We start from the raw sequence: 57,671 nt of genomic DNA, 5'->3' as shown, positions 1-57,671 counted from the left end.
CATCGAGAAAAGAGATGCTAAGCTTGAAAATATGAAATTATATCATCTGCCATACAAAGGATATCCGGCTTTAACCTTCGGTGAAGATACAGTTTATGGGGAAATCATGGTAATTAGTGAAGAGCATTATGAAGAGACAATGAATGCGATGGACAAAATGGAAGGATTCATCAGTGAAAAAAATCCTGAAAATGAATACCATAAAGTCATTCTTGAGGTTGAAAATCTTCATACGAATGAAAAAGAAAAATGCTTTGTCTATTTTTATAACAAAGATAATGACCAGCTTTTTGACAACAGCGCCATTTATATTCCACATGGTAATTGGAAAGAGCATATGCTATGCGGATGTATGTAATTGGTTAGCTAACATTTTGTTCATGCCACTTCATAAAAAACGATAAACTCGAAAAGCAGTTGATATAGAAAAAATCTATACCATCTGCTTTTTTTGTTTATTACAATACTATTTAAGGGTGATTTTCGTTAAAATAAATATTTCCGGTATCGACAAATTATACATGTCAAATGTCCTTGTGTTTGATAATAAGTTATTAGGCATGATATAAGTGTAAAAGAAGTGAAGCATTTGGCATTATATTTTTTGTCCGAGAGGCTGAAATTGTATTCATAATGAGAGGATTTGAGTTTGAAATGATAGAGAATTTTTGGCGTGATTTACCACGACCATTTTTTATACTTGCACCAATGGAAGATGTGACGGATGTTGTTTTTCGTCATGTAGTAAGTCAAGCAGGTAGACCGGATGTATTTTTTACAGAGTTTGCAAACTCGGATAGCTATTGTCATCCAGAAGGCATAAACAGTTTACGTGGCCGTTTGATGTTTACAGAAGATGAACAGCCAATGGTTGCACATATATGGGGAGACAAGCCTGAGTATTTTCGTCAAATGAGTATTGGAATGGCAGAGTTAGGATTTAAAGGCGTAGATATCAATATGGGCTGCCCTGTACCTAATGTGGCGTCAAGAGGGAAAGGTAGTGGCCTAATCTTGCGTCCAGATGTTGCGGCAGAACTTATTCAAGCAGCCAAAGCGGGCGGACTGCCTGTCAGTGTGAAAACACGACTTGGTTATAAGGATATAAATGAATGGGAGGAGTGGCTAACGCATATTTTAAAACAAGATATTGCGAACCTTTCTATACATTTGCGTACAAGAGAAGAAATGAGCCAAGTAGATGCGCATTGGGAGCTAATTCCGGAAATCAAAAAATTACGTGACCGCATTGCACCAAATACGCTACTAACAATCAATGGAGACATTCCTGACCGTCAAACGGGGCTTCAGCTTGCTGAGAAATATGGTATTGATGGCATTATGATTGGGAGAGGTATTTTTAAAAATCCGTTTGCTTTTGAAAAAGAGCCAAAAGAGCATAGCAGTAAAGAGTATCTTGATCTGTTAAGATTACAACTTGATTTACAAGATCAATATGCAGAAGTACTGCCACGTTCAATGACAGGGCTTCATCGCTTTTTCAAAATTTATGTCAAAGGATTCCCTGGAGCCGCTGAATTAAGAAATCAATTAATGAATACGAAATCAACAGATGAAGTACGTCAATTGCTTGATAACTTTGGAAAATAAAGTTGATGGGACGACAGCTGTGAAATGATGTAGTTTCGCAAATTCTGTACTTATCTTATTCAATTTTAATTTCCTTTTAGTGTTCATTGATTTTATTGTCTGTTAGTTCGCGGTATTCGACTAATTCTTCTTTCGAGATAATATCATCTGGACTTAATAATATTTATCACAATAAATTTTATATTGAGAAATATAGATAATTTTGCTAAAATATATTTTGAAATAATTAACCTTTAATATGGTCCAGAGAGGCTGAAAAGGGCTACTTGATATTTTAAGTTATTATGTTATTAATATCTTTGTTTATTCATGCCCTTTTGTCTAATCTGACGAAAGGGCATTTATTTTGCATTTTAGCTGTGATGACACAACTAACGTACCTCTTTTAAAGGAAGTCCAGTGAGACTTAAAAGGAGAATGGAAAAGTTTTATTTATTTAGATACATCCATTCATTCGTAAATAAAAGAGATTAATTTCATCTAGAACATACTGGAGGAGAGTAGAATGGATTATCGTAAAAAAACCGTGGTCGCATCGGTAGCTGGTTTAACATTAGAAGGCATGGACATTATGTTTATCTCATTTGCGATGACAATGATTATTGCAGAATTTAACGTTGATTTAGCAACTGGAGGACTTATTTCTTCTATAACGAATGTAGGGATGCTATTAGGAGGAATTGTTTTCGGAGTTTTAGCGGATAAGTATGGAAGGGTAAAGGTCTTTACATATACTGTCATCGTGTTTGCAATTGGTACAGCTTTAACGGGCCTAGCCACTAGCATTGAACAAGTATATCTATTTAGATTTATCGCAGGAATAGGTGCCGGAGGAGAATATGGTATTGGTATGGCTCTTGTTGCAGAAGCTTGGCCGAAAAATAAACAAGGGCGTGCGTCTTCATATGTCAGTGTAGGTGCTCAATATGGTGTCATTTTAGCAGCATTACTAAGTGCGATCATTCTTCCTACTTTAGGATGGAGAGCATTGTTCTTTGTTGGTGTAGTACCTGTTATTTTTGCCTTTATCGTAAGGAAAAATTTAGATGAATCACCTGAGTGGCTCGCTGCTCAGAAAAATAAAAAGGCTAGTAAGAAAGATGAAAAGGGTAAGTTGGTACAATTGTTTGAAACGCCACGAACAGCGATTACAACAATCTCTTTAATAATAATGGCAACTGTTCAAATTGCCGGTTATAACGGGTTAATGATTTGGCTACCATCGATGTTGCAGCAGTCACAAGGTTTATCTGTTTCAAGCTCTGCTATTTGGACAATTAGTACAGCCGTTGGCATGATTATTGGTATGTTAACCTTTGGGCTATTCTTAGATCGGTTTGGCGCAAAGCGTGCCTTTGGCGTCTTCCTTATTGCTTCAGCATGTGCTGTGTTTTTATACTCTTATGCTACTGGTAGTATGGGTGTACTAATAGGTGGTGCAATTGTCGGATTTTTCTCAAATGGAATGTTCGCCGGATACGGAGCGTTGATTGGTAGTCTATATCCCGTTCAAATTCGAAGTACAGCAACAAACACAATTTTTAACTTTGGCCGAGCTATAGGCGGTTTTTCACCATTTCTTGTCGGCTATATTCTACAAAGTTATGATATGAAAGTTGCGATGCTCTACTTAGCAGGTTTATATTGTATTTCCTTTGCTGTCATGCTAATGCTTAAAAAAGATGATTTAGGGAATGTAAGCGAAACTATATAATAAAGTAAGTTTATTTAACCATCAATTGAAATGCATTTGCGTTTTAATTGATGGTTTTTTTGAAATTATAGATTTTTTAATGAGTAAATATATCAAAGTTGCTACAAATAAAAAACGGTTTGAGTAAAAGGAAAAAATCCTTTTACTTAAACCGTTTTTCTTATTTTTGTTAATGTTAATACGAGAAAATCAGATATCAACAAGTAAAAATCTTTATCTAACTCTCAAATATTGTCGACCTTTACTAGATGTACTATTGTTTTATTTTAAATCTATATAATATAGCCAGCATAATAAACCAAATTGGTGTCAATAACAGTGGGATACGTGTAGCATCCGCAAATAACATAACGATTAGAATAAATACAAACAATGCTAAAATAACATAATTAATAAATGGTGTTAAAGGAGCTTTGAATATTGATTTTGCTCTCAAATCAGGTCGTTTTTTAGAATAGATAATATGAGAGATTAAGATAATGCTCCATACCCAAATGAAACAGATAGCACTAATTGTTGTAACGATTGAAAATGCTTGCTCTGGAACTAGCTTACTTAATAATGCACCAACTGAAACAACAATTGTTGATGTAAATAACGCGTTACTTGGAACCGAGTACTTATTTAATTTAGATAGTTTAGCAGGCGCTTCTTTATGTCTGCTTAATGTATATAGTATACGGCTTGTAGAAAATAAACCGCTATTGCACGCAGAAGCGGCAGATGTTAATACAACGAAATTGATAATTCCAGCAGCAACAGGTATACCGACTAATGCAAATACCTCTACGAAAGGACTGCTAGATGCATCTAATAGATCCCAAGGGTTAATGAAAAGGATAACTAATAATGCACCAACGTAGAAAAGCAATATACGAACCGGAATTTTATTAATCGCAGATGGTATGTTTTTCTTTGGATCTGCTGTTTCAGCTGCTGAAACCCCTACTAATTCAACTCCTACAAATGAAAAGACAACAAGTTGTAGTGAGAATAAGAAGCCGGAAATTCCGTTTGGAAACATGCCTCCGTGACTCCATAAGTTAGAAATTGTAACAGTTCCTGTATCGGTTTTAAAGCCAATGACTAATAAAACGATACCAACAACAATCAGTATAATAATAGTAATTACTTTAATAATAGCGAACCAAAATTCTAATTCCCCAAATAATCTTACAGATAGTAAATTTAATCCTAATAAAATAACTAGACATGCTATAGCTGGCACCCATTGCGGGATATCAAACCAATATTGCATATAGACACCAACAGCGATAATATCGGCCATCGCTGTCATAATCCAACAGAACCAGTATGTCCAACCCGTTATAAATCCAGCCCACGGTCCAATATATTCGGTTGCAAATTCAGTGAAGGATAAGTAACCAGCGTTTGATAAAAGTAGTTCTCCTAAAGCTCTCATAACAAAGAATAACGCTATTCCGATTAAGAGATAGGCGAATATGATAGATGGACCTGCCATCTGAATAGATTTACCAGAGCCTAAAAATAAACCCGTTCCGATTGTACCACCTATCGCAATCAGTTGTACGTGCCGATCTTTTAAGTCTCGTTTTAGTTCTTGCTTAGCCAATTTGTACGCCCCCGTAGTTTAAATTCTTAGTTGCAAATAAACTTTTTAAAAATTCAGAAATAAAATGAATGCAGAGATTCCTTGTGATATACTGAACTTTCCGTTTTTGAAGCTGTTTATATGCAATTAAATGATGTCATTTTATTAAATAAGATGACTCATGAGTTAGTAACCATTCATCAGGTCTAACTGTTCTTTTTCCCTCTTAGTATTAATAGATTGGAAAAAGATGATTTAAAACAATAAAAAAAGAGATTGGACATATCCAATCTCATCAAGGGCGAGAATAACAATTTATAACTCGTTATTCTTCTGTCCTTTTGCCTGAGATTGTGAATCCTTCGGCGCTGTACATTGTACAGTCTCTCCAGAAGCTGCTCCTGCCATAGTTTAATCCACGGCATTCATTGCTTACTAATATATGAAAATATTCGAATGTCTAAGTTGGATAGAAAATTAAAGTAATCTTCGAACTAACATTCATTATATTTATAAAACAATAAAGGAATTCTATCATCTTTATTAGCTTTGGTCAACAAATTAAGATTGATATGTTAAATCATTGTAAAAAAGAGTCATTTATATCTTATAAATAGTAGTGTGAGTGCATTAGACAGAAAATTCTTTTAATGTGTTAAAATTTTTATAAAAGCGAAGAGGGGCTAAGGGATATGACAATAAAAAAAGTATCGATTATTGGTTTAGGAGCATTAGGTGTTTTGTTTGGAAATCATTTATCTAAGAAAATGGGGAAAGAAGATTTAAGAATAATAGCAGATCAGGATCGTATCCAAAGATATGAAAGTAACAAGGTATATTGTAATAATGAAATATGTGAATTTAACTATGTAACACCTGATGAAGCTTGCGGCCCAGCTGACTTGCTTATAATTGCAGTTAAATATAATGGATTGAAAGAAGCTATACAAGCTGTAAAGAATCATATTGGAAAAAATACAATTATTATTTCCTTGTTGAATGGAATTACAAGTGAACAAATTATTGGTGAAATATATGGAATGGATAGGTTATTGTATTGTGTTGCACAAGGAATGGATGCGGTTAAGGTTGGGAATAAATTGACCTACGACCATATGGGCATGCTCTGTTTTGGTGATAAAGATCCTAGTAAAGTCTCACAAAATGCAAAGGACTTGGCAGCTTTTTTTGAAAAGATGGAGCTTCCGTTTGAATTAGATCATGATATGTATAGACGCCAATGGGGAAAATTTATGCTTAATGTAGGTGTAAATCAAACGGTTGCTGTTTATAAAAGCAATTATGGTGAAGTGCAAAGAGAAGGTGAAGCAAGGGATATGATGATTGCAGCTATGCGAGAGGTAATCGCACTATCTGAAAAAGAAGGAGTTCATTTAACGGAAGAAGATTTACAATATTGGCTAAACGTATTAGGTAAGTTAAGTCCAAATGGAAAGCCGTCAATGGCTCAAGATGTGGAAGCAAAGCGATTCAGTGAGGTAGAATTATTCGCAGGTACAGTAGTGGCATTAGGGAAGAAATATGGGGTTGCTACACCTGTTAATGAAGAGTTGTATGAGAAGATTCAAGTGATTGAAAAGCAATATGTTGTTTGCTGATACCTTTTATTTAATAAAGTTAAACAACAAAATAAATACTTTACGATTTGTGTTTTGATGAAGAGTATATTCCTTTTCAGAAGAGTAAAGAAATATAACATCAGATATTGTGATAGCGTGTAACCATTGAAGTTTATAGCAAATACAAAAAGAAGCAGAAACAAAGTAAAATTGTTTCTGCTTTTTTTCATGCTTAGTTATTTAAAATGCTAGTAATCTCATATTCCTCTTTTATACCCCAAATATCCATACTCAAGTCTTTGAATAACATATAAAAAGCACCACGAGGCTATAATAAAGTAATGGAAAAGCAGACTTTTAAAGGATTATGTGATGAAGAATATGAAAAAGAAAGGGGATATCATGACAAATACAGGCTGGAATTTTGATAATAGTTACGCTCGACTACCAAAATTGTTTTATAAAAATATGAATCCAACCCCAGTAAAGTCTCCACAATTAATTATTTTAAATCAATCATTAGCCAAATCATTAGGATTGAATCCAGATAAACTTCAAAGTGAAGATGCTATTGCAGTGTTCGCTGGTAATAAGATTCCTGAAGGTGCAGAACCTTTAGCGCAAGCTTATGCGGGGCATCAGTTTGGACACTTTAATATGTTAGGAGACGGGAGAGCCATTCTACTTGGTGAGCAGATTACACCACAAGGAGAACGGCATGATATTCAGTTGAAAGGTTCAGGACGAACACCTTATTCGCGTGGTGGTGACGGTCGAGCGGCACTTGGTCCGATGTTACGTGAATATATTATTAGTGAAGCGATGCATAGTCTAGGAATTCCCACAACTCGTAGTTTAGCAGTAGTGACAACGGGCGAAGGAGTAGCTCGTGAAACGTACTTGCCTGGTGCTATTTTGACTCGTGTGGCAGGTAGTCATATTCGTGTTGGAACCTTTCAATTCGCTGTGAACTTTGGATCAGCTGATGATGTTCGTACACTGGCTGATTATACGATAAAAAGACATTATCCCGATATTAAAGAGGATGCAAACCGATACTTAGCTCTTCTTGAGGAAGTAATTAAACGTCAAGCTGATTTAATTGCTAAATGGCAGCTTGTTGGTTTTATTCATGGTGTTATGAATACTGATAATATGACGATTAGTGGAGAAACAATTGATTATGGTCCGTGTGCTTTCATGGATACATATGACCCTGCAACTGTATTCAGCTCAATTGATGAACAAGGTCGTTATGCGTTTGGTAATCAGCCATATATAGGTTTATGGAATCTCACTCGATTTGCTGAAACTTTAGTGCCATTACTCCATGAGAAGCAGGAAGAAGCAATCAAAATTGCTGAAAATGCACTTTCTGAGTTTGCAATGCTGTTCCAGAGTAATTGGTATGCTGGCTTAAGAGCAAAACTCGGTATCTTTAATGAAGAGAAAAAAGATGAAGAGCTTATTAAAGTTCTTCTCGATATGATGGAAGAATATCGAGCGGATTATACAAATACATTTCGTGCATTAACTATAGACAAACTAGAAAATACTGTTCTACATGATAAAGAAGAATTTAAGCAATGGTATCAACAGTGGCAAGAGCGACTTAACAGACAAGAGGAATCAAAAGAAGCTTCACTAAACTTGATGAAGAAGAGTAATCCAGCGGTTATTCCACGTAATCATAGAGTAGAGGAAGCACTTAAAGCCGCTGTGAATGGAGACTTCAGCGTGATGGAGAGATTACTTAATATCCTTTCTAATCCATTCGCATACACGCCAGAACAAGAGGAGTATTGTAAGCTTCCAGAGCCATCGAATATACCTTATCGGACATTTTGTGGAACATGATTATGATGTGAAAACCCTGAAATCATTGAATTTTATTTTCATGATTTCAGGGTTTTATTTAATTCTTTTTCTTTAGCTTAAAACTTTATTCAATTTAAAACGTAGTATAAAGAAGAAAGCAAAGGTTATATCGCAGGATTTACATAGGATGTAATGGAATAAATTGATAAGTGGTTAAATAAATATGATTAAGTTAGGCAATAAATGATGTGAGTTAACAGATATACCAATAATCTTCATTTAGCTTTCTAGCAATAAAGATGGTATTTTTAATTATATTAAAATAATATCTATTTTAGAGGAAGTTGTAATAGATTTAAAAGACCATTAAGTCGAGGTAATGTTCCGTATGAATAAGGAGTTAATAACAAATGCCGATGAATGCTATCGGATAGCTGAGCAGAGAGCTGCTCATTATTTCAATACACTTAAAGAACAAGTTAAGGAGAAGAACTATGTCTCTAATTTGACGAGAGACATACAATCTTGGAAACCGAACCATATATATCGTCAACCCCTATTTTCTGTTTTTTCTCGTAGAAAGAGAAAGCCAAGTACTAAAGATTATTACAATTATATTCAATGGTTGGATCATACAGGTAAGCTTGATAATTACTTAGATAGAAGTGTCGCTTATATATTTATGAGAGATCTTGGGAAAGCCTTGGATACAGCCGAAACACAAGAGAGAGTTCAGCGTTCTGTTGATAGTCTGAAACGTCAATTAACTACATCTACTCCAAAAGAAGATAATATGACGTTTAGCATGGCTGGGTTGTATAAATGGGCTCAGAAAGAAGGCGTTGAATCAACTGTCATCTGGGTGATAGATAAAATAAGAAGGGTATCTTCTCGTATTCCTGAAGGGATGGATGCTGAACAAGCCCAAAGAAAGCTTATTAAGCTTATAGGTGGGGTAGTAATGCATGTGATGGAGGAGATGGACGAACAAATCTCTTCTGAAGAACGCATCCAAAAGCTTGATGAGGCGATTAGACTGGGATACTCCTATGGCTTAACTTATCCCTTTATTGATGATCTGCTAGATTCTGAAGTTTTATCTGTTAATGAGAAAAAACAATATTCGAATTTAATTCGTACTACACTACTTACAGGGGCGGTACCAAGGATAGACAAATGGTCTTGGAGAAACATGGAGTTAATGAGGTATATACATGCAGAACTTCGAGATGCTTTTGAATATATTAAATCTCAACAACGCCCAGAGACAAGCAAACAGTTTTTCGAGCAATCTTATGTGTTTTTTCAATCTCAGGAAGTGGATCGTAATAAGGATTTAAAGAAGACAGACTATACCAATGGGGAACTGTATATACCAGTTATTTTAAAATCGGCTTCTTCACGTTTAATTGTTCGTTCTGTTATTAGTGCTGAAGAAGATGAGGGGTTTCATAACCGAACGTTTTATTATGGTATTTACAATCAGTTAGCGGATGATTTTGCCGATATGTTTGATGATATGCAGGCTGGCGCAGTAACGCCTTATACGTACTACATGAAATATCATGATAAGCGACCAGATTTAATTAATCCTTATGAATTATATTGGACGGTCATTTCCAACTTAATTCATAATGTGTATCATTCTGATTCAAAGGTATGTGAAGTTATTTTAGATCGTGCGATAAACGGTTTGAAACGATACAAAGAACGGTTGGGTACAGAGAAGTATAATGAAATTATGGATATATTAGCTTCAGGTGACTCAGAATTTAATAGGATTATACAGGAATTAGTACGTAAAGCAGATGATGTAGACTTTTTTGATAAACTACTTCGCGATCATATGCTTTCTATGTTAAGAGAAGAACGGAAAGAACGGGACAATTTTGTCCAAACGATTGAAAGCGTTCGTGAAGAGATTAATAACAGCTTACCGATTACTAAAGACAATCATATACAAGGTATAAAAGAGCCAATTATTGATGCCGCTAATTATAGTTTGGAAGGCGATGGCAAGCGTTTAAGACCAATTATGACTTGGGTTATGGGTGTTGATGGATACGGATTGAAAAAGTCAGCGATTTTACCACTTTTGAAATCATTGGAGTATATGCATACTGCATCACTAATCTTTGATGATTTGCCATCTCAAGACAATGCCTCTACTCGCAGAGGGCGCGCAACACTCCATCAGGAATATAATCCTGCTATTGCAGAAATAACAGGTCTTTTTCTAACTCAGAAGGCTATTGAGGAACAAACATCCCTTGAACAGTTTGATTCAAAGACTGTACTTCACTTAATTCAATATTCATCGCGAATTGCAATGGATATGTGTAGAGGTCAAGCAATGGATTTAGGTTCCAAAGGCAAGCCTTTGACAATCGAACAACTGAACACAATGTGTTTTTATAAAACAGGGATTGCATTTGAAGCATCACTAATCATGCCTGCCATTCTCGCTCATGCTAAGGAATCGGAAATGGAAGCACTGAAAAGATTCGCTCGACATACTGGTATTGCGTTTCAAATCAAGGATGATTTGCTTGATGTGGAAGGGAATCGAACGATTCTTGGAAAACCTATTGGACAAGATGAGGAGAATAACAATTCAACCTTTGTATCGATTTTAGGTCAAGAAGCGGCTAGAAAAGAATTGTGGAATCATTATTGTCTTGCAATAGAATCTCTACAAGAGGTACCTCGCAATACAGCTTTTCTAAAGCATTTATTGAATTATGTTGTGAATAGAAATCATTAAGAGTTTGCTATTTTATTAAGCTAACAATACTAAATTCTTCTTACATTAGTATATTTAAAAAATCATATAAAGGAATGTGCAGCCTTGATAAACTTCGTATTTGATTTAGACGATACCATTTATAATCAATTTTCACCTTTCCAAAAAGCTTATGATTCAATTTTTCATAAGATGGATGCTGTCGATGTATATAAGCTATATATCGATAGTAGGAAATATAGTGACGAGGTATTTCATCTTACAGAAAGCGGAGAATTAGATGTTCATGAAATGCATTGTAATAGAATCCAGCTAGCATTTGAACAACAGGGAATAACGATTGATAAAGAACAAGCAGCTACCTTTCAAGTGGAATATGCGGATCAGCAGTATAAGATTACAATTGTCCCTGAGATACAGCAAGTGTTTAACATGTGTAAGGAGAAGGGAATTGAAATCGGTATTATAACGAATGGACCATCGATGCATCAAAGAATGAAAATGAAAGCATTAGGGTTATCTCATTGGTTTGAAGATGACAAAATTATTATATCCAGTGAAGTGGATGTAGCTAAGCCAAGCAAAGAGATATTTGCCATTGCGGAAAAGCAATTTGGTTTTGCAGCGAGTCATACATACTATGTGGGAGATTCGTTCCAGAACGATGTGATTGGTGCAAAATCAGCTGAGTGGAAAAGTATTTGGGTGAATCATCGCAATCGTACAATTGACAATGATGAGTTTACCCCAGATTATCAAGTGTTTGACAATCAACAGTTACTACAATTAGTTAATAGATTAATAGGTTAGAATCATAGTAGAGAAGCAGCTTTGTTATTAAGACATAGGCTGCTTTTTGCAACGTATAATACGTCACGTTTTTCTCACAAGAAACGTGTCATAATAAACATAATCTTTTTTACAGGAGTGACTAAATGAAGGAAATTGAATACGATCATTTACTCAACATCAAAACAACTGGCGACCAAATGGGCTTTCATAAATCTTTACATTATCATCGCTATGAACCAACACCGTATGCAGGATTGAAGAAATTGTTACAGCATTTGCCTTTAACAGGTAACGATCGTGTTGTGGACTTTGGCTGCGGAAAAGGTAGACTCAATTTTTTTATTCATCATGAGTGTCAGGCATCAGTGGTAGGTATTGAAATGGATGAAGGATTTTATGAAGAAGCACTTGCTAATTTAGCTAGTTATGGAAAGAAAGCATCTACTGATAAGATTCAATTTCTATGTTGCTTTGCGCAAGAGTACGAAGTGAATCGCCGAGATAATGTGTTTTATTTCTTTAATCCATTTTCGGTGCAGATTTTCAGAAATGTCATCAATAATATTCTACTTTCTGTCGAGCGTACGAAGCGTGAAATAACAGTTGTACTTTATTATCCATCAGAGGAATATTTATTCTTCTTGGATGACCATCCTTCCTTTGAACGTAGAGGAGAGGTAGGATTAAATGAGCGTGATGAAAATGAACGATTTGTATTATATAAGTTGGCTTATATTTGAGAAATAAATAATTAGAGTCGTGATATAAGGCACTGTCCCTAGTTAGTCAAGATGACTTGAGGGACAGTGCCTATTGTTAATTCATAAATTGTACACTTTTTTAAAACGTAGCATTCATAAGGAGTTTGGTTGTTTTTTATTCGTGTATATGACAAATGTCATATACACACTATGACACGTATGTCTGCAAAAATTAGTACCTAGTCATTATAATAACTTTAATAAATGATGGGGGAAGGGTTTGGTTGATGATGACAAAACAAACTCAAATGTTAAAGAATTTACGCAAACAAGTAGCTCCTTATGAGAAGTCAGATACATCTAGGAGCATCAAGCAGATGTTGAATACATTTATACCATATGTATTGATATGGTATTTAGCATATGAGAGCTTATCTATTTCATATGCGCTTACTTTAGTACTTTGTGTGATTGGAGCAGGTTTTTTAGTTCGTGTTTTTATTATTTTTCATGATTGCTGTCATGGATCATTCTTTAAAGATAAACGTATTAATCAGACGATTGGTACGATAGCAGGTATTCTTACATTTTTCCCGTTTAAGCAATGGCAACATAGCCATAATGTACATCATGCTTCAAGTGGGAATTTAGATAAACGCGGAATCGGAGATATTTGGTTTTTGACTGTAGATGAGTATTTAGAAGCTTCATTTTGGCAACGAGTAGCGTATCGTTTATACCGTAATCCTATAGTGATGTTTGGTTTAGGTCCTATATATGTGTTTTTAATTACTAATCGTTTTAATCGAAAAGGAGCTAAACGTAAGGAGCGTATGAATACGTATCTGACTAACGTAGGAATCGTGGCTTTGGCTGCGGTTATGTGTTATACGTTTGGTTGGGAAACATATTTGTTAATTCAAGGTCCCATTTTCTATATTTCAGGTATATTAGGAATTTGGTTATTTTATGTACAACATACATTTGAAGACACGTACTTTGTTGATAATAAGGAATGGGAATATGTGAAGGCTGCAGTAGAAGGAAGTTCTTTCTATAAGCTTCCAAAAGTATTGCAATGGTTAACAGGTAATATTGGCTATCACCACGTGCATCATTTAAGCCCACGAGTACCAAACTATAAGCTTGAAACCGTTCATAATGATACAACGCCGTTGCAACATGTACCGACGATAACACTTGCAACAAGCTTAGAATGCTTGAAGTTTAAACTATGGGATGAGAGGCAGGATAAGTTCGTAACCTTTAAAGATATTAAAGTAAGAACAATTGAAGAAAGCAGTTCAATTCAGCCTAAGTATAAAAAGGCATAATCTAGTTTGTCAGTACTTGTAAGTGCTCTGACAAGTCAATATACAAGATGAGATGGTAAGATGTAGAGAAAGAAGGATTTGAGAAAAAATCCTAAGCCAAGAATGGGGTATGAAATATGATCAAAAGACTAATTGCCCTCGTAAGGCAAAAGAACAATGGTATTTCCCCTTATATTTGGACGATTCTTTGCATTTTACCTTTTTATTTTATTCTTCAATCATCATCAACTGTCGCAATTATCATAGGTATATTGCTTACAGTTATTTTCTTTATTTGTTATCGCTTTGCTTTTATTGCGAAAGGTTGGTCTATCTATGTATGGACATTACTTTTAATAGGTATATCAGTTACTGCCACGATTTCTTTTAGTTATGTATATTTTGCTTTTTTTATAGCATATTTTGTAGGTAGAATTCATAAGCTGATTACATTTCGAGTGCTATATTTCATCCAGCTGATTGCAATATCGATCTCCATATATATCGCTTTTATGCAAAAAGATGCTTTATTTGTTCACCAAATACCATTTGTTGTGATTACTTGGTTATGTACTTTACTTCTACCATTTAGCATTCGTAGTAGAAATGAGCGTGGCAGGCTTGAGATGAAACTTGAGGATGCGAATAAGAAAATTGCTGAATTGGTAAAATTAGAAGAACGTGCACGTATCGCTCGTGATCTTCATGACACACTGGGGCAGAAGCTCTCGTTAATAGGTTTAAAAAGTGACCTAGCAAGAAGATTAATATCATCTAATCCAGATCAAGCAAAAGCTGAATTGAAAGATGTACAACAAACTGCACGAACGGCATTAAATGAAGTGCGTACAATGGTTTCCTCCATGCGGGGAATTCGGTTAAAAGATGAAATCATCCGTATTCAGCAAATACTTGATGCTGCACAAATTCATTTGACACGAGAAGGTGAATTTAAGTTATCGAAAGTAACGTTATTAACAGAGAATATTCTTAGCATGTGTTTAAAAGAGGCAGTAACAAATGTCGTGAAACATAGTGGTGCTAGCAATTGTTATATCTCTATTGAACAATCATGGAAAGAAATTGTATTAACGATACGTGATGATGGAGAATTCAAAGATTTATCTGCCTTTTTTGAGAAAGGTCATGGACTAAGAGGAATGAAAGAACGCTTGGAATTTGTGAATGGTAGTTTAGATGTCCATTTGAAAGAGGGAACAGCTATTATCATTAGGGTTCCAAATAACGGAAAGCAGACGGATAAGGAGGATCTTTCATGATTACTATAGTGATTGCTGAGGATCAGAAAATGTTATTGGGAGCCTTTGGATCACTTCTTAGTTTAGAAGAAGATATGCAGGTAGTTGGTAAAGCATCAAATGGAGAGGAAGCAATTGCTCTTGTAAAAGAATTTCAACCTGATGTCTGTATCATGGATATCGAAATGCCAGGTAAGACGGGGCTTGAAGCTGCTGAAGAATTGAAAGGGCAAGGTTGTAAGGTTATTATTTTAACAACTTTTGCACGGACAGGTTATTTCCAAAGAGCAGTAAAAGCGGGAGTCAGTGGGTATTTATTGAAAGATAGTCCGAGTGAAGAGTTGGCTAGTTCAATTAGAAGTGTGATGGCAGGAAAACGAATTTATGCGCCAGAACTGGTTGATGATTTGTACGGCGAGGAAAATCCGCTTACTGATCGAGAGAAAGAAGTATTAGAACTTGTAGCAACCGGAAAAAATACAAAAGAGATTGCTGATGAACTGAGCATTAAAGCTGGTACTGTCCGCAATTATATCTCGGCTATACTTGATAAACTTGAAGTGAAAAACCGAATTGAAGCCATAACGCAATCGAAGGAAAAAGGCTGGTTTAAATAATAACGAGAGGCTGTCCGAAAAGTGATTAAAATTCACTTTTCGGACGCCTTTTTACGCTTTTTGTACGATTCGAATTCGTGTTCATTTTCAATCTTATTTTTGCTAAGTTGACTAAAAAAGCTGATTTTTAGCGCTTTTGGTCAAGATAAAACTCAAATGACTCTATAAAAAATCAACAAATTTCATTGTCATACATACAAATAAATATAGCAAATAGTACTTATTGGTTAGTTCTTTAATATGAGTAATTTAGCTTTACTTGTTTGAAGTCACTTTTTGTTTCAGTTCATTGAATTCATTTTTAAGTTTAGTTTTATATTCAGTAACTTTGGCGTGTCTTTCTTCTGAACGTTTTTCTTTCATTTTCGCAGAAGTTTTTTCTTCTAAATAATTTTCTACTTCACGTGCATGATCTACTTCTTCGTGGATTACAGCCGCATCATAGCGAATAGTCGTTACATCAAATGGCATCATTACATGATCGTAAGAAGCTTCTGTCTCTTCTTGAACGACTGCGACTAGAGCAACATCTCCATCTTGCATTCGTGTTGTTACAGAATAAATGAGGCTGTCCTCGTCTTTGGCATCATCCATATCTATAACTGCTCCTACAAGTGTACCAACACCAAGTCCTAATAGCATCCCAATTGGACCACCTATAATGCCGACAAGCGTGCCAATTAATCCACCTTTCCAAGTATCATTAGCTGTTTTTTTACCAGTATCAAAGCTATCTTTCAAAATAATTTGTCCGTCTATTTTTTTGATTAGAGCCACTTGTGATAAAAGAATTTTGTCATCAAATGTACTTAGTTTTTTAAGTTCTGATAGTGCTTGAAATGCTTCACTTTCTATGTTGAAATAACTTATTACTACATTTTCCATTTTATAGACCTCATTTCTTTAGCATGTTTAATCATGTTTGTAAGTGGTGAACTAAATAACACTTGTATTTAATTATAAGCCTAATTCTAGTAGTTAAGTTTCTTTTAATCTAAATTTTAAAAATTATTTAAATATATTACATAATATAAACAAATTTAAAAAGCTTCGTTATTTATTGACGTTCGTATTTATCATTGTTAAAATGCTTTAAACGGTACAACGAACCAATAAAATAATACTTCAAATGCATATATAAATTACTCGTATAATCTTGGAAATATGGTCCAAAAGTTTCTACAAACTACCGTAAATAGTTCGGCTACGAGAATAGTAGAATATAGCATCGTTTTCTATCATTGGAAGACGATGCTATATATTTATCTTTCAATCTTATCCCCATAAGAAGACTCTACTATTCTTCCTTGCCTGCTTACAAATTAGGAGGAAGAATTCATGATGAACTCAACATTATTACAAACACAAATACAAGCAGCTAGAAGCGTAATACTCCCTGAGCTTGTCATAAAGAACGTGAAGATTGTTAACTTGTTTACAGATGAAATTGAACAAGTTGATGTAGCCATTCATAATGGTAAATTCGTAGGAATCGGTAACTATGATGGTGTGAAAGAAATCGATGGTTCACAATATACAATGGTGCCTGGTTTAATTGACGCTCATGTGCATATTGAATCAAGTATGCTATCACCATCACAGTTCCAGAAAGTCGTTTTACCTAAAGGTATTACTACAATCGTGACTGATCCTCATGAAATTGCGAATGTGACTGGAACAAAAGGCATCGACTGGATGTTAAAGGACAGTGAAGGATGTATGTTAAATTATCATTATCAGTTACCTTCTTGTGTACCAGCTACTTCATTTGAGGATAATGGTGCTACTTTAACTATTGCAGACTTAGTCGCTTATTACGGTAAGAAAAACGTACTTGGGTTAGCCGAAGTAATGGATTTTCCAGCTGTTTTATCAGGGCAACAAGGAATGATGGATAAGCTTACAAGTGCCATTAATCATAATGTACCTATTGATGGGCATGGTGCTGGCTTAAGCGGTAAAGATGTAAATGCCTATTTAACAGCGGGTATTACCACGGACCATGAATGTGTACACCCTGATGAAATGATTGAGCGTGTTCGTCGTGGCATGTATGTTATGCTTCGTGAGGGCTCAGCAGCTCGTAACTTACATGATTTATTAAAAGGCTACCGTAAAGAACTTTCACATCGTTTACTATTTTGTACAGATGATAAGCATATCGATGATTTACTTGAAGAAGGTAGCATAGATTTCCATGTGCGTGAATGCTTAAAAGCTGGCATCGATGTATATTCTGTCTTACGAATGGCGTCTTTAAATACGGCACAATGCTACAATCTGAAAGGAAAAGGTGCCATTGCGCCTGGATATGATGCTGATTTCATTTTATTGAAGGATGTACAAACTTTTGATGTAGAGTCAGTATGGGTGAACGGTGTACAGTATGAAGAAGTAGAAGCAAAGGATCATACTGTAGAATTCGAGAACACAGTCGTTTTAGGTGACTATCATAAAGAGCTGCTTCAGTTACCAATGGCTAGTGAACAAGCAAGGGTTATTGAAATCATTCCAAACTCAATCGTAACAAAGAATGCTGAGTATGCTGTTACTGTGAAAGATGGTTTGTTTGTTTCAGATACAGAAGCAGATTTTGTGAAAATAGCTGTTGTTGAACGCCATAAAGGTTTAGGAAGTGTAGGCGTTGGAATTGTAAAAGGCTTCCGTTTACAAGCAGGTGCTGTAGCTACTACTATTGCACATGATTCTCATAATATTATTTGCATCGGTACGAATGATGAGGATATGGATATCGCTATTCGTGAATTAGAGCGTATTGGTGGAGGTATTACAGTGGTTGGTGAAGGAAAGGTTATGTCTTCTCTATCCTTACCAGTTGGTGGTTTAATGACCACAGTTTCACCATCTCAATTAAATGATGATTATAGTGAATTACTAGAAGCTTTAAATCATCTTGGTATTACAACAGAGTTTTCACCATTACTAACATTATCGTTTTTAGCTCTTCCTGTTATTCCGTCGTTAAAATTAACGAATCAAGGATTGTTTGATGTTACAACATTTAGTTTTGTTGATGTAAGTATTTAAAAATAGATAAAAGCTGCTTTAAAAGTGTGATTTTAATATTTTTAAAGCAGCTTTTTTAGAAGATAAGAATATATACAATAAGGAAATTGGATGGAAGCAGAATATTTGTCCGCTTAAAATAATGAAAAAAGAAATTCATAAAGAAATTAGGTAACCTCAAAACTTTATATTGAGGTTACCTAATTTTTTACCTATTTTTAATATTTGTATTAAAACAGGCTCTTTACATAGTACTTTGTCATCCTATGACACATATAGATACAGTGAATATATGATGGGAGGTTAGAAAGAATGAATAAAGATTTGCTACTTTCTTTAGTCGGGAAAATGGTCAAAGTTGACAGAGGTGGCCCAGAGTCTCGTATAGGAAAGTTATTAGGAGTTGAAAATGATCACTTCGCACTTCTTACAGAACAAGATGGTGTTATTTATTATTTAACTCACCATATAAAAAGTTTAACGGAAAATTCGAGAAAAGGCATTCATTTTAAAGAAGGAGAAATTACAGAAGAAGCTACATGTCTTACAGCTAAAGACTTTGCGACTTTATTAGATGGTTTGAAATATCGCTGGGTAAAAATCAATCGTGGTGGCAAAGAATCGATTGAAGGTGTTTTGGATGATATCAATGAAGATTATGTAACAGTCATTTCTAATGAGGAAGTAATCAGAATTTCAATGTTCCATATTCGTAATATTGGTTATGAGATTAAGAAGAAAAAATCAAATGATGAAGATGAAAACAATAAAGAGGGTGGAAAGAAGGACGAAAAGAGTAAGTGATTAAGTGTGTCGTGAGGAAAGATTTTTCTTGTCGCTTCTATTTAAGTGGAAGCGACAAATCGTGTATAAGGAGGATGAACGTTAGTGAGTGGTCAAAATTTCTCAGAAGCATTAGATCAATATAAGGGTACGAAAATCGGTATGTTTCTAAATGGAGGTCAGTTTGTTGAGGGGACTTTACTTGATATCAAGGAGGACCATGTTGCAATAGAAAATAATTTAAAAGTTGTGTACTACGCTAAGGAGCAAATTCATGCACTTTCAAGAAGTACAAAATACGTGGAACCAACAGTTACTTTTGAAATGCCTACAAGTAATCCAAAACAACTACATGAAGTACTTGCTGAATTAAAATATAAATGGATCACAATAACGAGTATAAGTAGCCAAACATTTACTGGCTTTTTAAGTCGAATTTATGATGATCATATTGTCATAATTAATAAAGAAAATCAGTTTATGATTCCTAAAGCATTTATTTTAAATGTACAACAAGGAGAAATTGAAAAGAAGTCTGAAGAGAAAAGTGAGAATCAATCACAGGATAATAGCAATAAACAAGCGGCAGAAAACAACCAGGCAAAGGAGAATGAATATGATAATGATGAAAAAAAAAATGAAAAAGTAAATGATAATGACCCTTATTTTCCCAGTGAAGTTGGCAATGGGATTAATCGGAAGAATAGAGAAGAATGTTCTTCGAATGAGTGGAGTTGTATGGATGAAATTGCCCAAAGAGCTATGATAGAAGCACAATTCTGTTCTTTGAAGAAGCAAGCAGAAAGAAATAGGGATCGAGTTGCTCATTGTTGTTCCTTATCATGTGTGGAAAGAGCAAGATTAGAAGAACAATATTGTTCTCTAATGAAGCATGCTGATAGGCAATGTCAATGCTTAAGAGATTGTTGTTAAAAAATTTGATTATGAAATAAATAAAGTTAAGTACGTTCGATAGATGATTGTCAGTATGATAACTAAGCTTCAGAATGAAAAGAAGGTGATAACGTGAGTAAAATATTTCATAGCCTAATCGGAGAAACAGTGCAAGTAGAGGTTTCAGGAAAAAAAATCATTAATGGTACTGTCAGAGATATCGGAAGCGATATTATCGTCTTGTTCGATGGAATAGATTATATCTACATGCCAATCGTTCATATGAAAAATGTACAGGTTGGAGATAAGAATGAGAATAATATAAATATGTCAACTGATGAACCAGGGATTAATGTAGATAAGGAGCTATCGTTCCGAAAGGTTTTGACAACAGCGAAAGGGATGTTTGTAGAAATCTATATAGCTAGTAATCAATCGATACATGGCTATGTTACGAGCATAATGAATAATTATTTTGTTTTCTATTCACCGATCTTTAAAACGATGTATGTAACTCTTAACCATGTGAAATGGTTGATTCCATATCCAATTAATCAGCGTCCATATGGGTTGGATAATCAGAATCTTCCTGTTCAGCCAACCAGTCTTTCATTAGCAAGAACGTTTGAGATGCAAGTGGAGCGTTTAACAAATGAAGTTGTTGTTTTCGATATGGGAGAAACCAAAAATATGATTGGGAAGATTAATAAAGTAGCAGATAATATTGTAGAACTACAGATTGCAAGAGATTATCCTGTATATTTAAATCTTCATCACATAAAAAGCGTCCGTAAGGTGTGAAGTGATCATGAAACTTAATAATACTTTCAAATAGCATCCTATAAGGGATGCTTTTCTGTTTTTTAGATGTCCAACCTTACACCTGTTATACTCGGAAATAAGCCAATCTGCTTTGAAAACCAAAAGAAGATTTTCAAGAACAAATCGTCTAATTTCTGCCGCATAGCCCTTTTTTGATTGGAGGTAAATCAAGGAGCATAAATATCAATCAAAAAAGACCGGTGCCGTTTTTTCTTTGTCTAACCTTACACCTGCCATGCTCGGTCGTAAGCCGTTCTGTTTTGAAAACCAACAGCGGGTTTTCAAGAACAGCTCGTCTTACGCCTACCGCATGGCTGCTTTTTGATTAGAAGTAAAAACAAGAAGTGAATTCCAAATCAAAAAGCACCGGTGCCGGTTTTTCTTTAAAGATTAAGAAAGTATATAAATTAGAACCTAAATCGCTGTCTAGCTCCAGTTTATACGTCTTTAAACGGGCGCTTGCGCTTTTCTTATATCATGTAGGGTGATTTTCAATGGAGGGACAATCGTATATTTAGTGGAAAAAGGGGGGACATACAGTCAAGTTTATTAGGGATGAATATTTATATATGGAATAGGACAAGTAAGGAGGATTGTCTTATGAAAAAAATTAAAGAAGGTTGAAAGATATGAGCTTTGAAATAGGGATGTCCATTTTCATTTTTATCATGACAATGGTCGTAATCTTTTGGCGACCAAGGGGGATAAATGAAGCGATCCCAGCTACTGTGGGAGCAGTGATGATTGTATTGCTAGGAATTGTATCATTAGATGATATTCGCGACATAATTAGTAAAATTGGAGGAGCTTCCATAACCATTATGGCGACGGTGGTCATGGCTGTCATATTGGAGAGTTTTGGTTTTTTTCATTGGGCAGCTGCTCGTCTAGCACAACTGGCTAAAGGATCAGGATATCGTTTATATTGGTATATTCAATTGCTATGTTTTCTCATGACATTATTATTTAATAATGATGGTAGCATTTTAATAACAACTCCAATTCTAATATTACTTCTGAAAAACCTTCGACTTAAACCACATGAACAAATTCCTTATCTTTTGAGTGGTGCTTTAATTGCAACAGCTTCAAGTGCTCCGATTGGTGTCAGTAATATTGTGAATTTAATTGCATTGAAAATTGTTCATATGACACTTTATATGCATACTGCGATGATGTTTGTTCCTGCGACGCTTGGATTATTATTTATGTCGTATCTTATGTATTTAGTAGTAAAGCGCAAGTTGCCAAAGCAACTCCCAAGTGGAGTTTTTGATATGGAAGAGATGTTTTTTACTAAGCAATTTCATCCTCTCAAAGGTAATCTTTCTGTGGAAACAAAGAGAAAACGTACAAAATTAATGTTGAAAATATTATTGTTTGTTTTTTCTATTAGGTGCTTACTATTTGTTGCATCATATTTTTCTATACCTATCGAATTGGTAGCGGTACTTGGCTCTATCATATTATTAATATGGAGATGGTATCACCTTGGTACAAATCCTATTGATATATTAAAGAAAACACCTTGGCATATATTAATCTTCGCATTCTCAATGTACGTTATAATATATGGGCTTCACAATGCAGGACTTACGGATGTTATGGTTCGTCTGTTTGAGCCGATTGTTCACCAGGGACTGTTTCAAGCAAGCTTTCTTATGGGGGGATTGGTTTCTTTCCTATCTAACTTGTTTAATAATCACCCTGCATTGATGATAGGTACCATTACGTTAACTGAGATGGGATTAGACCCTATTACCTTAAAGACTATTTATCTAGCGAATATCATAGGAAGCGACATGGGATCGCTATTATTGCCGATAGGAACATTAGCTTCATTAATTTGGATGTATATTTTGCGAGAAAATAAAATTAAAGTAAAATGGAAAGATTATTTAAGTGTAACTATCATTGTCATTCCGATTTCTACATTTGTTACATTATTTTTATTGTATTATTGGGTGAAAGTAATCTTTACTATGTAAAGATTACACAATAATGATGAAACATTATTCTAAATTAACATTATGTATAATTTAAGACAGAAAATAGACTGAACAAACGAGTGTTTTTATTGAGACGTTCGTTTGTTTTTTTAGTTATCCACACGATTTAGTTGTTTGATAAATAAGAATTAACAGACTTATCAACATATCCACAAATTGGAATAAGGTTTTCTTGTTGATAGTTGTCGAAAAAACGAATTGAAAATGGAGTTATCCAGTTATTATTCACACTATTCACAATTTTGTGTATAAGTTATTCACAATCTTATTCGAATAGAGGATAACTTGAATGGAATCAGAAGTGTTCAAATAATAAATTTTTGTGATATATTTTCAATTAATTGTTTAAAGAATGTGAAGTCTATTGTTGTACGTGTCTAATGGATTGGTATTGTTATAATTCCAGCTTTAGTAATTGGTACATATTATTTTGGCGTAGATTGCTTTGCAATTCCTTTAATAAAAGAGAATATGGGAAGAAGCAAACAATCAAAAGGTGATATATCTATTAAATACTAAGTTTAAATATAAAAGAGGTTGACTCAGTTGAGCAACCTCTTATTTTTCTTATAAAAATGTTTTGGTACAACTTCTCTATATTGTTACACTACAGTAAATCTTTGTTAATCAAACTATTATTTTAGCGCTTATGACCAAATCCAGCTGCGCGGTCTGCCATTCTAAACTCGCGTCCATATAAAACCTCTTGCGTAGTGGTTAACTTATTTTTCATTTTTTCTTTTTTCTTTTTGTCCATAATCATCACTCCTTTAGTGGTTTCTACTACCATTTTTTCCTTAAAGATGATGAATCATTCATCATTATGGTAATAAAGTGAAACTTTGCTCGGCGGGATGCATATCCTAACCGAGCATTATTGTATAGCTACATCGGCCAGCCCCTCGAGGTCATAAGCTATCTCTTTTCCGGAAATGAAAACCATATTTCCTACTGAGAGCTATCTTATGCTTGCCTTAGGCTAAACAGGCCGATTCCACATTTCTATGTTGAACCAATCAGTTTCTTACTGGCGCTTATTCTTCCACTTAGTGAGAGTCTTTTAGTGCCAGTTTGAATGGGATAAATCCTGAAGAGCTTCTTGAAGAGTAGGAAAATAAAAATTATAGCCATGTTGTTCTAATATAGTCGGTAATACCTTTTGACCTTTTAAAACGAGTATACTCATTTCACCTAGTGCTAATTGTAATATTGGCGCTGGGGCCGGTACCCAATGAGAACGATGCATTACAAATGCAATGGTTTGTCCAAATGTTTTCATCGTTTCAGGATGGGGAGAAGTGAAATTAACAGCACCATGAATTAAAGTGTTATTTATACAGAAAAGAGCTGCTTTTACCACGTCTTTAATATGAATCCATGATAACCATTGCTTACCGCTTCCGACAGTTCCACCTACAAATAATTTATAAGGTAGCAGCATACGCGGTAGGGCACCATCCTCTTTTCCTAATATGACACCAAAACGCATACAAACAATCCTAACACCATATGTTTCTACTTGCATCGCTTGTTGCTCCCATTGGTGAACTGTATCAGATAAAAAATCAGTAGGTGATATTATATCTTCTTCAGTAAAGACGTTTGTGTCTGAAGTGCCATAGTATCCAATGGCACTTGCATTTAATAAAGTATGTGGTTTAGTGGTCATACTATTAATGATTCGTTTTATTTCAGTGGTCGCTTGTAATCGACTTTCTAGAATGCTTTTTTTCCGTGAAGCTGTCCAGCGCCCGCTATTTAATGATTCGCCTGCAAGATTGATGATGACATCTACACCGTTTAGTTCTGATTCGGGATTATCGCCAGTATTAAGCCATTGAATATAAGTGATTTTCTGATGATGTTTCATACGTGACTTGTCTCGTGTAAGTATGTAAATATCATGATTATTAGCGAGTAGTTCTTTCGTAATTGCTTTCCCTACAAAGCCACTACCACCAGCAATTGCTACTTTCATTTTTATCCCTCCATGTTTTTTCTACTATATCAACAGACGACCAAACAGTTAATATGCTACAGTTAATAGAGAGGTGAGTACTTTGATAACTATCACAAAAATCGCTGTCGGAGTAAAAAATAAAAATCGTTATAATATTTATATAGATCAAGGTAAAGGCGAAGAATACGGATTTAGTGTAAGCGAAGATGTTTTAATCAAAATGGATTTGAAAAAAGGGATGGTCATTGATGACTTAGAGTTAATGGAAATCGCTTATCAAGAAGACATTCAAAAAGGCTTTTCAGATGCGCTACATTATTTAGCACATCGCATGCGCTCAGAAGCTGAAGTCGTTCGTAAGCTAAAAGAAAAAGAATATGAAGAGCATATCATTAAAGAAGTCATTCATAAGCTTTATACACTCAAGTTTTTAAATGATGAAGAATTTGCTATTGCTCTTGTAAACACACGTATGAATGCAGCTGATAAAGGACCTGTTATCATTGCTCAAGAGTTGAAACAGAAAGGAATTAGTGACGTTCATGCTGAAGCTGCATTGCAGTTATATACAAATGAACGACAAATACAACATGCCGAGAAACAAATCCTTAAACTCGTTAAAAATAAATCAAATGCATCAACAATCGAATTAAAAAGAAAAATCGAGCAAACTCTCATTAGAAAAGGTTACTCTTCTTATATAATAGAGGAAGCATTACGTAATATTCAGATTTCTCAAGATGATGAACAAGAATGGAACTCGATTCAGATTCATGGTGATAAAGCTTTAAGACGATATAGTAAGTATACAGGATATGAATTTCAACAAAAAATGAAAAGCGCTCTATATCGTAAAGGTTTTACAATCGAATTGATTGAAAGATATTTAGAAGAAATTCAACAAGAGATAGGGGAATAACAAATGTCAGAAAAACGTTATAGCACGATGTCTACGTATGAATTACAGCAAGAGCTTGGTCATCTTCATGAAAAAGCTCGTAAAGCCGAGCAAATGGGAATGGTCAATGAATTTGCAGTTCTTGAAAGAAAAGCAATCTTGGCTAAGGCTTATATGTTAGATCCGAAAGATTTTATTAAAGGGGAAATTTACGGTATTCAAGGAGATCCAGGTACATATTTCAAAGTGGATTATTTGAATGGTGTATTTGCTTGGGGATACCGACTAGGTGGAAACGGAAAACAAGAAGCAATGCCCATTTCTGTCTTAGAAAAGTTAAAAGAAGCAAAAGTGGAAGAATAAGCCTTGTTACAGGCTTATTCTTCTTGTTTTTTATGAACGCTTTCTTGTTTCACGTTCTAAAATGATATGGGGTTGCGTTTGTTGCGTTTGTCCATTTACTTGAGCTTTTGCATGTTTAGCGCTCGTCCAAGTGCTATTAAATGGACTATTATAGTTGTGATCATGAAGTTGATACCTTTTGTTTACCATGCTTCAACCTCCGAACAAATAATTAATTTGTTTGTTGATCTTCTACTCGCTGCGAAGAAGCTAACATACGCTCTTGTGGATGAGTATTAATGCTACCATCGGCTCTTTTAGAGGCATATTCTGCTTTTGCTCTAGGCTCACCACCAAAGCGGTTAACAGCTGGAAAGTTTCTCGCTTTATTACGCATTAACATGTTCCCCCTTAAGAAGATGTGTGGAGACATCTACTTATTTACGCGAGTTTCTTCGCGTACTACTAGTTTGAGCTAAGGTCATGAAAATATGGTCTGTAAATAATGGGGATTAGCTTTGATAAAGGAAATAGTGTCAGAAAAAGGGTACAAAAGTAAGTGAGGCTTGCTTTTGTACCCTTTTTCTATTTAATGTGGTAAAACCTTTAGTTTTTTCCGTAGTTTTTCTTCACTGAAAACCCAACCAGTATATGAGTTGGTAATATTCAAATCACGATCTAAATGGACAACTGCAACAAATGGGTAATGTCCATTACTTCGATATCTTAAATCAATAAATTTCACTTCATAATGATAATCGCTTTCGTCAATTTCAAATCGGTATATTGGTGAAAAAGACAAAAATGCTGATAAATTTTTGTCATGCTTAGCGATATCAATAGCCGGATGATCCGGTAATGGTACTCGTGTAAATTTATCGAAAATCGTTATTTCCCCGTTTTGGGATAGTGCTACGTAATAATATTGTTCAGTTATTACAGCAACTTTCCATTTATGATAGCGGAGAGTTGGAGAAAGGATGATTTTACGCGCACCTGGTATTTTTAGTTGTACGGCTAGTTTAACACGTCTTTGTTCTCGGAATCGTGCTAAGTAATAGAAGAACATGACGATATAAACAAGTAAAAATGTATAACCAGGGTTGGCTCCAAAAGCCCATAACATTAATCCAGCAACATGAATGCCAAAGATAAATGGATCAAATGTGTTGATTACTCCTAGTGCTATCCATTTAGAAGATAATGGGCGTAAAGCTTGTGTCCCATAAGCATTAAAGATATCAACGAATACATGAATGAACACTGCGGCGAATGTCCATAACCATAAATGTAAAAGATTCGATTCAGGAAATATGGCGTAAAGGACAAAGGTTATAAGTAAGGGCCACAGTAAAACAGCTGGTATTGAATGTGTTCTACCACGATGATTTCGTATATATATGGCATTATTTCGCATTTTTAATACAGTATCAATGTCGGGAGCTTGGGAACCAATAATAGTTCCAAACATTATAGCTTGTGCAGTTAGTGGGCTATTTGCAACAACTGGATCAAGCGTTGCAAGTGCTCCAAGTCCGATTCCCATTACTACATGTGTAGCGGTATCCAATGGTCATAAACCTCCTTACTGATGCTAGCCTTACTTTAATTCAAGGGTAGAACAGTAAATTTCATTATATAGAAATCAGCCAACATATGGTCGGATGATTCCATTAGTATTATGTTAACAATTTTAGTATAGTAAGAATCATAATAAGTGTGAATGTGACGGCTTGTTTATTGTCTAATGAAAGTCCTTTCGCTCCTACTAGTAATATGCCTATTAAGGTCAAAAGGTAAGTCAATTAGAGAAAATTTTTTTTAAAAAACTTCTAGTTAAATTGTAACACTTTTAGCTTCATTAGTAATTCTAATCTCTTATTGTATTCCCTTTTTTAACTAATATGTAACATCACGGAGGAACTATTTTGCACGAGATCGAAGCTTTGGATAAATTTAAGATTGAAGAATTTCAGCAAGATTTAATACAGTGGTTTGAACAAGAACAACGAAGTTTGCCATGGAGAGCGGATCGTGATCCATATAAAGTATGGGTTTCGGAAATCATGTTACAGCAAACACGTGTAGATACAGTAATCCCTTACTTTAACCGCTTTATGGAATGGTTTCCGACACTGCAGGATTTTGCGGATGCAGACGAGGAAAAAATACTAAAAGCATGGGAAGGGCTTGGTTATTATTCTCGCGTGCGTAACTTACAAAGCGCAGTTAGGGAAGTGAAGGAAAATTACGGCGGTGTTGTACCGAAGAATCATAGTGACATTATAAGTTTAAAGGGCGTAGGTCCTTATACAGCAGGTGCTATATTAAGTATTGCCTATGGTATTCCAGAGCCAGCCGTGGATGGAAATGTGATGCGTGTACTCTCACGTATTCTACTTATTAAAGAAGATATTGCAAAACCAAAGACGAGGAAAATCTTTGAAGATGCGGTTCGTGCTCTTATTTCTCATGATAATCCCTCTTACTTTAACCAAGCGCTAATGGAATTAGGAGCTTTAATTTGTACACCGGGGACTCCAGCGTGTATGCTATGTCCTGTTAGAGAACATTGTGTAGCCTTCGCTGAAGGTGTTCAAGCAGAACTTCCTATAAAAACAAAAGTCACGAAAACGAAAAAAGTAAAACTTATATCTGGTTTATTAAAAGATGAGCAAGGAAGAATTCTAGTTCAAAAGCGTCCGGAAAAAGGTTTATTAGCAAATCTATGGGAATTCCCGAGCTTTTCTTTTGATCAGAAGCAAAGCTTAAATAAAAACTTATTTGAGGATGCTTTTGTTATACAGTATAACAGTCGAGTCTTACTCGACATGCCTAAATTAACGGAAATTCAACATGTTTTCTCGCATTTAGTATGGAATTTATCAGCTTATACAGGATTGGTTCAAGAGGAAATTGCACCTGAACTAATGGAAAAGCATCGATTAAGATGGGTGACAGAGCAAGAAATGACAGAGTTAGCTTTCCCTGTACCATATCAAAAGATGTTCAGTGCTTACTTAGAAAGGGATGACATATAAGCCATCCCTTCAATCGCTATGCTAGGATTTGTTTAGTTACGGCTAGTAAATCACTTTACAGTCAGTCAATGGACAGTTCAGTACCGTGGGTATAATCCGCTTCATTGCGGTGGAGCCCGCCTCTACTTTCTATTTCTTTTAGGATTTGTTTAAGAATGGACTGTCCTTGAACATTTAAATAAGGTACCATTTGTTGAAGAGAGTGGTGAAAGTACTGTAATTCACTGTCTTTCCAATCTTTCTTCTGAAGTAATGATAGCTCAGTTAAGTCTCTGCCTACATACATATAATAGACTCCTTCTACGAATAGAATTGAAGAACTTTTCTTTATTATTATGAGCAGGGATTATTTAATTTATCCCGTTTAAACTGGCGCTAAGACTTCCACTTCAAAATGGAAGCAATAGCAGGGGCGTTTAAGTGGAAGATCAAGCGCCAGTAAGAACCCGATTGGTTCAACTAATGCTTGGTGGGGGATTAACAAAAACCCCTACCAAGCAAAGTTTCACTTTATGTCAAAAAGATAGTTGATGATAGAAAGGATGAACGAAATGACAAATAAAGTTGCACTAATAACAGGAAGTAGTAGAGGGATTGGAAAGCAAACAGCCCTCCGTCTTGCAAAAGCAGGCTATGACATTGTAATCAATTATGCTCGCAGTAAATCAGCGGCACTTGAAGTTGTAGAAGAAATTGAAAGTTTAGGCAGAAAAGTTCTTTTAATCAAAGCCAATGTCGGAGATGTGAAAAAAATTAAAGCGATGTTTGAAACGATTGAAGAAACTTTTGGTCGATTGGATGTTTTAGTAAATAATGCGGCTTCAGGTGTACAAAAGCCAATCGATGAATTAGAAGAAAATCATTGGGATTGGACAATGGGAATTAACGGCAAAGGCGCATTGTTTTGTGCGAAAGAAGCGGCTAAGCTAATGGAGAAAACCGGCGGTGGACAAATCGTTAATATTAGTTCTCTTGGTTCGATTCGCTATTTAGAAAACTATACAGCTGTTGGCGTGTCAAAAGCAGCTCTTGAAGCTTTAACTAGATATTTAGCTGTTGAATTTGCACCTAAGAATATTCGTGTTAATGCAGTTTCAGGTGGGGCTGTTGATACAGATGCTTTAAAGCATTTTCCAAATCGTGAAGAGCTGTTAAAAGAAGCAGCAGAAGCGACTCCTGCAGGTCGAATGGTAGAGATTGATGATATGGTTAATACAATTATGTTCCTTATTTCTGAGGATGCAAGTATGATCAGAGGACAAACAATTATTGTTGATGGTGGAATTTCTTTGCTTGTGTAGAAGTTAGTACCAATTTTTGTTTTTAGGATATTCACTTAAGCTCTTGGTTACATTAATGAGCGTGGAGGTGATTATTAATGGCAAACAAAAATCAAACATCATCAGGTACAAGCATTCAACATGTGAAACAACAAAATGCGGGAAGCTCAAGTTCTTCTTATGGAACTGAATTCGCTAGTCAAACAGATGTGGCGAAAGTAAAACAACAAAACCAACATTCTGCTAGTGCTTCTAAAAACTCAAGCTCAAGTTCATACGGAACTGAGTTCGCTAGCCAAACAGACGTAGCGCAAGTAAGACAACAAAACCAACAATCTGAAGCTAAGAAGTCGCAAGCTTCAGGACATGGTCAAAATAGCCAACAATAACAATTAGTTATTGTATTGTGTAAAGGTGTGTGATTTCCTCTTATTTCTAATAGAGATAAGAGGAATATCCACACCTTTTTCTATTAGTTAGCATACCTACTTTTCTTTTTTCATACGCATTGGTTTTAAAATATCTTCTTAATCGCTATAATAATAAGTAAGATACGTGGGAAAATGTATAGTTATTTCGAGGAACTTGTGGTCGATATGTTGATTAGAAAGTAGGGATGATACTATGAAGATCCCCATGGAAGGAGATACTATTCAGATTCACAGTTACAAACATGACGGCCATATCCATCGTATATGGGAAGATACAACCGTGTTGAAAGCAACACAAAATCTAGTAATCGTAGCGAACGACAGAGTGCGAGTAACGGAGTCGGATGGACGTTCATGGATTACACGTGAACCAGCTATTTGTTATTTTCATTCGCAAGTATGGTTCAATGTAATTGGTATGCTTAGAGAAGATGGTGTCTATTATTATTGTAATGTAAGTTCACCATTCGTGTATGACGATGAAGCATTGAAATATATTGATTATGATTTGGATATTAAAGTGTATCCAGATATGACGTTTCAATTGCTAGATGAAGATGAGTATGAGAAGCACAGCAAGGAAATGGGATATCCAAAGGAAATTGATGCAATTCTAAAAAAGAATGTAAATCAACTAATTTTTTGGATTCGCCAACAAAAGGGACCGTTTTCTGCAGATTTTATTGATATGTGGTACGAACGTTACTTAACTTATCGTTAATGTAACAAGACCTGAAGCCTGTTGGAGTGACAACAGGTTTTTTAGTGTTTATGATGAAGGGAATATAATCATAAAAAGGGATGTAATATATGGGAAGTGTACGTCGTTATTTACAATGGGTAAAGCCATATAAATGGCCTATTATCGGTACGATAATAATTGGGGTTATTAAATTTGCGATTCCGCTACTAATACCGTTACTAATAAAATATGTGGTAGATGATATTATTGGCAGTAAAGTATTATCGGCAGCGGCTAAACAAGAGAAATTATTGATTATTATGGGAATTATGCTTGTTGTATTTGTCATTTTGAGACCGCCAATTGAATATTATCGCCAGTATTTTGCACAATGGACTGCCAGCAAAATTCTATTTGATATTCGTAATCAGTTGTTTACTCATATTAATAAGCTCAGCTTCAAGTATTATAGCAATACGAGAACAGGAGAAATTATTTCTAGAGTTATTAATGATGTAGAGCAAACAAAGAATTTCGTCATAACAGGATTAATGAATGTATGGCTTGATGTTGCGACTATTTTCATAGCTGCAATTATCATGTTTACAATGGATGTTAAGCTTACTATTGTATCGCTTTTATTATTTCCACTCTATGCGTTCTCAGTGCGTTATTTCTTCGGAAAATTAAGAGGATTAACAAGAGAACGTTCACAGGCATTAGCTGAGGTACAAAGCTACTTACATGAGCGTGTTCAAGGAATGCCTGTTATAAAAAGCTTTGCCATTGAAGAATATGAACAAGATAATTTTAGTAAGCAAAACAAGCATTTTTTAGATAAGGCGTTAGAGCAAACAAGATGGAATGCCAAATCTTTCGGAATCGTAAACACAATTACAGATATAGCACCTCTTCTTGTAATAGGTTTCTCCGCATATCAAGTGATTCATGGAAGTTTATCGGTCGGAACAATGGTAGCATTTATTGCTTATATTGAAAGATTATATGAACCACTACGCCGACTAGTTAATTCATCGACAACATTAACACAAGCTATTGCATCAATGGATCGAATGTTTGAATTTATTGATGAGAAATATGATATTGAAGACCGTAAAGATGCAATTATGTGTAAAGAAGTAAAAGGAAACATTGTATTTGATAATGTAAGCTTTGCATATGAAGAAGAAAGTGAAGCGGTTTTGAATAATATTCAGCTAAATATTAAACAAGGGGAAACTGTCGCACTGGTGGGGATGAGCGGCGGAGGTAAATCTTCACTAGTAAGCTTAATTCCGAGATTTTATGATGTAACGGAAGGTGCTATTTTATTAGATGGTGAGAACATCCAGAACTATAAAGTGCGCTCATTACGAGATAATATCGGAATGGTACTGCAAGACAATATATTATTTAGTGAATCGGTAGCGGAGAATATTTTATTAGGGAAACCGACAGCAAGCAAGGAAGAAGTAATTGCAGCTGCCAAGGCTGCAAATGCTCATGACTTTATTATGAATTTGCCTGATGGGTACAATACGAAGGTCGGCGAACGAGGAGTGAAACTATCAGGTGGTCAGAAGCAAAGAGTAGCTATTGCTCGTGTTTTCTTAAAGAATCCTCCAATTTTAATTCTTGATGAAGCAACGTCCGCGCTTGATTTAGAAAGTGAGCATTTAATTCAAGAATCTTTGGAAAAACTAGCAAAGAATCGAACTACCTTCATCGTAGCTCATCGCTTAACGACTATTACCCATGCAGATAGAATTATTATGATTGAGCATGGACAAGTGGTAGAAGAAGGGACACATGAAGCTTTAATGAAGAAGCAAAGTAATTATTACAAGCTGTTTCAAGTACAGCAGTTACATTAATACATTTTGAAAACGTGTCAAAAGCGATTTGAATCGTCTTTGATACGTTTTTTTATTTTAAAATAATTTTATTTAGTATAATTTAGCTACTAAGAGAAAAGCGTGAGAATTATAGCGAATTTCAACTAGTAATACTTTAATGCTTTAAAGAAGATATTTGAAAGGTAGTTATGAAAATATGACTACCTTTTTTTATTTATTTTAATAAGAAAATGCGAATGTTTGAATTGTTTTTTAATAGAATGAGAAAAAAGAAAGTTATACTTTTAAAGCTTTTCGAATACTGAATGAAATAGAAAGGGGAGTAAAAGCTTGAGTCAGACCCCAGTGCTAGAAGTAAAAAAATTAAAGACTTCTTTCTTCTCTAGCGATGGTGAAGTGCCAGCAGTAGATGAAATTAGCTTTTCAGTAGGAGAAGGTGAAGTAATTGGTATTGTTGGTGAGTCAGGATGTGGTAAAAGTGTTATGTCACTTTCCATCATGCGACTTATTCCCCAACCTCCTGGCAAAATTGTTAGTGGAGAAATTAGACTCAAGGGTGTAAATCTTGTAGACCTATCAGAGAAAGAAATGCGACAAAAAAGAGGAAATGATGTGGCGATGATTTTCCAAGAGCCAATGACCTCTTTAAATCCCCTTTTTACAATAGGAAATCAATTAACGGAAGCCATCCGATTACATAAGAAATTATCAAAAAAAACAGCCTTTGCTCGTGGTGTTGAAATGTTACAGTTAGTTGGTCTTCCTAGAGCGAAAGAAATGATGAGTGAATATCCGCATCAGCTCTCTGGTGGTATGCGCCAAAGAGTGATGATTGCAATGGCATTATCCTGTGATCCTCAATTATTAATTGCAGATGAACCAACTACTGCATTAGATGTAACCATTCAAGCGCAAATTCTATCCTTAATGAGCGACTTAAATCGTAAGCTCAAAACTTCTATTATTATGATTACACATGATTTAGGTATTGTAGCTGAACTGTGTGAGAGAGTTATTGTCATGTATGCTGGCAAAATCATTGAAGAAGGATCTGTTGAACAGATTTTTCGAAATCCAAGACATCCATATACTGTTGGCTTACTGCAATCTGTTCCTGATATTCAAGAGAAGAAAGAAAGGCTCTACTCCATACCAGGCAATGTTCCAAAGCCAGGTACTATACATCTAGGCTGTCGATTTGCTGCAAGATGTGAGCATGCCCATGAACGGTGTACGCAAGAAAATCCTCCGCTTTATAAAACGGAAGAAGAACGACATTATGTTCGTTGCTTTTTGCATGATAAAGGAGGAAGCAAGAATGACTGATTTATTATTACAGGTAGAGCATTTAAAGAAATACTTTCCGATTAGAAGCGGGTTGTTTGGTGGACAAACCGGAGAAGTAAAGGCGGTAGATGATATTAGTTTTTCCGTACGAAAGGGTGAAACACTAGGAATTGTCGGAGAATCAGGATGTGGTAAATCAACGACAGGTCGTATGCTCATGCGTCTCATTGAACCTACAGATGGTAGAGTCATTTTCGATAATAAAGATGTTACGTTACTTTCCCAAAGTGAAATGCGTCATTTGCGAAGAGATATGCAAATGGTATTTCAAGATCCATATGCTTCATTAAATCCTCGACATACAGTTAAAAAAATCCTCGAAGAACCACTAATTGTTCATGGTATAGGTGATCGTAATGAAAGAAAAAAACTTGTCGCAGAAATGTTAGAGACAGTTGGTCTTAGTAGTTACCATGCCAAGCGTTATCCTCATCAATTCAGCGGTGGACAGAGACAAAGAATAGGTATTGCACGTGCGCTTATGACAAAGCCAAAGCTCATTATTGCTGATGAACCTGTTTCGGCCTTAGATGTATCCATTCAATCGCAAGTATTAAACCTTTTAGAAGATTTACAGAAGGAATTTGGTTTGACATATATATTTATTGCTCATGATTTAGGAGTTGTGAGGCATATAAGTGACAGAGTCGGCGTAATGTATCTTGGTAGGTTAGTAGAATTGGCAGATGGTGATTCTTTATATGATGAACCACTCCATCCATATACTCACGCATTATTGGCAGCTGTCCCAGTACCAGATCCAACAATCAAAAGGGAGAAGAAAGAGCTCTTAGGCGGAGATATCCCTAGCCCTGCTAATCCTCCTTTAGGCTGTGCATTTCATACACGTTGTAAAGAATGTATGAACATCTGTACAACGGTAAAACCACAACTAAAGGAAATGAAGAAAGGTCATTTTGTAGCATGTCATTTATATAACGATTAAAGGTCATGTTGCATGAGTGATAAAGCTTTTTTAGCAATGAGAAAAAAGGGGGAGTTATATGAAGAAACGAAGTGTAATGTTGTTATTTGCTTTAATTATGATAATCTCAACTGCATTAATGGGATGTAATTCAAAGGACGACAAGGATACTGATAAGAAAGAGAAAGAAGGTACAACTGCAAAAGTAGAGAGTGGAGATACACTCGTATTCGCTCGTGGTGGTGATTCAGTAGAACTTGATCCAGCTACTGTTACAGATGGTGAGTCTTTCCGAGTAACGAAGAATATCTTTGAAACACTGATTCAATTTGGCGATAAAGATACTTCTTTACAACCAGGATTAGCAAAAGAATGGAGTGTTTCGGATGATGGCTTAAAATACACGATGAAACTCCAAGAAGGTGTTAAATTCCATGATGGAACAGAATTTAACGCAGATGCAGTAGTATTTAATTTCAAGCGTTGGAGTGGAGGAGATAAAGAAAAGTTCTACTATTATAATTCACAGTTTGGTAATTTAGTGACCGATGTAAAAGCTGTTGATTCAATGACAGTCGAAGTGACCACATCTCGTCCAATAGCCACTTTTTATAAAAACTTAGCGATGAGTCCGTTTGGTATCGCAAGTCCAGCGGCTATTGAAAAGTATGGTAATAAATTCCTTGAAAATCCTGTTGGGACAGGTGCCTTTAAGTTTAAAGAATGGAAACGAACAGAATCCATTACGATTGTGAAAAACGAAAACTACTGGCAAAAAGGTCTTCCAAAATTAGATAAAGTTATTTTCACAGTAATTCCTGAGAATTCTGCTCGTCTTAACGCGTTGAATGCTGGAGAAGCAGATGTTGTAGAAGGAGTTAATTATAGTGATTTACCAGCAATTGAGAAAAACGACAAGCTACAAATTTTCCAACGTCCATCTATGAACGTAGCATACTTAGGATTAACAAGTACTCGTGGACCGATGAAAAACAAATTAGTACGACAAGCGTTGAATTATGCAGTAAATAAGCAAGCGATTATTGATGCTTTCTATTTAGGGTCAGCGGAACCCGCTATTAACCCAATGCCACCTGTGATTTCTGGGTATAATTCAGATGTTAAAGATTACGAGTATAATCCAGAGAAAGCTAAAGAATTGCTTGCAAAAGCAGGCTACAAAGATGGTTTCGAAATTGAATTATGGGCAATGCCAGTAACTAGACCATATATGCCAGATGGTCAAAAAGTAGCAGAAGCAATTCAAGCAGACTTTGAAAAAGTGGGCGTTAAGGCAAAAATTGTATCTTATGAGTGGGCTACTTATTTAGATAAGCTTCGTTTAGGAGAAGCGGATACATTCCTATTAGGTTGGACGGGTGACAATGGGGATGCGGATAATTTCTTATATGTTTTATTAGATCAAGATAGTATTGGAAGTAATAACTATTCATATTATAAGAATCAAAAAGTACACGACATCTTGATTAAAGCGCAATCTACGGTCAATCAAGATGAAAGAGATAAATTGTATAAAGAAGCACAGGTGCTTATTAAAGAAGATGCTCCTTGGATTCCACTTGTTCACTCTAATCCGGTTCTAGCGGGTAGCGTGAAGGTGAAGAACTTTATCGCACATCCAACAGGGTCAGATTTCTTGAAAGAAGTAGAAATGACGAAATAAAAAATAGGAAAAGGAAGTCAATCATCTCTGACTTCCTTTTCCTTATATTCAATGTAGGAGGTGTAATCATGTTAGCGTTTACAGTCCGAAGATTACTTCTGCTCATTCCTGTATTATTTGGGCTTTCATTAGTTGTTTTTTTCATAATTCGTGCTATTCCTGGTGATCCAGCACAAGTGATTTTAGGCCAAGCTGCGTCGAAAGAAGCGATAGCAGAATTATCAAAGTCATTAGGCTTAGATCAGCCTTGGTATATTCAATATTTTAATTATGCTGGGGATTTGCTATCTGGTGATTTAGGTAATTCTATTCGAACAAAGTCAGCAATTAGTGAAGAAATTTGGCCTTATTTAGCTGCTACCATTGAGTTAGCCCTTGCCGCTATGCTTATTGCTGTTTTTGTTGGTGTGAATGCGGGAATCATTAGTGCTTGGTTTCAAAATTCTTGGTTTGATTATATCGCAATGTTACTCGCTTTGATTGGTGTTTCTATGCCAATATTTTGGTTAGGATTGATGGAGCAATGGGCATTTTCCATTAATTTAGAATGGTTACCAACCTCAGGTCGTATGAATGTACGAGATCCAGTCGAACCGATTACACATTTACTCTTACTCGATACCTTAATACAAGGCAGGCTGGATCAGTTTGTAACAGTTATTAAACATTTAATTCTTCCAAGTGTTGCTTTAGCCACCATTCCGACTGCCATTATTGCCCGAATTACGCGGTCAACAATGCTCGAAGTAATGCGTTCAGATTATATTAGAACGGCGCGTGCTAAAGGGGTAAGAATGTTTTGGGTTATTTATAAACATTCTTTTAAAAACGCTGTAATTCCGGTTATAACGATTATAGGTTTACAGACAGGTTTGTTATTAGGAGGAGCTATTCTGACGGAAACGATTTTTAGTTGGCCGGGGATTGGGCGCTATATATACGAAGCAATTGGCTATCGAGATTATCCAGTTATTCAATCAGGAATATTGGTGATTGCGTTATTTTTCGTATTTATAAATTTAATAGTGGATTTATTGTATGCAGCAATTGATCCACGGATTAAATATTAAAAGGAAAGGGGGAAGGTGCGATGGAAATAGCGGATAAGCGTATGGAACCTCCAATACCTGAAGGAACGGACAAAAGTATTTCTCCAGGGCTAGAGGCTTGGAGAAGCTTTAAGAAGAACAAAATTGCTGTAGTTGGAACATGTATTGTACTCGCTTTTATTGTATTGGCACTTTTAGCTCCCATAATCGCTCCATATGGCTTTAAAGAACAAAATATAGCGAATCGATTACAATCACCATCTAGTGATCATTGGTTTGGTACAGATGATTTCGGTAGAGACATTTTTTCTAGAATTATATATGGTGCAAGAATTTCTTTATGGGTTGGCTTCTTCTCCGTTCTTGGATCAGTAGTGGTTGGCACATTGTTAGGAATTATGGCTGGTTATTTTGGTAAATGGATTGATGGAATCATTTCACGAATCTTTGATATTATGCTCGCTTTTCCTAGTATTTTATTAGCGATAGCCATTGTAGCAGCTCTTGGGCCGTCTCTTCAAAACGCACTAATAGCAATAGCTGTTATTAATATTCCTAACTTTGGGAGATTAATACGGTCAAGAGTGCTTAGTGTGAAAGAAGAAGAGTACATCATGGCAGCAAAAGCTATTGGAATGAGCAATACTAGAATATTATTTCATCATGTGTTACCAAATAGTATGGCTCCTATCATTGTGCAAGGAACGTTAGCGATTGCGACAGCAATTATTGAAGCGGCGGCGCTAGGATTTCTCGGGTTGGGAGCGGAAGCACCAAATCCAGAGTGGGGGAAGATGCTAGCTGATTCTCGGGCATTGCTAATGCAAGCCCCATGGACAGTGTTTTTCCCTGGGCTAGCCATCATGTTAACTGTTTTAGGATTTAATTTAATGGGTGACGGCTTACGAGATGCTTTGGATCCTCGAATGAAAAATTAATGGTGTTAACTTTTATTCAATAATGCTTTATTAAATTGAAGAGAGGGTGCCTCAAAGGGTATATTAGTTAGTGTCATTTAGTAGGGATTTCTCTTTGCCATTAGCTGAAATTAAGTGTATTCTCTTCACCAAAAGTGCTATAAATCAACTATTCCAAGTAACCTAATTTAAATGACCGATTAGATGTAAACAAGTATGGAGCATCTTAAAAGCGTAAAAAGGTGTCCCAAAAGTGATTAAAAATCACTTTTGGGACACCTTTTTTAATCTTCATTCTTCGTTTCAATCTTCAATTCATCATCATCCTTATGGAATGATTGAAAGCTGCTAATTAATGTATCGAGATGCTCAATATGTTCTTCGTATTCAATAATCGAGGAGGTAAGAGCCATCATGTGATAAATGTCTTGTTCATTCTCATCATTTACTTGTTTTTGAACGGACAAGAAGAGATTCAATAATTCTTTATGAGTAATGCCTTGTTCTCTTTCAAATTCATAAGAAGTTTTGATTTGTCGAACATACTTTAATTGAATTTGTTGATGTTGCGTAATCAAATATTCTATTTGTTCACGTATCGTATTTTGAAAGTCTTCAGGCATGTGATGAAATTGATTTTCGTATTTATTGAGTTTGATTAATATATTTAAGGCTTTTCTTGTTGTAATCATCATTTGACGATAAACGACGAGCTTTCGTGATTTGGCAAGTGAAGCTTTTTTAAATAATTCACGATCCTCTTTGTACATCAAGTACAACTGCTCAACTTTCATTAGTTGCTCTTTCGTAGCCTGTATTTCACCTTTAATATGAAGCGGTTCAGATACATTACTTGTACTAATTCGAATCCATTTATAAATTTCTTCAGTCACATTCGAAATATGATAATAAAGCTTTGTTTCATATTTAGGAGGTAGAAAAAAGAAATTTACAACAAAGGCTGAAAGAATTCCAAGCATAATAGTAAAAAATCGAACGAATGCAAAGTCGAGAAAGTTACCATTTTGATTTTCCATAATGGCAATAACTGTAACAATCGCTAAGGAAATTGTGTTTTCTGTTTTCATCTTTACATTAATAATGATGATGATAACAGAAGCTAAGCCTACATAAAAGACGTTGTTTCCAAACAAAAGAACGAATCCTATTGCAATTGCCGCACCAATAACATTACCTTGTAGTTGCTCAATTACAGTTCGATAGGATCTGTAAATAGTTGGTTGAATGGCAAAAATCGCAGCAATTCCTGCAAAAGCGGGAGAAGGAAACTTTAAGAGTTGTGCTAAACCAAGTGCTAAAACGATAGCAATTCCGGTTTTCAGTATTCGAGCACCGATTTTCATATAAAATGGGTTCCTTTCTAATTTAAACATTTTACATTAGTGTATTCTTTACTTTTACACAAATTACTGAGTAATAAACAATATTGTAATATACATGAGATTCTTTCATGTAGCAAGAGGTAAATCCATAATGGTGTGAACAAAGTTTGAAGTGGTCGTGATTACTAGGAATATAAAAATACCCTACATTGGCTGCGAAGCCTTTGTAGGGTATAGGTTTCTTACAGAAATATTCAGTAGGTAGCGTAATGTTCAATTTTGCAATTTTTTAGTGGATTAACAAAGAGGAGCACGTAGTATGGTGACGAATCACTCAGTAGAAATGGATGGATCTGCTTGTTCTTTGAACGGTACAATTTGCATGAAATGATTTTCAAGATTTAATAACAACGATTCTAATTGTGCAGCTTCATCCACTTGGCTTTGTTCTTTCAATAAATCAGTATATCGTGATAAAAGCTCCGTTACTTCTTGCTTGCCTTGTTCACATAACGGATCAATCGTTACTTTTGCACCTTTTGCCATACGACGAGCAATGACATCCTTTGTTAAGCCCATTTCTGGTTGAAGTCGTTGGTAGATGACACCACCAGTCATACCTGCGCAAGCCCAAGGTCCAATATCTCCAAGCACAAGCCCACGTCCGTTTGTCATATATTCAAAAGCGAATCCTTTAATATTAGAATGAACACCGATGTTCCCGTACTCTTTCACTGGTATCGGTTGAGTTAATTGACCACCGATAATCATATCCGCTCCAGATAGTCGAATGCCAGCTCTAGCATCTGCGTTACCTTGTGCAATTAATAAGCCTTTTTGAGCCCCGTATCCAAATCCTTTACCAACTGAACCATTATAATAGTTACCATCTTTTCCTTTTGATTTAAAGATGGCAATAGTTCCTCCAAAGGCTGTTTTACCAATACCATCTTGAGCGCCACCATTTACTTTTATATCTATTCCTGTGCTATTGTAAGCACCTAGTCCGTTACCTGGAATAGAACCATCTTTGTAAGATAGGGTCACATTTGGTAGAGCCAGGTAGGAACCATCTAGACGCCCGCGAACTCGGTGACAGGAAACACGACTACCTAGTACACGTTGTTCTGAAGTAATAGCACTAAATTCTCTTGATTCCTGTAGCTTTTCTACGGAGCTGTCTAAATACTCTGCTCCAACAGCCATTTGTATAGTGGCTCTTTCGAGGGTAGCGGCTGCTTCTCTCGTGTTGATTTGACCAATATCTAAAGTTTTCAATAGATAAGTTAAATCTAGTAAATTTGTGCCTTTTACTTGTTCTAGAAGGTTAGAGTGTCCAACTGCATTTTGTAGATTTTTAATACCTAATGCTCCAGCCAAAGCTTGTAGCTCTTCGCCAAAAGCTTTGAACATATTCGCAAGGGAAGCAACGGCTGTATCGAATTTACGTGGTACAAAACGACGTAGACCATGTTCTTTTGCTTGCGCTTCTGATTCAATTTGTGTGGCAATTCCAACGTGGCAAGTATCTAAATGACAGCCATGGCATGAAGTACATCCAACAGCAATCATAGATAATGTACCGAAACCAACACGATTTGCACCAAGTAACATGATTTTTAAGACATCTGCAGCGCTTTTAATGCCACCATCAGCCCATACTTCTATGCTCTCACGTAATCCAGCCTCTAATAATGCATTGTGTGCTGCTTTTACGCCAATTTCAACCGGTAATCCAACGTGTTGAATAGCATGAATTCGAGCAGCACCTGTACCACCATCGAAGCCTGAGATGGTAATAATGTCAGCACCTGCTTTTGCAACACCAACGGCAATCGTTCCGATGTTTGGCACAACAGGTACTTTAACAGCTACCTTAGCTCGATCATTTGCTGTTTTTAACTCATGAATCATTTGTGCTAAATCTTCAATAGAGTAAATATCATGGTTGTTTGAAGGTGAGATTAAGTCTGAACCAATTGTTGCATTACGTGATTCAGCAATTTTAGCTGTTACTTTAGATCCTGGTAAATGTCCGCCTTCTCCAGGTTTAGCTCCTTGACCGATTTTTATTTCTAGTAGATTAGATGAATTTAATAATTCAGCGTTAACACCGAACCGTCCTGATGCTACTTGTTGTCCGCGTGTTTTCGGGTATTTGCCAAGCATATCTTTAATTTCTCCACCTTCACCATTTAAGCTAATCATGTTTAAACGGTCGGCAGCTTCAGCATATGCACGGAAAGCAATTTCGTTTTGTGAGCCAAATGACATAGAGGAAATAATAAAGGGTAAGTCATGTTCTCCTACTTTAATAGATACATCTTGTGCAGCAATGATTCGTTCACTGTTCTTGAAATCTGTTAGGTGACGGATTGTTGTTGGATGTTCCTGCTCAAGTTCTGTAATCTTCTCGCGATACAAATCATACTTACCAGATGCTGCGACTTCAGCAACTGCTTTCCATATTCGGGGTAGAACATGATAAGACCGATTTACTTTTTCACCTTCACCATGGTAATCTTGTGCGCGTTGAATCGCATCTTCTTTTAACGTCTCAAAGTTATAGGCTATCAATTCAGAACCTAGGAAGTTCACAATCTTTAATCTATCAGCGATTTCATTGTGTAAACCAATACTTGAGTATAGACGACCGTATCCTCTAAGCTCATGAATACCAATTGTTGAAATAACTTTTTCTAAGCCTTTTGTTAATGAACTATATAGATTTTTCACTGGTGCTGTATGGTCTTCTGTAACCGTTAAGAACATAAAGTACGGGCTAATTAAGTTAGCGCCTAATCCATACACAGTGATGATGTCGTGCAATGTTCGAATAGCTGCAGATCGGAGAAGAATTGAACAATTACGGCGTTTTCCTGCTGCTACTAATCCTTGATCAACTGCTGATGTTACAATATGTGGATCAAGCCATAAATGGCCTTCATGATGTGCATTTGCATCATCTAAAACGAGCAATGATTTTCCATTTGTAACAGCTGTAATTGCTTCCTCTGTAAGTCTATTTAAAGCTTCAGCAATACTTTCTTCTTTAGTAAAAGTCATTGAAATGACATGTGCTAGCTGATGATCATGGAAATAACCAACTAATGAATCAAAGCTTGGCTGTTGCAATTCTTTTGAACAATCGTAGCCCATTTTTCCTTCTATTAAAATCGGCGTTAATAATTCGATAACATGATTAGCTTTTTCCTTTTGGAATAGGGAAGGCCTTTGACCAATGATAGTGCGTGTAGAAAAATGTTCTGTTTCACGATCACGATCAATCGCTGGATTGGTTACAACTGCTACGCTTTCTTTAATGAAATCAGCTACATTTCTTCTTGATGTATTCAGCGAAGCAAGAGGTGAGTCATGCCCGAGTGAACGAATAGGCTCCACACCTTTTTCAGCCATTTGTTCAACAAATTGAACATGGTCTTTTTCCCAGCCCATTGCTTTATATTGACCGTTCTGAATTTTTGTCGGTAATGTATGAGTAATTTTCTTTTCTAGAATAGGGATTTCTAGCCGTTTACGATCATTGGATAGTTCAATGCGCATAATGAAACGATCGTATACTTCTTGCTGAAAGTCAGCATAGTGATAAATCTGAATATCTTGACCGTTCCATTTCATGCCGATTTTTTCTCCTGGTCCGATTGGCTTAGGTTCACCATAATATTCAGATGAAGGAATAATACCAGGTTCAGAAGAGAACATGTATGAGCTTTCTGTTTCGATTTTCCAAAGAGGACGTAAGCCAAGAGCATCTACAGAAAAGACAGCTTCATCTCCAAAACGAGATATGATACCTGCAGGTCCTTGAGCGAAATGCCCCCATGCTTCACGAATATATGTGTAAAGATTGCTAAGGTCTTTCGAATATGCCTTAATTTCATTGATAATTGGAGGGAAAACAACGTCAATAGCTTCAAAAAGTGAATATTCATGTTCACATATGAAAGTTTCCAATGTGCGACTTAAATCTTGAGAATCACTGCCATCTTTTACAAGAGGTACGCCAATCATTTTTGCTTCATCTCGGAGTTTGGCAATTGTATTGATTTCACCATTATGACCAAGCACACTAAATGGTTGTACACGGAAAAAACTTGAAAGGGTATTCGTAGAATAGCGGTTATGTCCTAATGTCATCGTAGAAGCTACAAGTGGGTTTGCTAAATCATGATAATATTTAGGTAAAATATCACCTGCACCCATTACTTTATAAATAGCATGATATTGACTTAAAGAGGCAACGTGGATGTGATGGTTTTGTTCGATTGTGTGAGTTAATTTAAAGAGTAGTTTAGATAGCTCTTGTTGGGATGTTTGATTACTTATAAGTGCGATTTGCCAGAAGACAGGGTTTTCTTGAATAGCGATAGGGCCTAAAGCGTTGGGAGTATGAACTGAATCACTTTCGAATAATATGGAAAGGCCTTCTTGTAAGAAAGCTTCTTTAATTTCTGATTGAAGTTTGTGGTGTTCTTCTTTTTGACTGAGGAAGAAGTGACCTACGACGAAGCCGTCGGAATCAGCTAGTTCAGGCTGAAGACCTTGCTCTTGTAATTTGTTTTTCCAAAGTGCTCTTGGAATATCGATATGAATACCGACTCCATCACCTTCACCATTAATAAATCCAGCACGGTGATTCATTTTTACTAAAGCATCTATACAAGCAAATATATTTTCACGAGTAGGGATTCTTTTTTTTTCAATACATGACACAATTCCGCATGCATCATGCTCTTGGTTTCGGAAATCACTAAATAAACTCGGGCTCCATTGTTGAGTCATAATGTTTTGGCACTTATAAGATTACACTTATAGCTGCCATTCACCTCCTATAGTTAGTAGTACATATATATTTTGAAATAATTTAAAACAAGAAATGAAAAAAATGTGTGTAATGTAAAAAAATAGAAGTTGTCAGTGGTGATACTAATAATATCATCTAAAATTTCAGAAATCAATTATTTATGCAAAGGTATGGATAAGCGAAATAGGTGTATTTTGTGGAAAATAAGAGGTAAATCCAACGTGTAAACGTTTCCAAATGATGTAAAAAAATCCTCAAAGCAATAGAAGCTTTGAGGATGCATAAAAAATGAATATTTTTCTAGTGTTAGTTCATTTTTAAAGCTTTAAATGCATTTTCAACCGCAATAATTGTATCTTTGATGTCTTGTTCTGTATGTTGGATTGTTAAGAACCAAGCTTCGTATTTCGAAGGAGCAAGATTGATTCCTTGTTCAAGCATTAGCTTAAAGAACTTACCGAACATTTCACCATCTGTGTTTTCTGCTTGTTCATAGTTATAAACTTTTTCAGTTGTAAAGTATAAAGTGAATGCACCTTTTAGACGATTTGTTGAAATTGGCATATCGTATTTCTTAGCAGCAGCTAAAACGCCTTCTTCTAACATTTGTCCTAAACGATCAAGCTCTTCATAAACACCTTCTTGCTTTAGAACTTCAAGACAAGCAATACCTGTAAGCATAGAAGCCGGATTTCCAGCATGTGTTCCTGCTTGATATGCTGGTCCAAGTGGAGCTACTGTTTCCATGATTTCTTTCTTACCACCGTAAGCACCGATTGGAAGACCACCGCCGATGATTTTACCAAGTGCTGTTAAGTCAGGTGTTACACCTAATAGGTTTTGAGCTCCACCATAAGTAAAGCGGAATGCTGTAATGACTTCATCATAAATAACTAATGCACCAGCAGCATGTGTTAATTCATTAACAGCTTCGAGGAAGCCAGGCTTTGGTTCAACGATACCGAAGTTCCCTACAATTGGTTCTACTAATACTGCAGCAACTTGGTCGCCCCATTTATCAAGAGCTTCTTTATATGCGTCAATATCGTTAAAAGGAACCGTGATTACTTCTTGTGCAATACTTTTTGGTACACCAGCAGAGTCTGGAGTTCCTAATGTAGAAGGACCAGAGCCAGCCGCTACTAGTACTAAGTCTGAATGACCGTGGTAGCATCCAGCGAATTTCATGATTTTATCACGACCTGTGTAAGCGCGAGCAACACGGATTGTAGACATAACAGCTTCTGTACCTGAATTATTGAAGCGGACTTTATCCATTGAAGGAATTGCTTCCTTTAACATTTTCGCAAAAGTAATTTCATGGCGTGTTGGAGTCCCGAATAATACGCCTGTTTCTGCTGCTGTTTGAAGTGCTTTTGAAATATGTGGATGAGTAAGACCAGTAATAATTGGACCATACGCTGCTAAGTAATCGATATATTTATTTCCGTCAACATCCCAGAAGTAAGCACCTTCGCCTCTTTCCATTACTACTGGAGCGCCGCCTCCTACAGCCTTGTATGAACGAGATGGGCTGTTTACACCGCCTACGATATGCTCAAGAGCTTCTTGGTATAATGCTTCTGAATTTGTATGCTTCATTTTATTTTCCCCTAACCTTTCTGTATGTAGTTCTATGAATTAATTAAACTAGTTTATAAAAAAACTAGCATCGACTTCTATTATTGTACCAAAAACAAGCTTAAATTATGCTATAACATTTTAATCAATTACTAGGAATGAAAGTAAAAAAAGTCTGCCACCGAGTATTGGTGACAGACGATTTACATGACTTGTTTTAATTTTTTGAAATAGATTGCTCTTACAGCAAAGAAATAAACTAATTGAAGTGAAAAGAATATACCGAAAATGGTTAGACTTGGACCGAGTACGGAACCGTTAATCATATTGTGTAAGGCTTTGACAGCAAAGCTAGCATGAGTGACGGCTACTATAAATGGTACAAAGAATAATAGAAATATTTGTTTTGATATAATCGATTTCATTTCTTCAGGTGTTAACCCCATTCTGAATAATGAACGATAATGAAGCAATTCATTGTCGATATCGTTATACAATCGGAAATACAATATACTAGCAGCTGCTAGGAAGAATAGGCAACTTATAAATAATCCGATGAAGAAAGGGAGATAGAACATGCTTTTATATTCATTGATCATATTTGCTCTAGAATCGAAATAGAGGCCTTTATCTAGTTTTAAATTTTTTGATATGTTAACGACTGCATCATGATCTTTTTCCCAGTTTGGTAAATGGATTCCGTAGATTGTAATAATATTTTTTATTTCGTATTTAGTAGCTATTTGCTCATATATGGAATCGTGAATAACCAAAAGTTCGCCCGTTAATGCGCTAGGAGATAAAATTGGCTGTTGCATATAGCGTATAGAAAAAGTATAAGAATGTTGGTTTGCTTCAATTTTTATATAGTCTTTGTTATACCAAATGATGCCTGGGTCTGGTGTTGACGCTACAAAGATGGCTTGCTTATTATCTAGGCTAAGTGGTTCTTTACTTGTAAGTTTTGCCCAAATGTTATAGTCACTTTGGGATAGTAGTAGAATATTTGTTTTTTCCTTTTCGGGACTAGTGTTAATCCCAAAAGGTGTGTTTATATTGTTCTTATCTAACAGATACCAAGCTTTTAATAGCTTCATTTCATGAGCTTCATAGGATAAATGTGTATCTTGTAAAGCATTTGTCAGTTGCTTCTTTGTGATGTTATAACCTTCAATATTATAAGAAGTAGCCAAAGCAATGCTTTGAGGATATCTCATTACAGTTTCGTCTTTCATATTGCTAACAAGTGAGAATAACACGCCGCTTGAAGTAAAGGAGACCGCGCTTATTATGCTTACGATAAATAAGACACGTGCGTTATCCTTCAGTTTAAAAGCTAAATCTGAAAAGGTTAGCAAATTCGTAGAACGTAAATAGTAAGCACGATTTTTCTTTAGTAATCGGATAAATAAAATACTGCATTGTGTAAATAAAAAATACGTTCCGAAAGTGACTAATAGAGTAATGGGAACCATGAATATGATCATTTTAAAGAGATTAGCTGTATAGGCTAAATAGTAACCAGTACCTATAGTGGTAAGAGCAACCAATGATAACCAAACGGAGTATGTCGGGGATTTCTTTGGTTTTTTGATACTATAAAGTAATTCTGTTACATTATTAAATCGAACCGTAAACAAAGTAAGAAAGCAAATTACTTCAAATAAAATGAGAAATGCTCCGATTGTCACATACAATGCCTTCGGCGCAATGATGAAAGGCAAAGTGACTGGGAGTGATAGAACGGCTGAGACACCCATCAGAAACAACTTAAAAAATAACATTCCAAAGCCGATGCCCGTAACAATGGCGGTTATACCAATTACATTATTTTCAATAAAGATTAATTTATTTAACTGTCCATTTGTGATACCAAGTAAATTCAAGATCCCAAATTCTTTTTTACGAGATTGTAAAAATGCATTCATAGAATACAAAACAAATAAGAACGAAAATGAAAAAATAATGGATTCTGCTAATATAATACTACTTCGTAAAGCTTCTTTACTTAGGCTAGTTGTTACGGACTTCTCGCTTAAACTTCCTGTAAGTACATCTGGGTGAAAAATAAAAGCCGCATAAATAAAGAAAATCGTAATGGAGAATACACTGCTTAAGAAATAGGCAGCATAACTCCTTGTGTTACGCTTCACATTAGTAAGAGCGAATTGGCGAAAATTCATTAGCATTTCCTCCTAATAATGACAGCACATCTAGGATATCTTGGAAGAAAGCATGACGATTATTACCGCGATGGATTTCATTAAATAATTGTCCGTCTTTTATGAAGAGAATACGTTGGCAATAGCTAGCGGCTATTGGGTCGTGTGTCACCATTAATATGGATACTTGCTGTTCTTCATTCATCGTTTGTAAAGCTTCCATTACATCTTTTGAAGATTTAGAATCTAAATTACCTGTTGGTTCATCTGCAAATACTAGCGATGGATTATGAATAATCGCTCGCGCAATAGCTGTCCGCTGTTGCTGACCACCTGATACTTCATGTACTCTTTTTTGTAAAATATCATCAATGTTTAATTGTTTAGATACTCTGATTAGATTTTCATCCATTTCTTTTAAAGGTCGGTTATCGAGAGTTAGAGGTAAGATGATATTTTCTTCAATGGTTAATGTGTTCAGTAAATTAAAATCTTGAAAGATGAAACCAAGCTGTTTGCGTCGAAATAGAGCAAGCTCTTTTTTAGAAAGAGAAGAGACATTGAAATTATTAATCTTTACTATTCCACTTGTCGGTTTATCGATGCTGGATAATAAATTTAATAATGTCGTTTTTCCACTACCAGAAGGTCCCATAATACCAATAAATTCACCTTTGTTCATTTCAATGTGTAAACTGTCTAGCGCTCGATATTGAAGGTTTTTATTTCCATATATTTTAGTTAAGTTAATAGCTTCTAATAATGTCATCATCAGTTCCTCCTTTCGTTGTAATAATAGTATAAAGAGGAAATGGTTTGATACCTATGGCTTTTCCTTTCAATGTTCAAGAATATTCTTACAAACTTGTCACATTATAAAAAGTAATTGTAATTGTAGTTCCCTTGTTTTCCTCGGATTCTATACCAATAGTATGTCCGATTTCATCGCATGTTCTTTTTGCTAAATATAAACCCATACCGGTTGATTCAGCGTATTTTCTTCCATTATGTCCTGTAAAGAAAGGTTGGAAAACCCTTTTAATATCTTGTGATGGTATGCCAATTCCATCATCTTGTATGCACAATATTAATTGATTCTCGTGTTTCTCTGTATAAAACTTTATTTGTTTTCCAATACCAGCAGTATATTTAATAGCATTAGCGATAATTTGATTGATAATGAACGCTAACCATTTTCGGTCACTTTCGATGATATGTTCTTCACATATATCCATCACAGGATATACTTTATTTCTGATAAAAGCTGTTTTATGGTCCTTAATACAGTCTCTTACAATAGTAGAAAGGGAAATTCTTTCTACCTTGAAATCTTCATGAAATAAATCAAGTCTAGAAGAGTGAAGAACTAGCTCTAATCCTTTAGTTAGCTTTTCTGTTTCTTCTTCGATATTTTGAATAAGTGTTGCATCTTGAGTATTGCTTTGTTTAGCGTTTTGCAATAATAAACTAATAACAGAAAGTGGCGTTTTCATTTGATGTACCCATTGATTAATAAAGGTATAGTATCGTTGTTTTTCTTCATTCGTTATTGATAAATCTTCAATATAGTAGCCGTATTGCTGGTTTAAAATTCGATTAAATTCCTCAAAGTGATAGGAACTATCTTGAAATAAATGAATTGGTTGATTAATATCATTTATTTCCTCACGTAATGCTTTATAGTTTTGTCGATCTTTGAAATAGGTAAAGCAAAGAAACAATGTGAATAATACGAGCGAAAGAATGATAATGTATAGAATACTTCCATTTGAAACAGTTCTTGTCTGATTGAATAAATCCAACATGATAATACCGATTATTAAAGCAATGTTAAATAAATAAAAGACTATAAAGCTTCGATATTGTTTAAGAAATCCTCTCAAGTTAGTCCCTCCATGTAACGTTTAGTTTGTAACCTAGGCCACGAACAGTTTCAATCGCATCTGAAATTCCAAGATCGGCTAGTTTTTTTCTTACTCTTGTGATGTTTACGGAGAGGGTATTATCATCGACAAATTGAATATCATCCCAGAGATTTTCCAATAAAGTTTCACGACTAATTATTTTACCAGGCTGTAAAAACAGTGTTTCTAACAATGTAAATTCCCGTTTACTTAAGTCTGTTTGTTGCTGTTTATATGAAAGAATATGTTGATCAACAGATAATGATAAGCCATCAATATCAATTATTTTTGAATTTTGATTAGTGGCATACTCTCCGTATGTACGACGAATGAGTCCTTTAATTTTGGCGATGACTATGTCAAAGTGGAAAGGTTTTGTAATATAATCATCCCCGCCATTTTCAATGGCCATAACTTGATCCATTTCACCTGCTCGAGCTGAAATAAAAATAATAGGACAGTTGGATACAGTGCGGAATTGTCTACACCAATAATAGCCATCGTATTTAGGTAAATTGATATCTAACAATATTAATGAAGGTTCTATTTCTATAAGTTGTTGCTTTAAGTGATCAAATGCTGTTGCAATATGTACAGTGTAATCATAACGTTCTAGATGTTCTTTCAAGAGCTGTGCTATTTTTGGATCGTCCTCAACAATAAATATGGAATGCATTTTTTCTTCCTCCTTCTATAATAAAACGATACGAAACTAGATGAGAAAAGTCTACCTCATTAGATGATAATAACTGCACATAAAGTGGGACAAACGGGAGTAAATTGAAGTATAGGTTTGAAGTGAGGGATGAGCATGGATTTTTATATTTTGGTTGGCGCGGTTATCTTTTGCATGGTAATGAGCGTGCGGGCTATATTTACACCTATTGAATCAGGAATTCACAAAATATCAATTAGTCATTTTTTATGGCTCGTCTATTTGTACGGAACGATTTGTATCGGCTTTGCTATGCTTTATTTATTATTTGAATTAAAAGATATGAGTGTTATTCTCGATCATGGTATACAAATGAGTGGTAATTTCTTTTTGAAATTAGAAACCTCTTTTTATTTTAGTGCAATGACGATGTTTTCTGTAGGTTATGGTGAATTAATTCCAATTGGCATTGGTAGAATTATTGCTACTATACAAGCTTTTGTTGGCTACACTCTCCCGGCGGCATTTGTAGTAAGAACCGTTATTGACTTAGAACAAGGAAATAAGTAAGGTTCTAAATTTGAATGTCAAAGCAATGTTATGTACTCTATGTATGAGAAAGTAATGAATGATATGGAGGAATTGTGATGACAACAGTTATTGGAGAACAAGCACTAGATTTTGTGCTTCCATCAAGTGATGGTAAACAAGTGAGGTTATCAGATTATAAAGGGAAGAATGTAGTACTTTATTTCTATCCAAAAGATATGACACCAGGTTGTACCGTTCAAGCGTGCGATTTTCGTGATATGAGTCAAGAATTTGCGGATGTAAATACAGTTGTATTAGGGGTGAGCCCAGATCCGATTTCTTCACATTTGAAATTCATCGAAAAGCACGGCTTAACATTTACTTTACTTGCCGATGAAAACCAAGAAGTAGCGAATGCTTATGATGTATGGAAATTAAAGAAGAATTTTGGTAAGGAGTATATGGGGATTGAACGTTCCACTTTTTTAATGAATACAGACGGCATTTTAGTGAAAGAATGGCGCAAAGTGACTGCTAAAGGTCATGCTGATGAACTGCTAGCTTACATTAAAGAAAATTTATAATTAATCGATTTAAAGATATTGTTTGCTACAATGCTAAGCGAGTAAGGTCTGCGTAAAATGGGCACCACTGCTTTTTAAAATTAAGGCTTTTGTCCAATTCATAATACGAGCATTTACATATAATTGAGTATGGGAATACCTCCTCAAACGTTTTCTTAACTCGAAAGCGGGTCGAAATGACCCGCTTATTTTTATTCCGCTCAACAAATAATCGGTGGGGTATGAACAAAAGCCCTCACAGATTAAAGTTTCACATTATTGATTTGAATCTTTTGAATTAGTTTCCGTTTTGTCATTAGAATTAGGCTTATCTATTGTGTTAATTTTATCTGAGGATTTCAAGTCTAAATGTTTTTTTAGCATATCTCTCAATTCTTGAACATCTTCTTCATTAGGAATGAAGTAATAAATATTGTCTATTCTAGTTCCTTCTCCTTCAATTTCATGCTGAATAATTTTTTGACTTGCGGCTCTATAATTTTTTTGGATATTCATAATGTCACTCAGCGTCATGTTCGTTTTGACATTGTTTCCAACGGCATCAAATATATCTTGGTAACGAGTGATTGAAGAGAAACTTATAGCTTTTTTTACAATACTTTCTATAGCTTGCCTTTGTCGTATTTGGCGACCGAAATCTCCTCGAGGATCTTCTTTCCGCATCCTTACATAAGAAAGTGCTTCCTCACCATTAAGAGAAATTTCTCCTTTTTTGTAATGGTGACCACCATATGAAAAATCTAAATCATTATTAACAGTAATTCCTCCAACTGCGTCAACAATATCTCTAAAGCCTTCCATATTGATATTGACCACATAATCAATGGGTATTTCGAGAAATTCTTCAACCGTTTTGATGGCTGTTTCTGTACCCCCAAATGCAAAGGCGTGATTAATTTTATCTTCCTTGTTTTTTCCAACTATTTCGACTCTTGTATCGCGTGGAATACTGACCATTTCAACAGATTGTTTCTTCGGATTAATAGTAGCTACAATCATGGTGTCCGAACGACCTGAATCATTCTTTCTTTGATCCACTCCAAGCATAAGTACAGAAAAAGGATGTTGCTTTTCTACATCTAATTTATTGCTACGTTTGTCTGAAACAGATCTTGTAATGGGCTCGTGCATTTCTTTGATGTTTTTTGTGAGTGAATGATATACGGAATATGCGTATGCTCCTCCACCTACAAGTAATAATACAAAGACGAGGAGAACTATTTTAGGCCACTTCTTTTTCTTTTTTGTTTTTTCCAAATTAACTTACCTCCAATAGAACGACGTTGACTATAATTGTCCGTATTATAGTTATATTGCGTAGAATCATGGTTTTTATTTTTCTTTTTGTAAACGATGTATCAATAGATTACTATACTAAAGTCCTGCATGTAAAAAACTATTTTTATACAATTCTGAATTTACCATATTTTTAAACTATTACTATTGATGGTATGATAAAAACATTAAGAAATGATTCGTAAGATGAAATACAATAGAATATAGTAGTATAAATAAATAATTTGGATATTAGGAAAGAATGTTAATAAGGGGAGAATGTATATGAAAATATATACGAAAAGTGGAGACAAAGGAACGACGGCATTGGTATATGGACAAAGGGTTTCCAAAACAGATGCCCGTGTAGAAGCTTATGGGACATGTGATGAAGCAAATTCTATGATTGGGTTAGCAATGAGTTTATTGAGTAATGAACAATTTCAAGATAAAGAAGAAGTAAAGAATGTCTTTCACCGTATCCAAACAGAGCTTTTTCATGTAGGTGCGGAATTAGCTACTCCGCCTGGTAAGAAAGTTCATTGGAAACTAGAGCAAAGTCATGTTGAACATATGGAAGAAGTAATTGACAAATGGGATGCGACACTTCCAGCCTTGAAGAACTTTGTTTTACCTGGAGGACATCCGAGTGGAGCTGCACTACATTCTGCTAGAACAATTGTGAGAAGAGCGGAAAGAGGAGCAGTAGGTATTGATGGTGAAGTAAATCCATTAGTATTATCTTACTTAAATCGCTTATCTGATTTGCTTTTTGTGGCTGCTAGATATGTAAACCAAAAATTAGCATGCATAGAACCTACTTTACATCAAGAATAATTGACAAAATCAGTGGTGACAGCTTACACTAATTATAAATATTATAAAGTAATAATGTCTTCTAAATGATAAAAGGATAAAGGAGGTACATGGCAATGGCGGAGCATCAACTTAAAGATGCATTGGATATGCTGAAGAAATCAAGTGTTAGAATAACACCGCAGCGTCATGCGATACTTGAGTATTTGATTGAGTCAATGTCCCATCCTACAGCTGATGATATTTATAAAGCTTTAGAGGGGAAATTCCCTAACATGAGCGTTGCAACGGTTTATAATAATTTGCGAGTGTTTCGTGAAGTTGGATTAGTAAAAGAATTGACTTATGGGGATTCTTCTAGTCGTTTTGATTTTACGACATCGGACCATTATCACGTAATTTGCGTTAATTGCGGAAAAATCGTAGATTTCCACTATCCTGGTTTAGATGAAGTGGAACAGTTAGCTTCTCATGTAACGGGTTTTAAAGTATTCCAACATCGTATGGAAGTTTATGGCGAATGTCCGGACTGTATGGCTAAAGCCGCACATTAAAAAAGTTGGCGTAATAATTTGCCAACTTTTTTATTTTGTTTAATTTAGTTCGTGCTTCTTTTTTTATTATAGGATTCGTTAAATGCTTTTCCTTCTAAATTTTTATCTAATGTTAGCGGTTCATTACAATACATACACATATCAACTCGCCCTAGAATCTTCGTAATTTTTTGACAATTAGGACAAACAACCTGGACACTTTTAGTGGATAACATCCCAATCCAGAAGTAAACAACTGTACTGGCAATAATGCAAAGCAAGCCTAGTATCATAAAGATGGTCATAATAATGGGAGAGCTTTTAAAGAAAATTCCCCCGTACATTACGATGAATCCAATAAAAATTAAACTCAATGCAAAAGTGCGTATTTTATTAATTTTACTAGAATATTTAGCCATATATGATTCCTCCCTTGAATCACTAATATAACATATTTAACCAATGGATATTATGGAAAAAAACTTAGTGATTGGAAAACAAAGGTGTTCTTGTCGAAATTTGTTGAAAGTTAATAAAGGATTTATAATATCAATGTCGAAACATAAAACTTAGTAAAAAAATTGGAGTGATTATACCATGGAGGATATTTTACGTTCTATATATCAAGAAAGAGCAAGTTTGGCATCTACTTTAGGAATTCTGTTAATTGAAAAGAAAGATTATTCATCTGACATTACAGATACTTTTGATTATACATTGCTTGTTATTACAGAAAGTGAAGAAGTACCTGTTCAAGTTAAACATTACGCTTATAAAAATCAAAAAGCAGCACTTCATATAGTTAGTATGCAACAGGTGCAAGAGTGGTTATTACTTGGCAGCAATCGTAGATTAACAGAATGGTTGCACAATGGGAAAATTATCTTTGATCGTAATGAAAATATCGCAAGCCTTAAACGTGAAATTCATGAATTTCCATTTAGCGGGAGAAAGTTAAAGCAAGGGCTTACATTTGCTAAACTTGTGAAAAGGTATATGCAAGGTAAATCATCTTTTGACACAGGACATTACTTAGATGCATATAATCATATGGTTCACTCATTACATCACTTAGCGCGCCTTGAAGTTATTAATAGTGGATTTTATCCAGAAGTAACTGTTTGGGAACAAGTGAGACATATTGAACCTCAAATTTATAAATTATATGAAGAGTTAATTATGAGTGAAGAATCTTTAGAGAAACGACTAGAGTTATTATTTTTAGCTAGTGAGTTTTTAATTTATTCAAGAACAAGTGTAGGAACACAACACCTAACACATATTTTAGAATCGAAACAAGAACCATGGACGATAGCAGATATGATGAATCACCCAGAATTGAAGTATTACTCTGTTGATTTAACAGTATTAGTTGAGTATTTAGTAGATAAAGGAATTATTGAGGTAGTGCTTGTTGAGACAAAAGGAAACGATCTTTATCACCGATTATATAAACTTTCTTAAACTTTTTTAAGAAAGTTATTGACCAATAATAAAATTGGTGTTAAAGTATAACAAGTCGCTAAGATGAAATGAACTTTGAAATATGAAACATCAATTAATAATTTTTATTTTAAAAGTTATTGACACCGTGAGGTGAGGCTGTTATATTAGTAAAGTCGCTTCTGAACGAGTGATAGAAAAGTGAAATAACAAAAAAAAGTTATTGACACCAAAAACGGCTTGGTGATATAATGAAAAAGCTGTTTTAAAAAATGGTCTTTGAAAACTAAACAAGACAACACGTCAACGTTAATTCTAAAAAAAGTTCAACTCGATTGAACACAATTTTTA

At 35.2% G+C, this 57,671-nt stretch carries 50 protein-coding genes and 2 riboswitches (1 of these 52 running past the window's edge); of the genes, 33 read left to right on the top strand and 17 right to left on the bottom strand.

What is annotated here, in order from left to right; translation table 11 throughout:
• The 3 genes from TX86_RS20510 to TX86_RS20500 all read left to right on the top strand — a co-directional run.
• A protein-coding gene (locus TX86_RS20510; RefSeq protein WP_042351774.1) for a gamma-glutamylcyclotransferase family protein crosses the window boundary here: on the top strand, positions 1 to 358 show its 3' portion. 80 nt of this gene lie to the left of the window's left edge; 358 of the gene's 438 nt are visible here — the last part of the coding sequence; the start codon falls outside the window, past its left edge; it ends in the stop codon at positions 356 to 358.
• A gap of 296 nt (positions 359 to 654) precedes the next feature.
• Positions 655 to 1,611 (top strand): tRNA dihydrouridine synthase, encoded by a 957-nt coding sequence (locus TX86_RS20505; RefSeq protein WP_195892935.1) that lies wholly within the window; start codon positions 655 to 657, stop codon positions 1,609 to 1,611.
• 505 nt (positions 1,612 to 2,116) lie between these two features.
• Positions 2,117 to 3,325, top strand: coding sequence for an MFS transporter (locus TX86_RS20500; protein ID WP_042351770.1), 1,209 nt, complete (start codon positions 2,117 to 2,119; stop codon positions 3,323 to 3,325).
• A 253-nt stretch (positions 3,326 to 3,578) separates the two neighbouring features.
• On the opposite strand, the gene TX86_RS20495 is transcribed toward TX86_RS20500, so the two are convergent.
• Positions 3,579 to 4,919 (bottom strand): amino acid permease, encoded by a 1,341-nt coding sequence (locus tag TX86_RS20495; RefSeq protein ID WP_042351768.1) that lies wholly within the window; start codon positions 4,917 to 4,919, stop codon positions 3,579 to 3,581.
• A 302-nt stretch (positions 4,920 to 5,221) separates the two neighbouring features.
• Positions 5,222 to 5,300, bottom strand: a riboswitch (glycine riboswitch).
• Between the two features lie 290 nt (positions 5,301 to 5,590).
• Here TX86_RS20495 and TX86_RS20490 point away from each other — a divergent pair.
• The 8 genes from TX86_RS20490 to TX86_RS20455 all read left to right on the top strand — a co-directional run bounded on the left by TX86_RS20490 (position 5,591) and on the right by TX86_RS20455 (position 15,721).
• Positions 5,591 to 6,517 carry a ketopantoate reductase family protein gene (locus TX86_RS20490; RefSeq protein ID WP_042351767.1) on the top strand — a complete coding sequence of 309 codons (927 nt, stop codon included), beginning with the start codon at positions 5,591 to 5,593 and terminating at the stop codon, positions 6,515 to 6,517.
• A gap of 333 nt (positions 6,518 to 6,850) precedes the next feature.
• On the top strand, positions 6,851 to 8,335 hold the full coding sequence (locus tag TX86_RS20485; RefSeq protein WP_439096863.1) for a protein adenylyltransferase SelO: 1,485 nt from the start codon (positions 6,851 to 6,853) through the stop codon (positions 8,333 to 8,335).
• A 340-nt stretch (positions 8,336 to 8,675) separates the two neighbouring features.
• Positions 8,676 to 11,060 carry a polyprenyl synthetase family protein gene (locus tag TX86_RS20480; RefSeq protein WP_042351766.1) on the top strand — a complete coding sequence of 795 codons (2,385 nt, stop codon included), beginning with the start codon at positions 8,676 to 8,678 and terminating at the stop codon, positions 11,058 to 11,060.
• 84 nt (positions 11,061 to 11,144) lie between these two features.
• On the top strand, positions 11,145 to 11,849 hold the full coding sequence (locus TX86_RS20475; RefSeq protein WP_042351765.1) for an HAD family hydrolase: 705 nt from the start codon (positions 11,145 to 11,147) through the stop codon (positions 11,847 to 11,849).
• Positions 11,850 to 11,974: 125 nt separating this feature from the next.
• Positions 11,975 to 12,571: an SAM-dependent methyltransferase gene (locus TX86_RS20470; RefSeq protein ID WP_042351764.1), complete on the top strand. Its 597-nt coding sequence runs from the start codon at positions 11,975 to 11,977 to the stop codon at positions 12,569 to 12,571.
• Between the two features lie 251 nt (positions 12,572 to 12,822).
• Entirely contained in the window at positions 12,823 to 13,866 is a 1,044-nt protein-coding gene (desA, locus tag TX86_RS20465) for a Delta(5) desaturase DesA (protein WP_042352055.1), read from the top strand.
• Positions 13,867 to 13,982: 116 nt separating this feature from the next.
• Positions 13,983 to 15,125: a sensor histidine kinase gene (locus TX86_RS20460; protein ID WP_042351763.1), complete on the top strand. Its 1,143-nt coding sequence runs from the start codon at positions 13,983 to 13,985 to the stop codon at positions 15,123 to 15,125.
• Positions 15,122 to 15,721 carry a response regulator transcription factor gene (locus TX86_RS20455; protein ID WP_042351761.1) on the top strand — a complete coding sequence of 200 codons (600 nt, stop codon included), beginning with the start codon at positions 15,122 to 15,124 and terminating at the stop codon, positions 15,719 to 15,721. Before TX86_RS20460 ends, TX86_RS20455 begins: the two co-directional genes overlap by 4 nt.
• 255 nt (positions 15,722 to 15,976) lie before the next feature.
• On the opposite strand, the gene TX86_RS20450 is transcribed toward TX86_RS20455, so the two are convergent.
• On the bottom strand, positions 15,977 to 16,606 hold the full coding sequence (locus tag TX86_RS20450) for a DUF1269 domain-containing protein (RefSeq protein ID WP_052343799.1): 630 nt from the start codon (positions 16,604 to 16,606) through the stop codon (positions 15,977 to 15,979).
• A gap of 241 nt (positions 16,607 to 16,847) precedes the next feature.
• A riboswitch (purine riboswitch) is annotated at positions 16,848 to 16,948 on the top strand.
• A 111-nt stretch (positions 16,949 to 17,059) separates the two neighbouring features.
• On the opposite strand from TX86_RS20450, the gene ade reads away from it, so the two are divergent.
• The 5 genes from ade to TX86_RS20425 all read left to right on the top strand — a co-directional run bounded on the left by ade (position 17,060) and on the right by TX86_RS20425 (position 23,235).
• The gene (gene ade, locus TX86_RS20445) at positions 17,060 to 18,769 is read left to right on the top strand and encodes an adenine deaminase (RefSeq protein ID WP_195892934.1); all 1,710 of its coding nucleotides are present in this window, start codon (positions 17,060 to 17,062) and stop codon (positions 18,767 to 18,769) included.
• Positions 18,770 to 19,060: 291 nt separating this feature from the next.
• Positions 19,061 to 19,552, top strand: a complete 492-nt coding sequence (locus TX86_RS20440; RefSeq protein WP_042351759.1) for a hypothetical protein — start codon at positions 19,061 to 19,063, stop codon at positions 19,550 to 19,552.
• An 84-nt stretch (positions 19,553 to 19,636) separates the two neighbouring features.
• On the top strand, positions 19,637 to 20,464 hold the full coding sequence (locus TX86_RS20435) for a hypothetical protein (protein ID WP_042351758.1): 828 nt from the start codon (positions 19,637 to 19,639) through the stop codon (positions 20,462 to 20,464).
• A 93-nt stretch (positions 20,465 to 20,557) separates the two neighbouring features.
• Positions 20,558 to 21,226 carry a YwrJ family protein gene (locus tag TX86_RS20430; protein WP_052343798.1) on the top strand — a complete coding sequence of 223 codons (669 nt, stop codon included), beginning with the start codon at positions 20,558 to 20,560 and terminating at the stop codon, positions 21,224 to 21,226.
• A 650-nt stretch (positions 21,227 to 21,876) separates the two neighbouring features.
• Positions 21,877 to 23,235: an arsenic transporter gene (locus TX86_RS20425; RefSeq protein WP_042351757.1), complete on the top strand. Its 1,359-nt coding sequence runs from the start codon at positions 21,877 to 21,879 to the stop codon at positions 23,233 to 23,235.
• A 661-nt stretch (positions 23,236 to 23,896) separates the two neighbouring features.
• Here the strand turns inward: TX86_RS20425 and TX86_RS26440 are convergent.
• Positions 23,897 to 24,013 (bottom strand): YfhE family protein, encoded by a 117-nt coding sequence (locus tag TX86_RS26440; protein WP_081707784.1) that lies wholly within the window; start codon positions 24,011 to 24,013, stop codon positions 23,897 to 23,899.
• A 303-nt stretch (positions 24,014 to 24,316) separates the two neighbouring features.
• A complete protein-coding gene (locus TX86_RS20420; RefSeq protein ID WP_042351755.1) occupies positions 24,317 to 25,234 on the bottom strand; it encodes a TIGR01777 family oxidoreductase in 918 nt (305 codons plus the stop codon).
• A gap of 82 nt (positions 25,235 to 25,316) precedes the next feature.
• Between TX86_RS20420 and recX the strand changes: the two genes are divergently transcribed.
• Together recX and TX86_RS20410 are read left to right on the top strand one after the other, a co-directional pair.
• Complete coding sequence (gene recX, locus TX86_RS20415; protein ID WP_042351754.1) at positions 25,317 to 26,135, top strand: recombination regulator RecX; 819 nt, start codon at positions 25,317 to 25,319, stop codon at positions 26,133 to 26,135.
• Positions 26,136 to 26,138: 3 nt separating this feature from the next.
• Positions 26,139 to 26,477, top strand: a complete 339-nt coding sequence (locus TX86_RS20410; protein WP_042351753.1) for a YfhH family protein — start codon at positions 26,139 to 26,141, stop codon at positions 26,475 to 26,477.
• A 30-nt stretch (positions 26,478 to 26,507) separates the two neighbouring features.
• On the opposite strand, the gene TX86_RS26435 is transcribed toward TX86_RS20410, so the two are convergent.
• The 3 genes from TX86_RS26435 to TX86_RS20405 all read right to left on the bottom strand — a co-directional run bounded on the left by TX86_RS26435 (position 26,508) and on the right by TX86_RS20405 (position 28,026).
• Entirely contained in the window at positions 26,508 to 26,666 is a 159-nt protein-coding gene (locus TX86_RS26435; RefSeq protein WP_081707783.1) for a YpzG family protein, read from the bottom strand.
• A 22-nt stretch (positions 26,667 to 26,688) separates the two neighbouring features.
• Positions 26,689 to 26,853, bottom strand: coding sequence for a small, acid-soluble spore protein K (locus TX86_RS26430; RefSeq protein WP_081707782.1), 165 nt, complete (start codon positions 26,851 to 26,853; stop codon positions 26,689 to 26,691).
• A gap of 192 nt (positions 26,854 to 27,045) precedes the next feature.
• Positions 27,046 to 28,026 (bottom strand): metal-dependent hydrolase, encoded by a 981-nt coding sequence (locus TX86_RS20405; protein ID WP_042351751.1) that lies wholly within the window; start codon positions 28,024 to 28,026, stop codon positions 27,046 to 27,048.
• A 358-nt stretch (positions 28,027 to 28,384) separates the two neighbouring features.
• Here TX86_RS20405 and mutY point away from each other — a divergent pair, with 358 nt between their 5' ends.
• Positions 28,385 to 29,497 (top strand): A/G-specific adenine glycosylase, encoded by a 1,113-nt coding sequence (gene mutY, locus TX86_RS20400; protein ID WP_081707781.1) that lies wholly within the window; start codon positions 28,385 to 28,387, stop codon positions 29,495 to 29,497.
• A gap of 61 nt (positions 29,498 to 29,558) precedes the next feature.
• Here the strand turns inward: mutY and yfhS are convergent, their stop codons facing one another.
• Complete coding sequence (yfhS, locus tag TX86_RS20395; protein WP_042351748.1) at positions 29,559 to 29,783, bottom strand: mother cell protein YfhS; 225 nt, start codon at positions 29,781 to 29,783, stop codon at positions 29,559 to 29,561.
• Between the two features lie 265 nt (positions 29,784 to 30,048).
• On the opposite strand from yfhS, the gene fabL reads away from it, so the two are divergent.
• The 9 genes from fabL to TX86_RS20350 all read left to right on the top strand — a co-directional run bounded on the left by fabL (position 30,049) and on the right by TX86_RS20350 (position 39,689).
• Positions 30,049 to 30,798 carry an enoyl-[acyl-carrier-protein] reductase FabL gene (gene fabL / locus TX86_RS20390; protein ID WP_042351747.1) on the top strand — a complete coding sequence of 250 codons (750 nt, stop codon included), beginning with the start codon at positions 30,049 to 30,051 and terminating at the stop codon, positions 30,796 to 30,798.
• Positions 30,799 to 30,875: 77 nt separating this feature from the next.
• On the top strand, positions 30,876 to 31,166 hold the full coding sequence (locus TX86_RS20385; RefSeq protein ID WP_042351745.1) for a gamma-type small acid-soluble spore protein: 291 nt from the start codon (positions 30,876 to 30,878) through the stop codon (positions 31,164 to 31,166).
• A 235-nt stretch (positions 31,167 to 31,401) separates the two neighbouring features.
• A complete protein-coding gene (ntdP, locus tag TX86_RS20380; RefSeq protein ID WP_042351743.1) occupies positions 31,402 to 31,929 on the top strand; it encodes a nucleoside tri-diphosphate phosphatase in 528 nt (175 codons plus the stop codon).
• Positions 31,930 to 32,018: 89 nt separating this feature from the next.
• Positions 32,019 to 33,764, top strand: a complete 1,746-nt coding sequence (locus TX86_RS20375; protein WP_042351742.1) for an ABC transporter ATP-binding protein — start codon at positions 32,019 to 32,021, stop codon at positions 33,762 to 33,764.
• Between the two features lie 312 nt (positions 33,765 to 34,076).
• Positions 34,077 to 35,072, top strand: a complete 996-nt coding sequence (locus TX86_RS20370; protein ID WP_042351740.1) for an ABC transporter ATP-binding protein — start codon at positions 34,077 to 34,079, stop codon at positions 35,070 to 35,072.
• Positions 35,065 to 36,039, top strand: a complete 975-nt coding sequence (locus TX86_RS20365) for an ABC transporter ATP-binding protein (protein ID WP_042351739.1) — start codon at positions 35,065 to 35,067, stop codon at positions 36,037 to 36,039. Before TX86_RS20370 ends, TX86_RS20365 begins: the two co-directional genes overlap by 8 nt.
• A 58-nt stretch (positions 36,040 to 36,097) precedes the next feature.
• Positions 36,098 to 37,702, top strand: a complete 1,605-nt coding sequence (locus TX86_RS20360; protein WP_042351738.1) for an ABC transporter substrate-binding protein — start codon at positions 36,098 to 36,100, stop codon at positions 37,700 to 37,702.
• 68 nt (positions 37,703 to 37,770) lie between these two features.
• A complete protein-coding gene (locus tag TX86_RS20355) occupies positions 37,771 to 38,772 on the top strand; it encodes an ABC transporter permease (RefSeq protein WP_042351737.1) in 1,002 nt (333 codons plus the stop codon).
• Between the two features lie 41 nt (positions 38,773 to 38,813).
• Positions 38,814 to 39,689 carry an ABC transporter permease gene (locus TX86_RS20350; RefSeq protein WP_439096864.1) on the top strand — a complete coding sequence of 292 codons (876 nt, stop codon included), beginning with the start codon at positions 38,814 to 38,816 and terminating at the stop codon, positions 39,687 to 39,689.
• A 263-nt stretch (positions 39,690 to 39,952) separates the two neighbouring features.
• On the opposite strand, the gene TX86_RS20345 is transcribed toward TX86_RS20350, so the two are convergent.
• From TX86_RS20345 to TX86_RS20315, 7 genes are all read right to left on the bottom strand, one after another.
• Positions 39,953 to 41,032 (bottom strand): FUSC family protein, encoded by a 1,080-nt coding sequence (locus TX86_RS20345; RefSeq protein ID WP_042351734.1) that lies wholly within the window; start codon positions 41,030 to 41,032, stop codon positions 39,953 to 39,955.
• Positions 41,033 to 41,341: 309 nt separating this feature from the next.
• Complete coding sequence (locus TX86_RS20340) at positions 41,342 to 45,814, bottom strand: glutamate synthase-related protein (RefSeq protein WP_042351732.1); 4,473 nt, start codon at positions 45,812 to 45,814, stop codon at positions 41,342 to 41,344.
• Positions 45,815 to 46,142: 328 nt separating this feature from the next.
• Positions 46,143 to 47,438, bottom strand: coding sequence for a glutamate-1-semialdehyde 2,1-aminomutase (locus TX86_RS20335; protein WP_042351730.1), 1,296 nt, complete (start codon positions 47,436 to 47,438; stop codon positions 46,143 to 46,145).
• Positions 47,439 to 47,620: 182 nt separating this feature from the next.
• Positions 47,621 to 49,600, bottom strand: coding sequence for an FtsX-like permease family protein (locus TX86_RS20330; protein ID WP_042351729.1), 1,980 nt, complete (start codon positions 49,598 to 49,600; stop codon positions 47,621 to 47,623).
• A complete protein-coding gene (locus tag TX86_RS20325) occupies positions 49,572 to 50,348 on the bottom strand; it encodes an ABC transporter ATP-binding protein (protein WP_042351728.1) in 777 nt (258 codons plus the stop codon). Before TX86_RS20325 ends, TX86_RS20330 begins: the two co-directional genes overlap by 29 nt.
• An 88-nt stretch (positions 50,349 to 50,436) precedes the next feature.
• The gene (locus TX86_RS20320) at positions 50,437 to 51,462 is read right to left on the bottom strand and encodes a sensor histidine kinase (protein WP_042351726.1); all 1,026 of its coding nucleotides are present in this window, start codon (positions 51,460 to 51,462) and stop codon (positions 50,437 to 50,439) included.
• Between the two features lies 1 nt (position 51,463).
• Positions 51,464 to 52,159 (bottom strand): response regulator transcription factor, encoded by a 696-nt coding sequence (locus tag TX86_RS20315; protein ID WP_042351724.1) that lies wholly within the window; start codon positions 52,157 to 52,159, stop codon positions 51,464 to 51,466.
• Between the two features lie 135 nt (positions 52,160 to 52,294).
• Between TX86_RS20315 and TX86_RS20310 the strand changes: the two genes are divergently transcribed.
• Both TX86_RS20310 and bcp read left to right on the top strand, forming a co-directional pair.
• Positions 52,295 to 52,708: an ion channel gene (locus TX86_RS20310; RefSeq protein WP_042351722.1), complete on the top strand. Its 414-nt coding sequence runs from the start codon at positions 52,295 to 52,297 to the stop codon at positions 52,706 to 52,708.
• A gap of 77 nt (positions 52,709 to 52,785) precedes the next feature.
• Positions 52,786 to 53,253 (top strand): thioredoxin-dependent thiol peroxidase, encoded by a 468-nt coding sequence (gene bcp, locus TX86_RS20305; protein ID WP_042351721.1) that lies wholly within the window; start codon positions 52,786 to 52,788, stop codon positions 53,251 to 53,253.
• Positions 53,254 to 53,508: 255 nt separating this feature from the next.
• On the opposite strand, the gene tagU is transcribed toward bcp, so the two are convergent.
• A complete protein-coding gene (gene tagU, locus TX86_RS20300; protein WP_081707779.1) occupies positions 53,509 to 54,510 on the bottom strand; it encodes a polyisoprenyl-teichoic acid--peptidoglycan teichoic acid transferase TagU in 1,002 nt (333 codons plus the stop codon).
• 303 nt (positions 54,511 to 54,813) lie between these two features.
• Here tagU and TX86_RS20295 point away from each other — a divergent pair, with 303 nt between their 5' ends.
• Together TX86_RS20295 and perR are read left to right on the top strand one after the other, a co-directional pair.
• A complete protein-coding gene (locus TX86_RS20295) occupies positions 54,814 to 55,365 on the top strand; it encodes a cob(I)yrinic acid a,c-diamide adenosyltransferase (RefSeq protein ID WP_042351720.1) in 552 nt (183 codons plus the stop codon).
• 95 nt (positions 55,366 to 55,460) lie between these two features.
• Positions 55,461 to 55,898, top strand: a complete 438-nt coding sequence (gene perR / locus TX86_RS20290; protein ID WP_154663186.1) for a peroxide-responsive transcriptional repressor PerR — start codon at positions 55,461 to 55,463, stop codon at positions 55,896 to 55,898.
• 44 nt (positions 55,899 to 55,942) lie between these two features.
• Here the strand turns inward: perR and TX86_RS20285 are convergent, their stop codons facing one another.
• The gene (locus TX86_RS20285) at positions 55,943 to 56,296 is read right to left on the bottom strand and encodes a YgzB family protein (protein ID WP_042351716.1); all 354 of its coding nucleotides are present in this window, start codon (positions 56,294 to 56,296) and stop codon (positions 55,943 to 55,945) included.
• A 178-nt stretch (positions 56,297 to 56,474) separates the two neighbouring features.
• On the opposite strand from TX86_RS20285, the gene TX86_RS20280 reads away from it, so the two are divergent.
• Positions 56,475 to 57,341: a nucleotidyltransferase-like protein gene (locus TX86_RS20280; protein WP_042351714.1), complete on the top strand. Its 867-nt coding sequence runs from the start codon at positions 56,475 to 56,477 to the stop codon at positions 57,339 to 57,341.
• Positions 57,342 to 57,671 lie beyond the last annotated feature (330 nt).

It is taken from the genome of Bacillus massiliigorillae, from assembly GCF_000380245.2.
In the GTDB taxonomy this organism is placed as follows: domain Bacteria; phylum Bacillota; class Bacilli; order Bacillales; family DSM-1321; genus Bacillus_AD; species Bacillus_AD massiliigorillae.
The sequence above is the reverse complement of the archived record's forward strand: the minus strand, read 5'-3'. Positions and strand labels throughout refer to the sequence as shown.

Bases quoted from the DNA above. Each gene is read 5' to 3' on its own strand.
- TX86_RS20425 (WP_042351757.1), top strand. From the start codon at position 21,877: ATGAGCTTTGAAATAGGGATGTCCATTTTCATTTTTATCATGACAATG.
- TX86_RS20410 (WP_042351753.1), top strand. From the start codon at position 26,139: ATGTCAGAAAAACGTTATAGCACGATGTCTACGTATGAATTACAGCAA.
- TX86_RS20485 (WP_439096863.1), top strand. From the start codon at position 6,851: ATGAAGAATATGAAAAAGAAAGGGGATATCATGACAAATACAGGCTGG.
- TX86_RS20440 (WP_042351759.1), top strand. From the start codon at position 19,061: ATGAATAAAGATTTGCTACTTTCTTTAGTCGGGAAAATGGTCAAAGTT.
- perR (WP_154663186.1), top strand. From the start codon at position 55,461: ATGGCGGAGCATCAACTTAAAGATGCATTGGATATGCTGAAGAAATCA.
- TX86_RS20470 (WP_042351764.1), top strand. From the start codon at position 11,975: ATGAAGGAAATTGAATACGATCATTTACTCAACATCAAAACAACTGGC.
- TX86_RS26440 (WP_081707784.1), bottom strand. From the start codon at position 24,013: ATGGACAAAAAGAAAAAAGAAAAAATGAAAAATAAGTTAACCACTACG.
- TX86_RS20375 (WP_042351742.1), top strand. From the start codon at position 32,019: ATGGGAAGTGTACGTCGTTATTTACAATGGGTAAAGCCATATAAATGG.
- TX86_RS20385 (WP_042351745.1), top strand. From the start codon at position 30,876: ATGGCAAACAAAAATCAAACATCATCAGGTACAAGCATTCAACATGTG.
- TX86_RS20455 (WP_042351761.1), top strand. From the start codon at position 15,122: ATGATTACTATAGTGATTGCTGAGGATCAGAAAATGTTATTGGGAGCC.
- TX86_RS20310 (WP_042351722.1), top strand. From the start codon at position 52,295: ATGGATTTTTATATTTTGGTTGGCGCGGTTATCTTTTGCATGGTAATG.
- TX86_RS20285 (WP_042351716.1), bottom strand. From the start codon at position 56,296: ATGGCTAAATATTCTAGTAAAATTAATAAAATACGCACTTTTGCATTG.
- bcp (WP_042351721.1), top strand. From the start codon at position 52,786: ATGACAACAGTTATTGGAGAACAAGCACTAGATTTTGTGCTTCCATCA.
- TX86_RS20280 (WP_042351714.1), top strand. From the start codon at position 56,475: ATGGAGGATATTTTACGTTCTATATATCAAGAAAGAGCAAGTTTGGCA.
- TX86_RS20325 (WP_042351728.1), bottom strand. From the start codon at position 50,348: ATGACATTATTAGAAGCTATTAACTTAACTAAAATATATGGAAATAAA.
- TX86_RS20330 (WP_042351729.1), bottom strand. From the start codon at position 49,600: ATGAATTTTCGCCAATTCGCTCTTACTAATGTGAAGCGTAACACAAGG.
- TX86_RS20365 (WP_042351739.1), top strand. From the start codon at position 35,065: ATGACTGATTTATTATTACAGGTAGAGCATTTAAAGAAATACTTTCCG.
- TX86_RS20350 (WP_439096864.1), top strand. From the start codon at position 38,814: ATGGAACCTCCAATACCTGAAGGAACGGACAAAAGTATTTCTCCAGGG.
- TX86_RS20335 (WP_042351730.1), bottom strand. From the start codon at position 47,438: ATGAAGCATACAAATTCAGAAGCATTATACCAAGAAGCTCTTGAGCAT.
- TX86_RS20355 (WP_042351737.1), top strand. From the start codon at position 37,771: ATGTTAGCGTTTACAGTCCGAAGATTACTTCTGCTCATTCCTGTATTA.
- desA (WP_042352055.1), top strand. From the start codon at position 12,823: ATGACAAAACAAACTCAAATGTTAAAGAATTTACGCAAACAAGTAGCT.
- TX86_RS20340 (WP_042351732.1), bottom strand. From the start codon at position 45,814: ATGACTCAACAATGGAGCCCGAGTTTATTTAGTGATTTCCGAAACCAA.
- fabL (WP_042351747.1), top strand. From the start codon at position 30,049: ATGACAAATAAAGTTGCACTAATAACAGGAAGTAGTAGAGGGATTGGA.
- TX86_RS20345 (WP_042351734.1), bottom strand. From the start codon at position 41,032: ATGAAAATCGGTGCTCGAATACTGAAAACCGGAATTGCTATCGTTTTA.
- TX86_RS26435 (WP_081707783.1), bottom strand. From the start codon at position 26,666: ATGGTAAACAAAAGGTATCAACTTCATGATCACAACTATAATAGTCCA.
- TX86_RS20295 (WP_042351720.1), top strand. From the start codon at position 54,814: ATGAAAATATATACGAAAAGTGGAGACAAAGGAACGACGGCATTGGTA.
- TX86_RS20360 (WP_042351738.1), top strand. From the start codon at position 36,098: ATGAAGAAACGAAGTGTAATGTTGTTATTTGCTTTAATTATGATAATC.
- TX86_RS20450 (WP_052343799.1), bottom strand. From the start codon at position 16,606: ATGGAAAATGTAGTAATAAGTTATTTCAACATAGAAAGTGAAGCATTT.
- TX86_RS20505 (WP_195892935.1), top strand. From the start codon at position 655: ATGATAGAGAATTTTTGGCGTGATTTACCACGACCATTTTTTATACTT.
- TX86_RS20315 (WP_042351724.1), bottom strand. From the start codon at position 52,159: ATGCATTCCATATTTATTGTTGAGGACGATCCAAAAATAGCACAGCTC.
- TX86_RS26430 (WP_081707782.1), bottom strand. From the start codon at position 26,853: ATGCGTAATAAAGCGAGAAACTTTCCAGCTGTTAACCGCTTTGGTGGT.
- ntdP (WP_042351743.1), top strand. From the start codon at position 31,402: ATGAAGATCCCCATGGAAGGAGATACTATTCAGATTCACAGTTACAAA.
- TX86_RS20490 (WP_042351767.1), top strand. From the start codon at position 5,591: ATGACAATAAAAAAAGTATCGATTATTGGTTTAGGAGCATTAGGTGTT.
- ade (WP_195892934.1), top strand. From the start codon at position 17,060: ATGATGAACTCAACATTATTACAAACACAAATACAAGCAGCTAGAAGC.
- TX86_RS20420 (WP_042351755.1), bottom strand. From the start codon at position 25,234: ATGAAAGTAGCAATTGCTGGTGGTAGTGGCTTTGTAGGGAAAGCAATT.
- TX86_RS20500 (WP_042351770.1), top strand. From the start codon at position 2,117: ATGGATTATCGTAAAAAAACCGTGGTCGCATCGGTAGCTGGTTTAACA.
- TX86_RS20460 (WP_042351763.1), top strand. From the start codon at position 13,983: ATGATCAAAAGACTAATTGCCCTCGTAAGGCAAAAGAACAATGGTATT.
- TX86_RS20480 (WP_042351766.1), top strand. From the start codon at position 8,676: ATGTTCCGTATGAATAAGGAGTTAATAACAAATGCCGATGAATGCTAT.
- yfhS (WP_042351748.1), bottom strand. From the start codon at position 29,783: ATGTATGTAGGCAGAGACTTAACTGAGCTATCATTACTTCAGAAGAAA.